The following is a 55,683-nucleotide window of genomic DNA, read 5'->3' on the forward strand; positions in this document are numbered from 1 at the left end:
CGATTGTCCCGCCGTATATAAGCGGTCCTGGCCGCGGCTGGGCTCGCTCGAGGCAGCAGCGACAGGAACGTCAGGGCATGTCCTTCACTTACGCTGCCAAATCGCGCCGGACGTACCCGTACACTCCGACCCCAGTCAGGGTCGCGGCGATGAGCAACAGAATGATGGTGGCCGCCCAATTAGGCGATGTGTCGGGTACGGGGGCAAGGTGCGCCCACGGCGACAGGGTGGCAATCCAGCGAGGGGCTTTCGTGATCTGCAAGATCAGGTTCACCAGGAACCCGCCGACAAGCGGCAAGGCACCGATCGCGCCGGCGGCGGATGGTAGCAACCCGATGCCCACCGCGGTGGCTCCGGCCGCGAGCATTGCCACCGGAAGAGAATTCAGCGCACCCGCCAGTGAATCGGCCAACTGCAGTGGGGTGCCGGTGATTTTGGTACCGCACCAAAGGGCGACTGCGGCTGAGCAATGCAGGACAACCATTCCGCCGACCGTGATCACTGTCTCGGTGCACAGCAGACGTACGCGCGAGACTGGCTGGGCGAATAGCAGAGTCCACCGTCCGGCCTTTTCGTCGACGACCATGGTTGCAAGACGCATTGTGGCGTAGAGACCGGTTGGGACTGCGAGCAGGCCGAACAGAGCCGCAGCGATGAGATACAACTCGTGGCCACGCAGTCCGGCGGCCGCGGCTAGCTCAGCGAACCGCTTGTTGTTTTCGATCAGGTCGAGAAGATAGGCGAGCATCGCACCGACCAGAAAGTAATATGCGGCGATGCCCACCGCCCAACCCAACGTGGTCCGCGCGGTCCGCTGAAGGGCAAAACCGCCGATCGAATGCAAACATCGGGTTCGCGGAGCACGGGTATTTCGCACCGCCACAATCCCGTCGCCCAAATCGCGGTGACGGGCCGCCAAGAGGGCTGCAGCGGCCAGCACGATCGGAAACGCGCCCAACACCATCAGTGGACCGATGCGATTTTCGGCGTATGGCGCCGAGCGTGCTGTCAGCCCGAAGGGCGTGGCCCATGCCATCCATGCCAGCTGATGCGAGCCATCGGCGATCATGCGCAGCACCACGCCAACGCAAATAGCCGCGACCGTAATTCCCGTAGCACTGGATTGCCTCGGCATCACTTGTGCGGCGAGCAGAGCTGTTGCCGCGAAAGTCAGAACAATGCCCGTGATCCCCGCTGCATGGATCACTGCCCCGGCCGGGTGAGTACCGGCCGACAACAGGGCCGCCGCGACGGCCGCGCCGATCAGCATTGCGGATCCAGTAACGACGGCCAGGTAGCGGACGACCAAGTCAGCCGTTCGCAGGCGTCCCGCCAGGAGCAGATCCCACCGCCCGTTATCCTCTTCACCGCGGGTAAAACGGGTGGCGGCAAACATGATCCATACGCTCGCGAGCAGCGAAACGGTTGTGCCGGTGCGCCACACGGTGAAACCGCCAGGATCGTCGAGAGCGACCGGTGGCCCCGCCAACGTCCTTACGGCGGGATTGTCAGCAAGGGCGTGCATACCTGATGCATCCAGCAAGTTGTTCACCAATCGGTATTGGCTGGCGGCCAATACCGACATCCCCCCGCAGATCAAGGCGACCACGACGGCACCAAGGCGAAACTGGCGCACAGCTAGCCGGCTGACGGCCCGGCCCGGCCCGAATTGCGGCCCGCCGGCCACCGGCGAACCGGGCGGCGAGGCCGTCGTCATCGTGCAGCTTCTCCGTAATAGGCGAGAAAAATCCCTTCGAGTGTCGGTTCGTGCATAGTGATCGCGACAATGTCGGCTGCGGCGAGCGCTCGAAGCGCGGCCGTCGGCGATCCAGTCAGGTTGAACCGCAACCGTTCACCGTCCAACCGCTCGACACTCGACACACCGTCAACATGCTCCAGGCGCGGTTGAACGCCGTGATAGGACACCTCGACCACGGTCTGGTGCAACTGGCGTAGGTCAGCGATGGTGTCAACTTCCACGAGTCGCCCGGCACGCAGAATCGCAACGCGGTCGCATACGGCTTCTACCTCGGCCAGTTGATGAGAGCTGAGGAAAACCGTCTGGCCGCGCTCGCGTGCTTCTGCGACGCAGTGGCGAAACCTTCGCTCCATCAACGGGTCCATGCCGCTCGTCGGCTCATCAAGCACGAGCAGCGGAGCTCGTGTCGCGAATGCTGCGATAAGGGCCACCTTCTGTCGGTTACCGGTCGAGTAGGTCTTGGCTGGCTTGTCGAGCTCGAGATCGAAACGGTCAACCAGCTCGTCGCGGTACGCCGCGTCGATACCGGGACCCACGCAGCCAAGCAGCTCAAGGATTTCGGCGCCCGTCATCCTTGGCCACAGCGCGACATCCGCGGGCACGTATGCGATGTGACGATGAGACCGACGGACGTCACCCGCAGGGCAACCGAAGATCTCCGCAGTGCCTGCGGTGGGGCGAATCAATCCGAGCAGCAGGCGAATCGTCGTCGACTTGCCTGCGCCGTTGGGCCCGAGGAACCCGAACACCTCGCCGGGGGCGACGGTCATACTCAGGTCCTCGACGGCGACGACGCGCCCGAACCGTTTGGTGAGACCCTCGACACGGATCGCCGGGTTGACAGCGGTTTGCACCGGGGATTCCACGCCCTGAGCGTAAGTCACCGGCCCCCAGGGATTCTCTCATTGCAGGTCTTCGGGCGCTGAAGACCCTTGTCGGCCCGGCTTTGATGAGCATGTCCGAGCCCCACCATTCGCGAGCGCTACAAGCCGACAGATCGCCAGCAGCATAGCGCCAGATCCATAGTGAGGGAAGGACAAACGGCCCGATTCTGCGGCTCGGCATCGGCGGGGGCCGAAATCTCAGGATTTTATCAGGAACTTTTTCGAAACGCCGGACCGACTTCAGGGGCAGCAGTACTGTTGGGATCGCCTGACTCATATCTGCGCGGGGCGGATGGCGGGGAGCCTAGGCAAAGGCTGGTTCATCTTCGGGGTGGGTAGATGGATGCAACTCATGGCCGTGCTTTTCCGCTGACGCGCGGACAGTTAGACATCTGGCTTGCGCAGAAAACGGATCGCTTTGCTGCCAGGTGGCAGATGGGCGAGCTATTCCGAATCGAGGGCACGGTAGACCCCGGTTTGCTTGAGCGCGCGATCGTTCAAGTGGTGCGCGAGGCCGAACCGTTTAGAGTTGCCTTTTTCGAAGTTGACGGCCAGGTTCTCCAGAAAGCGGTCGATTACCCGGACGTTGAGCTTGCCTGCTATGACCTGAGGGGCTCGCAGGATCCTGTCCAGGAGGCCTACCGGCTGACATCTTCGATTCAGCGCACGCTGATGCCGCTTGGTGGGCCGCTGTTCAAATTTGCGTTGTTGCAAACGCGGGCGGATGAATTTTATTGGTTCGTGTGCTGGCACCATATAGTGGCGGACGGGGTGGGCCTTGCTCTTGTTTGTCATCGGATCGCACACGTCTATTCTGCAATGGCTTTAGGCGAGTCTATTCCGCCTGCTTTTTTTGGGCCACTGAGTGATCTGATTGCTTGCGAGTTAGAATACAACGCGTCCACCGATTATCTTGATGATCAGGCTTATTGGACCAAGAACCTCCCTTCGGAAAACGAACCGCGTTATCGGTTGCCATCCGCCGCGTACGGGCGTGATCCGTATGAGTCTTCGGTACCGGTTGAATTGGACCCTGTCGTCGTCGCAGGGATCCAGGAGTTATCGCTGGCGTTGGGGGTTCGTCGCTCGTCGGTGATTACTGCGGCATGTGCGCTGCTGGTGCGTGGGTTCGACGACGAAAGCTCGGAGGTGGTGCTCGATTTTGCGGTAAGCAGGCGTGCGCGTCCGGAAATACAGATGGTGCCGGGAATGGTTTCCGGCGACGTCCCACTGGTGTTGAAAGCTTCGCCGGCGTCTGCAGTTGCTGGTTTCTGTAAACATGTCGACACGCGACTGCGTGAAGCGCTGCAGCATCAGCGTTTCCCGGTGCGCCTCCTTGAGAACGAGGCACGCCTCCGCGGCTCCGGGCAAACGTCCAATCGGATAATTGTCAACTACATCCCGACCACACATTTGATGGATTTTGCTGGTGCTCCGGCATCGGGGACCCTGACCCATACTAACCTCGTCGATCAGCTTGGACTGTTCTTTTATAGGGACGAAGATCGGCTTTTTCTCAGCACGGCGGGTGCTGGGCAATTGTTTTCAGATTGTGATATCCGCGGTTTAGTGAAGCGGTTGGAGCGCGTGATGGCGGCGATGAGCGCCGACCCGGTCCGGCCGTTGTCGTCGGTGGATCCACTCGATGAGGCCGACCATGCCCGGTTGGATGAGCTCGGTAACCGGGCCGTGTTGAGCAAGCCGGTGACCGCGCCGGTGTCGATTCCGGTGTTGTTCGCCGCGCGAGTGGCCCATTCACCGGATGCGGTGGCGGTGGTGTGCGAGGGGCGTGCGTGGACCTATCGCGAGGTTGAGGAAGCCGCTAATCGGTTGGCGCACTTGTTGGTCGGCCAGGGCGTGGGCCCGGGTCAGTATGTGGCGCTGCTGGTGGAGCGTTCGGCTGAGGCGATCGTGGCGATGTTGGCGGTGCTCAAAACCCGGGCGGCATACCTACCAATCGACCCGGCGGTGCCGGCGACCCGTATGCGGTTCGTGCTCGAGGATGCCGCGCCGGCCGCCGCTCTTACGAGCACCGGGCTGGCGAGCCGGCTCGACGGCACCGAGGTGCCCGTCATCGATCTCGACGATTCCCGCCTAGAGGCTCTGCCCAGCACCGTGTTGCCGACGCCGGATCCCGATGACATCGCCTATCTGATCTACACCTCGGGCACGACTGGTGTGCCGAAGGGAGTGGCCATCACCCACCACAACGTGACCCAGTTGCTGGGGTCGTTGGATGCCGGCTTGCCGGCGGCGGGGGTGTGGGCGCTGTGTCATTCGTTGGCCTTCGACGTGTCGGTGTGGGAGATCTGGGGTGCGTTGTTGCGCGGTGGGCGGTTGGTGGTGGTGCCCGAATCGGTCGTGAGCTCGCCGGAGGACTTCCGCGAGGCGCTGGTCGCCGAACAGGTCAGCGTGCTGACCCAGACGCCGTCGGCGGTGGCGGCGCTTTCCCCGCAGGGGTTGGAGTCGGCAGCGTTGGTGATGGCGGGTGAGGTCTGCCCGGTCGAGGTGGTGGATCGGTGGGCGCCGGGACGAGTGATGGTCAATGCGTATGGCCCCTCCGAGACCACGATGTGCGTGGCGATCAGTGCGCCGCTGAAAGCTGGGTCGGAGGTGGTGCCGGTCGGTGCCCCGGTACCCGGGGCAGCGCTGTTTGTGCTGGACGGCTGGTTGCGGGCGGTGCCGGCCGGTGGGGTCGGTGAGCTGTATGTGGCCGGTCGCGGTGTGGGCGTGGGGTATGTAGGTAGGGCGGGGTTGACCGCGTCGCGGTTTGTGGCGTGTCCGTTCGCCGATGCTGGGGCACCTGGACAGCGCATGTATCGCACTGGGGATCTGGTGTGTTGGGGCGCTGACGGGCAGCTGGTTTACCTGGGGCGCGCCGATGAGCAGGTCAAGATCCGTGGCTATCGCATCGAACTGGGTGAGGTGCAGACCGCGCTGGCCAGCCTGGCTGGGGTGGAGCAGGCGGTGGTGATCGCGCGTGAGGATCGCCCCGGCGACAAGCGCCTGGTCGGCTATGTGACCGGCACGGCGGATCCAGTTGAGTTGCGTGCTGCGCTGGGCGACCGGTTGCCGGCCTATATGGTGCCGGCCGCGGTGGTGGTGTTGAAGGCGTTGCCGTTGACCATCAACGGCAAACTGGACACCCGCGCCCTGCCGGCACCGGAGTCTCGGGATGGTCATGGTTACCGGGCCCCAGGCAGCGCCGTTGAGGAGATCCTGGCCGGCATCTACGCCGACGTGCTGGGGCTGGAGCGGGTCGGGGTGGATGACTCGTTCTTCGACCTGGGTGGGGATTCGCTCTTGGCGATGCGCCTGTTCGCGGCGATCAACACCGCACTGGACGCCGACCTGTCGGTACCCACCGTGTTCGAGGCGCCCACTGTGGCCCAGTTGGCGTGTCGTATCGGTGTGGGTTCGCGGCGGCGTGAGCCGCTGGTAGCGATGGCGCGGCCAGCGGTGGTGCCGTTGTCGTATGCCCAGCAGCGGTTGTGGTTTATCGACCAGTTGCACGGGCCGTCGCCGGTGTACAACATGGCCACCGCGCTGCGGCTCGTTGGCGAGTTGGACGTCGACGCCTTGGGTGCGGCGCTCTGTGACGTGGTGGGCCGCCATGAGAGCCTGCGCACGCTGTTCGTCGCACCCGACGGAATACCTCAACAGGTAGTTGTCCCTGTAGAGCGGGTCGACTTCTTGCGCGATGTGATTGATGCCAGTGCCTGGTCGGTTAGCCGGCTGGACAACGCGATCGGCGCGGAGGCGCGGCACAGTTTTGATTTGGCGTGTGAGATCCCGTTGCGGGCAACACTTTTCCGTCTTGGCGACGAGGACCATGTCTTGGTGCCTGTGGTGCACCATATCGCCGCCGATGGCTGGTCTATCGCTCCGTTGTTGCGTGATCTGGGTTTTGCCTATGCCAGCCGATGCGCCGGGCACGCCCCGGATTGGCCGCCGTTGCCGGTGCAGTACGTGGATTACACGTTGTGGCAGCGCGCATTGCTGGGTGATCTGGCCGATCCCGATAGCCCTATCGCCGCGCAGCTGGCGTATTGGGAGCAGGCGTTGGCCGGGTTGCCCGAGCGGCTGACGCTGCCCACCGATCGGCCTTATCCGTTGGTGGCCGATCAGCGTGGCGCCAGTGTGGTGGTGGACTGGCCGGTTGAGTTGCAGCAACGGGTGCGCGAGATGGGTCGGGAGCACAACGCGACCAGTTTCATGGTGATCCAGGCCGCCTTGGCGGTGCTGTTGGCCAAGCTCAGCGGCAGCGCCGATGTGGCGGTGGGGTTCCCGATCGCCGGACGTGGTGATGCGGCGCTCGATGAACTGGTCGGGTTCTTCGTCAACACCTTGGTGCTGCGCGTCGACCTGACAGGTGACTTGACCGCCGCTGAGTTGCTGGCTCAGGTGCGCGCCCGCAGCTTGGCCGCCTACGAGCACCAAGATGTGCCCTTCGAGGTGCTGGTGGACCGGCTCAACCCGGCTAGGTCGTTGGCTCATCATCCCCTGATTCAGGTGATGGTGAGCTGGCAGTACGCGGGAAACAGCGATCCCGCTGCGGAGCTGGTATTGGGGGACCTTCGTCTCAGCTCGCTCCCCGTGGAGACCCAGACCGCCCGCATGGATTTGGCGTTTTCTTTGGCCGAACTCTTCACGGAGGCTGGTGAGCCCGCAGGCATCGGCGGAACGGTGGAGTTTCGTACCGATGTGTTCGATGCGGCCAGCATCGAGGTGCTGATTGGGCGGTTGGCTCAGGTGTTGCTGGCGTTGACCGCCGATCCCGGGCGGCGGTTGTCATCGGTGGATGTGCTGGGTGCGGATGAGCGGGCTCGGTTGGATGCGCTTGGTAATCGGGTGGTGTTGACGGAGCCGAGCAGTGCGCCGGTGTCGGTGCCGGTGTTGTTTGCCGCCCAGGTCGACCGGGCACCGGATGCGGTGGCGCTGACGTGCGGCGGTAGTTCGTGGACCTACCGCGAGCTGGATGAGGCGTCGAATCGGTTGGCGCACTTGTTGGCCGGGCAGGGGGTGGGCCCGGGACGGTGTGTGGCGCTGCTCTTGCCGCGGTCGGCTAAGGGTGTGGTGGCGATTGTGGCGGTGTTGAAGGCGGGGGCGGCGTATTTGCCGATCGATCCGGCGCTGCCACCCGCGCGAATCGAGTTCATGCTCACCGACGCTGCGCCGGTCGCCGCGGTCAGCACCGCGGATCTGCGGGCCCGGTTGGACGGGTTTGACCTGGCGGTCATTGAGGTTGATGACCCGGCTGTGCAGGCTCAGCCCAGTACGGCGCTGCCGGCGCCGGCCCCGGAGGACTTGGCGCACATTATTTACACCTCGGGCACCACGGGGGTGCCTAAAGGGGTGGCCGTCACCCATCACAACGTGACCCGACTGTTTGAATCCTGGGACTTCGGTCTGCGGCTGGGGCCGGGCCAGGTGTGGACGCAGTGTCATTCCTATGCCTTCGACTTTTCGGTGTGGGAGATCTGGGGTGCGTTGTTGCATGGTGGCCGGTTGGTGGTGGTGCCCGACGAGGTGACCCGTTCACCGCAGGAGTTTCACGCCTTGTTGGTCGCTGAACGGGTCAGCGTGCTAAGTCAGACCCCTTCGGCGGTGGGGCTGCTGTCGCCGCAGGGGGTGGATGCGGCGCTGGTGATCGCCGCGGAAGCGTGCCCGGCTGAGGTGGTGGAGCGTTGGGCGCCGGGGCGGGTGATGGTCAACGCCTACGGCCCGACGGAGACCACGGTGTATGCCACCACCAGCGCGCCGCTGAGGGCGGGGTCGGGGGTGGTGCCGATCGGGTCGGCGGTGGCGGGGGCGGCGTTGTTTGTGCTCGATGGGTGGTTGCGTCCGGTGCCGGTGGGGGTGGTCGGTGAGTTGTATGTGGCCGGCAGGGGGGTCGGTGTTGGGTATTGGCGGCGGGCGGGGTTGACCGGGTCGCGGTTTGTGGCCTGTCCCTTCGGCGGTCCGGGAACCCGGATGTATCGCACCGGGGATTTGGTGTGTTGGCGCGCTGATGGGCAGTTGGATTATCTGGGGCGTGCGGATGAGCAGGTCAAGATCCGCGGGTATCGCATCGAGCTGGGTGAGGTCCAGGCCGCGTTAGCTGCTTTGGCTGGAGTGCAGCAGGCGGTGGTGATCGCCCGCGAAGACCGCCCCGGGGACAAACGCCTGGTCGGCTATGTCACCGGGACCGCCGATCCCGGCGAACTGCGCGCCGCATTGGCCGCTCGGCTACCGGCCTACATGATCCCCGCGGCGGTGGTGGCGGTTGACACGTTGCCGTTGACACCCAACGGCAAACTCGACAAACGCGCCCTTCCGGCACCCGAATACAGCAATGTCGACCGCTACCGCGCCCCGGGCAACGCGGTCGAGGAGCTCCTGGCCGGCATCTACGCCGAAGTCCTCGGCTTAGAGCGGGTCGGAGTCGACGACTCGTTCTTCGAGCTCGGTGGCGACAGCATCTCCTCGATGCAGGTGGTCGCGCGGGCACGGGCGGCTGGGCTGGTGTGTCGGCCGCGTGATGTGTTCGTCGAGCAATGTGTGGCCCGGCTAGCCCGGGTAGTGGGGGCGGCCCAGGCCGGCGGCGGTGTGGTTGACGAGGGTATCGGGCCATTGGCCGCGACCCCGATCATGCACTGGCTGGCCAGCGTGGAAGGCCCCACCGAGCAGTTCAACCAGACAGTTGTGGTGTCGGCCCCTGCGGGGGTGACCCAGGCCGATGTAGTGGTGCTGGTGCAGGCATTGCTGGATCGGCATGCCATGTTGCGGCTGCGCGTAGCGGATGATGGGGACGGGGGGTGGTCGTTACAGGTGCCCGAAGCCGGGGTTGTCGAGGGGCGCCACTGTGTTCACGTTGTCGACGTGTTGTCCGATGAAGAGCTGATCGGGGCACGGGCACGGTTGGATCCCGCCGCGGGGGTGATGCTGAGCGCGTTGTGGGTGGCCGAGGCCGCTCAGTTGGTGTTGATCGTTCACCATCTGGCTATCGATGCGGTGTCGTGGCGCATTGTGCTTGATGACCTCAACACCGGCTGGGCTCAGCATCGCAGCGGGCAGCCCATCGCCCTGCCCAGCGTTGGGACGTCGTTTGTCCGGTGGGCGGGACTGCTGGTGGATTATGCGCGCCGCCCCGAGGTGGTCGGGTGCGCTGATGCGTGGAAGCAGGTGGTGGGGGCACCGGCGGTGTTGCCGGCGGTGCGCCCGGCGGTGGATACCTATCAAAGCGCGGGGCATCTGTCGGTATCACTAGATGCCCACACCAGCGGACTGTTGTTGGGTGATGTGCCCGCGGCGTTTCACGCCGGCATCCAAGACATCTTGCTGATCGCGTTGGGGTTGGCGGTGGCCCAGTTTGTCGGCAACGGGTCCGAGCCGGTCGGCATCGACGTCGAGAGTCATGGGCGCCACGAGGAGCTAGGTCCTGAGGTGGATCTGTCGCGCACGGTGGGCTGGTTTACCGCCAAGTATCCGGTGTCGTTGAGTGTGGGTGGGCTGCGCTGGGGGCAGGTAGTCGCTGGTGAGGCGGGGTTGGGGGCGCTGGTCAAGGATGTCAAGGAGCAACTGCGTGCGCTGCCGCATCCGCTGAGCTTTGGCGCACTGCGCTATCTGAATCCCGAGGTGGACCTGGGCGAGTCGGACCCGCTGATCGGGTTTAACTACCTGGGCCGGCTGGGTGCCGTGACCACTGATGGGTGGCGGCTCACTCAGGACGGTGTGTTGGTTCTCGGTGCGGCCGCGGCGTTGCCCGTGGCACTCGGGCACACCGTGGAGCTCAACGCCGCCACCCTCGACACCGAGGCCGGCCCGCGGCTCCACGCCAACTGGATGTGGGCTCCCTCGGCACTGGACGAGGCGGCGGTCAGTGAGCTGAGCCGGTTGTGGGTGCAGGCGCTGGAGGGTCTGTGCGCGCATGTGCGCGCCGGTGGGGGTGGGTTGACCCCGTCGGATATTGTGCCGGCCCGGTTGAGCCAGCCCCAGATCGACGAGTTGAGCCGGCATTACCGGGTTGCCGATATTTTGCCGTTGACCCCGCTGCAGCAGGGCCTGCTGTTTCACGCCAGCACCGCCCACGGTGCTGAGCCCGATTTGTATGCGCTGCAGCTGGATATCACGTTAAGTGGTGGCCTTGACCCCGATCGGCTGCGCGATGCGGTGCACACCGTGGTCATCCGGTATCCCCACTTGGCGGCCCGATTCTGCGACCGTTTTGACCAGCCGGTGCAGATCATCCCGGCCGACCCTGCAGTGGGATGGCGCTATGTCAAGCTCGACGGCCCCGACGGCGCTGATGTTGAGGAGCAGATTCAGCGGCTGTGTGCTGCTGAGCGGGCCGCGGTCGGCGATCTCGCTCACCCGCCGGCGTTTCGGGTGGCGTTGATCCGCACCGCCGAACATCGGCACCGCTGTGTGTTGACTTTCCACCACATCGTCATCGATGGCTGGTCGTTGCCGATCCTGCTCGGCGAAATCTTCGCCGGCTATCACGGCCAGCGGCTGGCGACCCCGGGGTCCTATCGCCGGTTCGTGTGCTGGCTGGCCGACCGCGATCTGGATGCCGCCCGCGCGGCCTGGGCGCAGGTGCTGGCCGGTTTTGACACCCCCACCCTGGTCGGTCCGGCGCAAAGGGTCGGGCTCGGGCAGCGAAGCATCGCCTCCTACCGGCTGACCGAGCACACCACCGGGGCGCTCCATGAGCTGGCCCGCTCACAGCAAACCACCCTCAACACCGTGTTGCAGGGCGCGTTCGCGCAGCTGCTGATGTGGTTGACGGGCCAGCGCGACATCGTATTTGGCACCGCCGTGTCGGGTAGGCCCACCGAGATGGCGGGGGCGGAGTCGATGGTGGGCCTGTTGATCAACACGGTTCCGGTGCGCGCGCGCCTCGCCGCGACGACCACCACCGAACAACTGCTCGACCAACTCCAACGCACCTACAACCACACCCTGGAGCACCAGCACCTGGCACTCAGCGAAATCCACCGGCTCAGCGGGCAGGACCAACTGTTCGACACCTTGCTGGTGCTCGAAAACTACCCGGTCGACACCGCCGCACTATCCGGCGCCGACGAGCTGGCGGTCACCGAGTTCAAAGGCCGCGAATGCAATCACTACCCCCTCACGGTGCAGGCCGTACCCGGACCCGAACTGGGCCTTCGCGTCGAATACGACGCCGAGGTATTCGACGCGCCCACCATCGAGGAGCTCATCGGACGGTTAGAGCGGCTGTTGCTGGCGATGACCGCCGACCCGACCCGGGCGTTGTCGTCGATGGATGCGCTCGATGAGTCTGAGCATGCCCGGTTGGATGAGCTGAGTAATCGGGTGGTGTTGACGGAGCCGAGCAGTGCGCCGGTGTCGGTGCCGGTGTTGTTTGCCGCCCAGGTCGACCGGGCACCGGATGCGGTGGCGCTGACGTGCGGCGGTAGTTCGTGGATCTACCGCGAGCTGGATGAGGCGTCGAATCGGTTGGCGCACTTGTTGGCCGGGCAGGGGGTGGGCCCGGGACGGTGTGTGGCGCTGCTCTTGCCGCGGTCGGCTAAGGGTGTGGTGGCGATTGTGGCGGTGTTGAAGGCGGGGGCGGCGTATTTGCCGATCGATCCGGCGCTGCCACCCGCGCGAATCGAGTTCATGCTCACCGACGCTGCGCCGGTCGCCGCGGTCAGCACCGCGGATCTGCGGGCCCGGTTGGACGGGTTTGACCTGGCGGTCATTGAGGTTGATGACCCGGCTGTGCAGGCTCAGCCCAGTACGGCGCTGCCGGCGCCGGCCCCGGAGGACTTGGCGCACATTATTTACACCTCGGGCACCACGGGGGTGCCTAAAGGGGTGGCCGTCACCCATCACAACGTGACCCGACTGTTTGAATCCTGGGACTTCGGTCTGCGGCTGGGGCCGGGCCAGGTGTGGACGCAGTGTCATTCCTATGCCTTCGACTTTTCGGTGTGGGAGATCTGGGGTGCGTTGTTGCATGGTGGCCGGTTGGTGGTGGTGCCCGACGAGGTGACCCGTTCACCGCAGGAGTTTCACGCCTTGTTGGTCGCTGAACGGGTCAGCGTGCTAAGTCAGACCCCTTCGGCGGTGGGGCTGCTGTCGCCGCAGGGGGTGGATGCGGCGCTGGTGATCGCCGCGGAAGCGTGCCCGGCTGAGGTGGTGGAGCGTTGGGCGCCGGGGCGGGTGATGGTCAACGCCTACGGCCCGACGGAGACCACGGTGTATGCCACCACCAGCGCGCCGCTGAGGGCGGGGTCGGGGGTGGTGCCGATCGGGTCGGCGGTGGCGGGGGCGGCGTTGTTTGTGCTCGATGGGTGGTTGCGTCCGGTGCCGGTGGGGGTGGTCGGTGAGTTGTATGTGGCCGGCAGGGGGGTCGGTGTTGGGTATTGGCGGCGGGCGGGGTTGACCGGGTCGCGGTTTGTGGCCTGTCCCTTCGGCGGTCCGGGAACCCGGATGTATCGCACCGGGGATTTGGTGTGTTGGCGCGCTGATGGGCAGTTGGATTATCTGGGGCGTGCGGATGAGCAGGTCAAGATCCGCGGGTATCGCATCGAGCTGGGTGAGGTCCAGGCCGCGTTAGCTGCTTTGGCTGGAGTGCAGCAGGCGGTGGTGATCGCCCGCGAAGACCGCCCCGGGGACAAACGCCTGGTCGGCTATGTCACCGGGACCGCCGATCCCGGCGAACTGCGCGCCGCATTGGCCGCTCGGCTACCGGCCTACATGATCCCCGCGGCGGTGGTGGCGGTTGACACGTTGCCGTTGACACCCAACGGCAAACTCGACAAACGCGCCCTTCCGGCACCCGAATACAGCAATGTCGACCGCTACCGCGCCCCGGGCAACGCGGTCGAGGAGCTCCTGGCCGGCATCTACGCCGAAGTCCTCGGCTTAGAGCGGGTCGGAGTCGACGACTCGTTCTTCGAGCTCGGTGGCGACAGTATTTCGGCGATGCGCCTCATCGCGGCAATCAACACCACTTTGGATGCCGACCTTTCGGTGCGCACCTTGTTCGACGCCCCGTCGGTGGCCCAGCTGGCGCCTGGCATCGGTGTGGGTTCCGGGCGGCTGCCGCGGTTGATGCCGGTGGAGCGGCCGGCGACGGTGCCGTTGTCGTTTGCTCAGCAGCGGTTGTGGTTCATCGACCAGTTGCAGGGGCCTTCACCGGTGTACAACATTCCGGCGGCGTTGCGGCTATGTGGTCGCCTCGATGTTGAGGCGTTGGGTGCGGCGCTGGCCGATGTCGTGGCTCGGCATGAAAGTCTGCGCACACTGTTTGTGGCGCCCGACGGCATACCCCAGCAGGTGGTTCTGCCTGTTGAGCGGGCCGATGTCGGGTGGCAGGTGGTTGATGCCAGTGGCTGGTCGGCGAGCCAGCTGAGTGACGCGGTTGCCGCGGCAGCGCGCCATGCCTTTGATCTGGCCACTGAAATCCCATTGCGAGCAACACTTTTCCGTCTCGGTGATGAGGAACATGTGTTGGTGGCGGTGGTGCACCATATCGCTGCAGATGGCTGGTCGATCACGCCGCTGGCGGCTGATCTGGGGGTGGCCTACGCCAGCCGATGCGCGGGCCACGCCCCGGGCTGGGCGCCGCTGGCGGTGCAGTATGTCGATTACACGCTGTGGCAGCGCGACAGCTTTGGTGAACTAGACGACAGCGACAGCCCGATTGCTGCGCAGCTGGCCTACTGGGAGCAGGCGCTGAGCGGGATACCGGAGCGGTTGCAGTTGCCCACCGATCGGCCTTACCCGTTGGTGGCTGATCAGCGCGGGGCCAGTGTGGTCGTGCAGTGGCCGGCTGCGTTGCAGCAGCGGGTACGCGAGGTGGCTCGGGAGCATAACGCGACCAGTTTCATGGTGATCCAGGCCGCCTTGGCGGTGCTGCTATCGAAGCTGAGTGCCAGTGCTGACGTGGCGGTGGGATTCCCGATCGCCGGGCGCGCTGACCCTGCCCTAGATGAGTTGGTCGGGTTTTTCGTCAATACTTTGGTGCTGCGGGTCGACTTGGCCGGCAATCCCACCATGGCCGAGTTGTTGGCTCAGGTGCGGGCCCGCAGCCTGGCCGCCTACGAGCACCAGGATGTGCCGTTCGAAGTGCTGGTGGAGCGGCTCAACCCGACCCGAAGCCTGTCCCATCACCCGCTGGTCCAGGTGGTGCTGGCCTGGCAGAACTTCGCCGGCCAAGACAATGATCTCGCTGCCGATTTGGCCATGGGTGATCTGCAGGTCAAGGCGCTGCCGGTGGACACCCATTCCGCCCGCATGGATCTGACCTTCTCCATGGCCGAACGCTGGACCGAGGCCGGTGAGCCCGCCGGCATCGGCGGGGTGGTCGAATTCCGCACCGATGTGTTCGACGCGGCCAGCATCGAGGCGCTCGTCGAGCGGTTGAAGCGCGTGTTGGTGGCCATGACCGTCGACTCGACTCGGCGGTTGTCGTCGATTGATCTGCTCGAGGAGTCTGAGCATGCCCGGTTGCAGCGGTGGGGCAATCGCGCGGTCTTGACGGAGCGTGGCAGCGCGTCGGTATCGGTGCCGGTGTTGTTTGCCGCGCAGGTGGCGCGTGCCCCGGAGACGGTGGCGCTGGTATCGCAGGGCCGGTCGGTGACGTATCGACAGCTAGATGAGGCGGCCAACCGGTTGGCGCACCTACTGGCGAGCCACGATGCGCGCCCCGGGCAATGTGTGGCGATGCTTTTGCCCCGCTCCGTCGAGGCAATCGTGGCGATGTTGGCGGTGCTCAAGACCGGTGCGGCGTATCTACCCATGGACCCAGCGATACCCGCGGCCCGGATGCGGTTCACCCTCGCCGATGCGGCGCCCGTCGCTGCGGTCACCACCACCGGGCTGGCTGAGCGGTTGGACGGGTTTGACCTAGTGGTCATCGATGTCGATGATCCGTGCGTTGCGGCCCAGCCCAGCACGTCGCTGCCGGCGCCGGGCCCCGATGACATCGCTTACCTGATTTACACCTCGGGCACCACCGGGGTGCCCAAAGGCGTGGCGGTCACCCACCGCAACGTCACCCAGTTGCTGGAGTCGTTGGACGCCGGGCTGCCTTCGCCGGGGGTGTGGACGCATAGTCACTCCTTGGCGTTCGACGTCTCGGTCTGGGAGATCTGGGGAGCACTGTTGCGTGGTGGGCGCTTGGTGGTGGTGCCCGAAGAGGTGGCGGGCGCGCCGGACGACTTCCACGACCTACTGGTTGCGGAACGGGTCAGCGTACTCACCGAGACCCCGTCGGCGGTATCGGTGCTGCCACCAGAGGGTCTGGGGTCGACGGCGTTAGTGATGGCTGCCGAGGTTTGCCCGCCTGAGGTGGTGGATCGGTGGGCGCCGGGGCGGGTGATGGTCAATGCCTATGGCCCCACCGAGACGACGATGTGTGTTGCGATCAGCGCGCCGTTGAGGCCGGGGTCGGGGGCGCCGCCGATCGGTGCGCCGGTGGCGGGGGCGGCGTTGTTTGTGCTCGATGAGTGGTTGTGTCCGGTGCCGGCTGGGGTGGTCGGTGAGTTGTATGTGGCCGGTCGCGGGGTGGCGTGTGGCTACGTGGGCCGGTCGTGGTTGACGGCGTCGCGGTTTGTGGCATGTCCATTTGTCGGCGCGGGCAATGCGGGACAACCCGGCCAGCGGATGTATCGCACCGGGGATTTGGTGCGGTGGCGCGGTGATGGGCAGCTGGCCTATCTGGGGCGTGCGGATGAGCAGGTCAAGATCCGCGGATATCGCATCGAACTGGGCGAGGTGCAGGCGGCACTGGCCGGGCTGGCTGGCGTGGAGCAGGCGGTGGTGATTGCCCGCGAGGACCGCCCCGGCTACAAGCGCCTGGTCGGCTATGTGACCGGGACTGCGGATCCAGTCGAGCTGCGTGCCGCGCTGGGTGAGCGGTTGCCGGCCTACATGGTGCCCGCGGCGGTGGTAGTGATCGAGGCGTTGCCGTTGACAGCCAACGGCAAGCTCGACACCCGCGCGCTGCCGGCACCGGAATACCGCGGTGTTGAGTATCGCGCTCCGGGTAGCGCGGTCGAGGAGGTTTTGGCCGGCATCTACGCAGAGGTCCTCGGGCTTGACCGGGTCGGCGTGGACGACTCGTTCTTTGAGCTGGGTGGGGACAGCATTTCCTCGATGCAGGTGGTGGCGCGGGCGCGAGCGGCGGGACTGGTGTGTCGGCCGCGTGATGTGTTCGTCGAGCAGACGGTGGCCCGATTGGCCCGGGTGGTCGGGGCAGCCCCGGCAGGAGGGGTGAGCGATGAGGGGATCGGGCCGCTGCCCGCGACCCCGATCATGCGCTGGCTGGCCAGTGTGGACGGCCCGGTTGATGAGTTCAACCAGACGATGCTGTTGTCGGCCCCGGCGGGGATGACCCACACCGACGTGGTGGTGCTGGTGCAGGCGTTGCTGGATCGCCACGCCATGTTGCGGGCCCGCCTCGAGGACGACGGGGCGCGGGGGTGGTCGCTGCAGGTGCCTGAGGCCGGGGCCATCGATGCGCGCAATTGTGTTCACAGCGTAGATGTGTTCTCCGATCAAGCGCTGGTGAGGGCGCGTGCGCGGTTGGATCCGGCCGCGGGGGTGATGGTCAGCGGGTTGTGGGTGGCCAACACGGCTCAGTTGGTGATGGTCGTACATCATCTGGCCATTGATGCGGTGTCGTGGCGGGTGGTGCTCGATGACCTCAACACCGCCTGGGCCCAACACCGCAACGGACAACCCGTCGTCTTACCGGCGATCGGGACGTCGTTTGCCCGGTGGGCGGGGTTATTGGTGGAGTATGCGCGCCGCCGCGAGGTGGTGGAGTTAGCGGATGCGTGGAAGCAGGTGGCAGGGGCTCTGGCGGTGTTGCCGCCGCCTGAGTCGGCGGTGGATACCTACGCCAGCGCGGGGCATTTATCGGTGGGGCTGGACGCCGAGACGACGGGGTTGTTGCTAGGTGAGGTGCCCGCGGCGTTTCATGCCGGGATCCAGGAGATTTTGCTGATCGCGTTGGGGTTGGCGGTGGCGCAGTTTGTCGGCAACGGCAGCGCACCGGTCGGTATCGACGTCGAGGGCCACGGGCGCCACGAGGAGTTGGGCGCGCAGGTGGACCTATCGCGCACAGTGGGCTGGTTCACCACCAAATACCCGGTGGCGCTAAGTGTCGGTGGGCTTTCGTGGCCACAGGTGGTCGCCGGTCAGGCCGGGCTGGGACGGGTGATCAACGATGTAAAAGAGCAGCTGCGAGCGCTGCCGCATCCGCTGAGCTATGGGGCGCTGCGCTACCTGAACCCCGAGGTGGATCTGGGCGACTCCGACCCAGCGATCGGCTTTAACTACCTGGGCCGGCTGGGTGCAGCTGCGACGGAGCTTTCCGATGGGCTGTGGCGGGTCAGCGCCGACGGCTTCTCGCTCGCTGCGACCGCCGCCGCGGTGCCCACGCCGTTGGCACACACTCTCGAACTCAACGCCGGCGTGCGGGACACCGACGTCGGCCCCGAGCTGCACGCTGACTGGTCGTGGGCGCCCTCGGCGCTAGATCATGCGCAGGTAAGTCGGCTGAGCACGCTGTGGTTCGAGGCATTGGCCGGCATCTGCACATACGTGCGGCGCGGCGGAGGCGGGTTAACGCCTTCCGATGTCGTCGCCTCCGTTAGCCAGCAGCAGATCGAGAAGCTTCAGCGGCGTTATGCAGATCGCTGACCTATGGCCGTTGACGCCCCTGCAGCAGGGGTTGCTCTTTCACGCCAGCACCGCATGCGGCGACGACGATGTGTATGCGGCGCAGCTGGCCATCACCCTGACCGGACCGCTTGACCCGCACCGGCTGCGTGATGCGGTTTACACCGTGGTCAGCCGGCATCCGAACCTGGTGGCCCGTTTCAACGCAGAGCTCGACGAACCGGTACAGCTCATTCCGGCCGATCCTGAACCGGGATGGAGTTATGTCGAATTCGGCGCGCGGGATGTTGATGTCGATGAGCAGATCCAGCAGCTTTGCGCCCAGGAGCGCGCCGCTGTCTATGATCTGGCTGACCAGCCGGCTTTTCGGGCGGCCCTGATCCGCACGGCGCCAGATGCGCACCGGTTCGTGTTGACTAACCATCACATCGTCATGGATGGCTGGTCGTTGCCAATTCTGTTGGGGGAGGTCTTTGCCGCCTATCGTGGGCAGCGTTTGCCCGCGCCGGTGTCGTATCGCCGGTTCGTCAGTTGGCTGGCCGAACGTGACCTGGCGGCCGCCCGCGCGGCCTGGGCCCAAGCGCTGGCCGGTTTTGATACCCCCACGCTGGTGGGTGCGGCGGGCCGGTTGCGGCTGGGGCAGCGCAGCAGTGTTTCGTATCGGGTGCCTGAGCAGACCAGGCGGGCCCTGAGCGAGTTGGCGCGTTCACGCCACACCACCATGAACACGGTTCTGCAGGGCGCCTTCGCGCGGCTGTTGTGTGTGCTGACCGGCCAGCACGACGTCGTCTTTGGCACCACGGTGTCGGGGCGACCCACCGAGGTGCCCGGCGCGCAGTCGATGGTGGGCCTGTTCATCAACACGGTGCCGGTACGGGCCACGCTCACCGCAACAACCAGCACCGTCGATCTGCTTCACCAGCTGCAAGACGCGCACACCCGCACCCTGGAGCACGAGTATCTGGCGCTCAGCGAGATACACCGGATCACCGGCCAGCACCAGCTGTTCGACACGTTGTTGGTGTTCGAAAACTACCCGGTCGACGCGGCCGCGTTGTCGGGCATCGAGGGATTGTCGGTCAGTGCGGTGAGCACCCGCGAGCACACGCACTATCCCCTGACGGTGCAAGCCCAGCCCGGACGCGAACTGACCCTTCGCGTCGAATACGACACCGAGGTGTTCGACACCGCCAGCATCGAGGCGCTGATCGCGCGATTGGCTCGGGTTTTGGTGGCGATGACCACCGACGCGACCCGGCCGTTGTCGGCGATCGACGTGCTCGACGTTGCCGACCACGCACGCCTGCAGGAGTGGGGCAATCAAGCGGCGTTGAGGGAGCCGAGCAGCGCGCCGCCGTCGATTCCGGCATTGTTCGCCGCACAGGTGGCCCGCTCACCGAAGGCGGTGGCGCTGTGCTGCGGGCAGCGTTCGTGGACCTACCGCGAGCTAGATGAGGCCGCTAACCAGCTAGCTCACCTGCTCATTGAACGGGGGGCGGGCCGGGGAAAGTATGTGGCGCTGCTGTTATCCCGGTCCGCCGAAGCGGTCGTAGCGATTGTGGCGGTACTCAAAACGGGAGCGGCTTATCTGCCCATTGACCCGGCGGTGCCGGCGGCGCGAATCGAGTTCATGCTCGAGGATGCCGCGCCGGTCGCCGCGATCACCACCGCGGATCTACGCTCGCGACTGGACGACCACGAGGTGGTGGTCATTGATGTCGATGATCCCGCTGTTGGTCGCCAGCCCAGTACAGCGTTGCCGGTGCCGGCTGCTGATGACCTTGCCCATCTGATTTACACCTCGGGTACCACCGGGGTGCCCAAAGGGGTGGCCGTCACCCATCACAACCTGGCCCACCTGGCGGAGTCCTCGCCTTCGCAGCTGCCGGTGACACAGGTGTGGACGCAGTGCCATTCGTATGCGTTCGACTTTTCGGTGTGGGAGATCTGGGCTGCGCTGCTGCGCGGTGGGCGGCTGGTAGTGGTGCCCGAGTCGGTGACGGGCTCACCGAATGACTTCCACGACCTGCTGGTTGCGGAAGCGGTCAGCGTGTTGACCCAGACCCCGTCGGCGGCGGCGGCGCTGTCCCCGGACGGGTTGGAGTCGGCGGCGTTGCTGCTTGGCGGGGAGGCGTGCCCGCCGGAGGTAGTGGATCGGTGGGCACCGGGACGCGTCGTGATCAACGCCTATGGCCCGACGGAGGTCACGGTATACGCGTCGATGAGCGCCCCGTTGAGGGCGGGGTCGGGAGTGGTTCCGATTGGTGCGCCGGTGGCGGGGGCGGCGTTGTTTGTGCTCGACGGCTGGTTGCGCGCAGTGCCGGTGGGTGTGATCGGGGAGTTGTATGTGGCCGGTCGCGGGGTGGCGTGTGGATATGTGGGCCGGGCGGGATTGACCGCCTCGCGGTTTGTGGCCTGTTCCTTCGGCGAGCCGGGAACCCGGATGTATCGCACCGGCGATCTGGTGTGTTGGCGCGCTGATGGGCAGCTGCAGTATCTGGGGCGCGCCGATGAGCAGGTCAAGATCCGCGGGTATCGCATCGAGCTCGGCGAAATCCAGACCGCCCTAGCCGCGCTCGACGGCGTAGAGCAGGCGGTGGTGATCGCCCGCGAGGACCGTCCCGGCGATAAGCTCCTAGTCGGCTACGTCACCGGCACGGCAGACCCGGCCGAGATACGCGCACAGCTGGGCGAGCGGCTGCCCGCATATATGATTCCGGCCTCGGTGGTGGTGATCGATGCGCTGCCTTTGACGCCCAACGGCAAATTGGACAAGCGGGCCCTTCCGGCTCCGGAATATCAGGATGCTGATCGTTACCGCGCCCCGATCACCCCCACCGAGGAAATCCTGGCCGGCATTTACGCAGACGTCCTGGGATTGAAGCGGGTCGGGGTAGATGACTCGTTCTTCGAGCTCGGCGGCGACAGCATCTCGGCGATGCGTCTGGTCGCGGCGATCAACTCCGTACTGGATACAGATCTTTCGGTGCGCACGGTGTTCGAGGCGCCCACGATCACCCAATTGGCGCCTCGCATCGGTGTGGGCTCCGGGCGGCTGCCGCGGTTGGTGGCGGTGGAGCGGCCGGCGGTGGTGCCGTTGTCGTTTGCCCAGCAGCGGTTGTGGTTTATCGACCAGTTGCAGGGGCCGTCACCGGTGTACAACATGGCCACCGCGTTGCGGTTGGTCGGCGAGTTGGACGCCGCGGCGTTGGGTGCGGCACTCGGTGATGTGGTGTCCCGCCATGAGAGCCTGCGCACGCTGTTTGTGGCGCCCGACGGCATTGCCCAACAGATGGTGCAGCCGGTTGAGCGGGCCGAGTTCGGATGGGAAGTCGTTGATGCCAGCGGGTGGTCGGCAAGCCAACTAGATGAGGCGGTCACCGCGGCGGCGCGCTACACGTTTGATCTGGCCACTGAAACCTTATTGCGGGCAACACTTTTCCGTCTTGGTGACGAGGACCATGTGGTGGTCGCGGTGGTGCACCATATCGCTGCCGATGGCTGGTCCATCGCTCCGCTGGTGGCTGATCTCGGGGTGGCCTATGCCAGCCGCCGCGCCGGGCGGGCGCCTGATTGGGCGCCGTTGCCGGTGCAGTACATCGATTACACATTGTGGCAGCGCGAAACCTTCGGTGAGCTCGAAGACAGCGACAGCCCTATTGCCGCGCAGCTGGCCTATTGGGAGCAGGCCCTGGCGGGGATGCCCGAGCGGTTGCAGCTGCCCGCTGATCGGCCTTACCCGTTGGTGGCTGATCAGCGCGGCGCCAGTGTGGTCGTCGACTGGCCGGTGGGGTTGCAGCAGCAGGTGGCGCGGGCGGCCCGGGAGCACAACGCCACCGGTTTCATGGTGATTCAGGCCGCGTTGGCGGTGCTGTTGGCCAAGCTCAGCGGCAGCGCCGATGTGGCGGTGGGCTTCCCGATCGCCGGGCGCCGCGATCCCGCGCTGGAAAAGTTGGTCGGATTCTTCGTCAACACCTTGGTGTTGCGCGTCGACTTGGCCGGTAATCCCACGGTGGCCGAGTTGGTGGCTCGGGTGCGCGCGCGCAGCCTGGCCGCCTACGAACACCAAGACGTCCCGTTCGAGGTGCTAGTCGAGCGGCTCAACCCGAGCCGAAGCATGTCCCATCACCCGCTGGTGCAGGTGATGCTGGCCTGGCAGAACTTCGCCGGGCACGACAACGGTGCGACCGCCGGGCTGGCCGTGGGTGACCTTGAAGTCACCCCGTTGCCGGTGGACACCCAGACCGCCCGTATGGATCTGACCTTTTCCCTGGGTGAACGTTTCACCGAGGACGGTGAGCCTGCCGGGATCTTCGGGGCGGTGGAATTTCGCACCGACGTGTTCGATGCGGCCAGCATCGAGGCGCTGACCGCGCGCCTTAAGCGGGTGGTGCTGACGCTCACCGCCGACCCCACCCGGCGGTTGTCGTCAATCGAGGTGCTCGACGAACCTGAGCATGCCCGCCTGGATCGGCTCGGTAACCGAGCGGTGTTGAGCCAGCCCGCACCGCGCGCGGTGTCGGTGCCAGTGTTATTCGCCGCGCAGGTGCAGCATGCCCCGCATGCAGTGGCGATTCGTTGCGGGCAGGGTTCGTGGACCTACCGCGAGGTGGAGGAGGCCGCCAATCGGTTGGCTCACCTGCTAGCCAGCCGGGGCGTCGGTCCGGGTGGGTGTGTGGCGTTGCTGTTGCCGCGGTCGGCTGAGGCGGTCATAGCGATGTTGGCCGTACTCAAGACCGGAGCCGCTTACCTGCCGGTCGATCCGGCGCACCCGCGGTCGCGGATGGAGTTCATGCTCACCGATGCCGCCCCACTGGCCGTCGTCACCACCGCGGATCTGACCGCTCAGCTGACTGGCTATGACGTGGTGGTCATCGACGTCAATGACGCCGCGGTGGATTGCCAGCCCAGCACCGCGCTGCCGGCGCCGGCTCCTGATGACATTGCCTACCTCATCTACACCTCGGGTACCACCGGGGTGCCCAAAGGGGTGGCCGTCACCCATCACAACCTGGCCCACCTGGCGGAGTCCTCGCCTTCGCAGCTGCCGGTGACACAGGTGTGGACGCAGTGCCATTCGTATGCGTTCGACTTTTCGGTGTGGGAGATCTGGGCTGCGCTGCTGCGCGGTGGGCGGCTGGTAGTGGTGCCCGAGTCGGTGACGGGCTCACCGAATGACTTCCACGACCTGCTGGTTGCGGAAGCGGTCAGCGTGTTGACCCAGACCCCGTCGGCGGCGGCGGCGCTGTCCCCGGACGGGTTGGAGTCGGCGGCGTTGCTGCTTGGCGGGGAGGCGTGCCCGCCGGAGGTAGTGGATCGGTGGGCACCGGGACGCGTCGTGATCAACGCCTATGGCCCGACGGAGGTCACGGTATACGCGTCGATGAGCGCCCCGTTGAGGGCGGGGTCGGGAGTGGTTCCGATTGGTGCGCCGGTGGCGGGGGCGGCGTTGTTCGTCCTCGATGGATGGTTGCGGCCGGTGCCAGCAGGGGTGATCGGTGAGTTGTATGTGGCCGGCACCGGGGTCAGTGTGGGGTATTGGCGTCGCGCGGGTTTGACCGGGTCGCGGTTTGTGGCGTGCCCGTTCGGCGGTCCGGGGGCCCGCATGTATCGCACCGGGGATTTGGTGCGGTGGGGTAGCGATGGGCAGCTGGATTATTTGGGGCGCGCCGATGAGCAGGTCAAGATCCGCGGGTATCGCATCGAGCTCGGCGAAATCCACACGGCCCTGGCGGGTTTGGCGGGGGTAGGGCAGGCGGCGGTGATCGCCCGCGAGGACCGCCCCGGGGATAAGCGCCTCGTCGGCTATGTCACCGGCAGCGTCGACCCCGTCGAGATACGCGCGGAGTTGGCCGAGCGGTTGCCCGCGTACATGGTGCCCGCGGCCGTAGTGGTGATCGAGGCCTTGCCGTTGACTCCCAACGGCAAACTCGACACCCGCGCCCTGCCGGCACCGGAATACCAAGGCATGGTGCGACATCGGGCGCCGGGCAACGCCGTCGAGGAGATACTGGCCGGCATCTACGCCGAGGTCCTCGGTTTGGAGCGGGTCGGGGTGGATGACTCGTTCTTCGATTTGGGTGGGGACAGCATCTCCTCGATGCAGGTGGTGGCCCGGGCCCGGGCGGCCGGTCTGGTGTGTCGCCCGCGCGATGTGTTCGTCGAGCAGACGGTGGCCCGGCTGGCCCGGGTGGTGGAGGCAGCCCCGGCAGAAGGGGTGAGCGATGAGGGGATCGGACCGCTGCCCGCGACTCCGATCATGCGCTGGCTGGCCGGCGTGGCTGGCCCGACCGAGCAGTTCAACCAGACGATGGTGGTGTCGGCCCCGGCGGGAGTGACCCACACCGACGTGGTGGTGCTGGTGCAGGCGCTGCTGGATCGCCACGCCATGTTGCGGGCCCACGTCGAGGACGAGGCCGCGGGGACGTTGATGGTGCCCGAGGTCGGGGCCATCGATGCGCGCGAGCGCGTGCACACCGTCGACGTGGTGTCCGATGAGGTGCTGGTGGACGCGAGGGCGCGGTTGGACCCGGCGGCGGGGGTGATGCTGAGCGCGGCGTGGGCCGCCGAGGCCGGTCAATTGGTGATGGTCATCCATCATCTGGCCGTTGATGCGGTGTCGTGGCGCATTGTGCTTGATGACCTGAACACCGCCTGGGCCCAACACCGTGCCGGCCAGCCGGTGGTGTTGCCGGTGACCGGGACGTCGTTTGCCCGGTGGGCGGCGCTGCTGGGTGAGTATGCACGCCGGCGCGAGGTGGTGGAGCTGGGTGATGCGTGGAAGCAGGTAGCCGGGGCCCCGGCGGTGTTCCCGGCGCCCCAGCCGGCGCTGGATACCTATGCCACCGCCGGACAGATGTCGGTGTGGCTGGATAGCGAGACCACCGGGCTGCTGCTGGGCGAGGTGCCCGCGGCGTTTCATGCCGGCATCCAAGACATCTTGCTGATCGCGTTGGGATTGGCGGTAGCGCAGTATGTGGGCAACGGCAGCGCCCCGGTCGGTATCGACGTCGAGGGTCACGGGCGCCACGAGGAGTTGGGCGCGCAGGTGGACCTGTCACGCACGGTGGGCTGGTTCACCACCAAATACCCGGTGGCCTTGAATGTCGGCGGGCTGCGCTGGGCCCAGGTGGTCGCCGGTGAGCCGGGGTTGGGCGCGTTGGTCAAGCACGCCAAAGAGCAGCTGCGCGCGCTGCCGCACCCGCTGAGCTATGGGGCGCTGCGCTACCTGAACCCCGAGGTGGATCTGGGCGAGTCGGATCCGATGATCGGTTTCAACTATCTGGGCCGACTGGGCGGCGCGGCCAGTGACGCTGATCTGTGGCACATCGACCCGCAGGCGGTGGCGCTGATCGGTGCGGCCACCGCGGTGCCCATGCCGCTGGGGCACACCGTGGAACTCAACGCCACCGCCGTCGACACCGAGGCGGGCCCCCGGCTGCACGCCAACTGGATGTGGGCGCCCTCCGCGCTCGACGACGTGGCGGTCAGCGAGCTCAGCCGGTTGTGGGTAATGGCGCTGACCGGGATCTGCGCGCATGTGCGCGCCGGTGGGGGCGGGCTGACCCCGTCGGACATTGCACCGGCTCGGCTGAGCCAGCCCCAAATCGATGACCTGTGCCAGCACTATCGGGTCGCCGATATCTTGCCGCTGACCCCGCTGCAACAGGGCCTGCTGTTTCACGCCAGCACCGCACACGGCAACGACCCCGACGTGTACGCGATGCAGCTGGATATCACCCTCACCGGCGCCCTCGACGCTGACCGGCTACACCGGGCGATACACACCGTGGTCACCCGCCACCCCCACCTGGCGGCCCGGTTCTGCGCCCAGTTCGACCCGCCGGTGCAAATCATCCCGGCCGACCCGGTAGCAGGATGGCAGTACGTCGAGCTTGACAGCGATGTCGATGAGCAGATCGGCCAGCTGTGTGCCGCCGAGCGCGCCGCAGTCGGCGATATCGCCCACCCGCCGGCGTTTCGGGTGGCGCTGATCCGCACCGCCGAGCATTGCCACCGGTGCGTACTGACCTTCCACCACATCGTGATCGACGGCTGGTCGCTGCCGATCCTGCTCGGTGAAATCTTCGCCGGCTACCACCACCAGCGCCTGCCCGCGCCGGCGTCGTACCGCCGGTTTGTCAGTTGGCTGGCCGAACGTGACCTGGATGCCGCCCGCGCGGCCTGGGCCCAAGTGCTGGCCGGCGTTGACGCCCCGACCCTGGTCGGACCTTCCGCCCGGTTAGGGACAGCGCGGCGAAGCATCGCCTCCTACCGGCTGCCAGCACACACCACCCAAGCCCTCGGCGAGCTGGCCCGCGCCCACCACACGACCGTCAACACGGTGCTGCAGGGCGCTTTCGCGCAAGTGCTGATGTGGCTGACCGGCCAGCACGACGTCGCCTTCGGCACCACGGTCTCCGGACGACCCACCGAGGTGCCCGGCGCGGAGTCGATGGTGGGCCTGTTCATCAACACCGTGCCGGTCCGCGCACACCTCACCGCCACAACCAGCACCGCCGACCTTCTCGAGCAGCTGCAACACGCCTACACCCAGACTCTGGAGCATCAGCACCTGGCGCTCAGCGAGATCCACCGGATCACCGGCCACGACCAACTCTTCGACACCTTGTTGGTGTTCGAAAACTACCCGGTCGACACGGCCGCCTTATCGGGCGCCGACGAATTAACCATCACCGAGGTCACCGGCCGCGAAGCCACCCACTACCGGCTGACCGTGCAAGCCCAGCCCGGCAGCGAGCTGGGTCTTCGCGTCGAATACGACACCGACGTGTTCGACACCGCCACCATCGACGCACTCATCGCCCGGTTACAACGGGTGTCAGTGGCCATGGCGAACGAACCCGCCCGGCCGCTGTCCTCGATCGATCTGCTCGATGAACCCGAGCATGCCCGCCTACGCGGCTGGGGCAACCAGGCGGTGCTCACCCAGCCCGCACCCACGCCGGTGTCGATTCCCGACTTGTTCGCCGCGCAAGTCACGCGCACACCAGAGGCCGTCGCCGTCCGCTGCGGCCAGCGTTCGTGGACCTATCGCGAGCTGGATGAGGCCGCCAACCAGCTAGCTCACCTACTCGCCGACCAGGGTGTGGGACCGGGTCAGTGTGTGGCGCTGCTGGTGGAGCGTTCGGCTGAGGCGATCGTGGCGATTGTGGCGGTACTCAAAACCGGGGCTGCCTACCTACCGATCGACCCCGCGCTGCCGGCGGCGCGTATCGAGTTCATGCTCGACGACGCCGCGCCGATCATGGCCATCACCACGGCGGAATTGCGCTCCCGGCTGGTGGGCGATGACCTGCTGGTCGTCGACGTGAATGATCCGGCGGTGCAGGCTCACCCCAGCACGGCACTGCCGGCGCCGGCTCCCGATGACATCGCCTACCTGATCTACACCTCGGGCACCACCGGTGTCCCCAAAGGCGTTGCCGTCACCCACCACAACGTCACTCAGCTGATGGAGGCCTTGGACGCGGGCCTTACAACGCCCGGTCCGGCAAAGGTGTCGACGCAGTGGCATTCCTACGCCTTCGACGCCTCGGTCCGGGAGATCTGGGGGGCCCTGCTACATGGTGGTCAACTCGTGGTGGTGCCCGAGGAGGTAGCGCACTCGCCGGAGGACTTCCACGCGTTGCTGGTAGCTGAACACGTCAGCGTCTTGAGCCAAACCCCCTCGGCGGCGGCTGCGTTGTCGCCCCAGAATTTGAGGTCGGTCGCCTTCGTGGTGGGCGGTGAGCCCTGTCCACCCGAGCTGGTGGATCGGTGGGCGCCGGGACGGGTGATGATCAACGCCTATGGCCCCACCGAGACCACGGTGGATGTGTCGATCAGCGCGCCGCTGACGCCGGGGTCCGGGGCACCGCCGATCGGCTCGCCGGTGGCGGGGGCGGCGTTGTTTGTGCTCGATGGGTGGTTGCGGGCGGTGCCGACGGGGATGGTCGGTGAGTTGTATGTGGCCGGCGGCGGGGTCGGCGTGGGGTATGTGGGCCGGGCGGGGTTGACCGCCTCGCGGTTTGTGGCCTGCCCGTTCGGGGGTCCGGGGATTCGGATGTATCGCACCGGGGATTTGGTGCGCTGGGGTACTGACGGGCAGCTGGACTATCTGGGCCGGATTGATGAGCAGGTCAAGATCCGCGGGTATCGCATCGAGCTCGGCGAGGTGCGGGCGGCACTGGCTGGGCTAACTGGGGTGGAGCAGGCGGTGGTGATCGCCCGCGAGGACCGCCCCGGCGACAAGCGCCTGGTCGGCTATATCACCGGGACTGCCGACCCCGTCGAGGCGCGCGCCGCATTGACCGAGCGGCTGCCAGACCACATGATCCCCGCCGCGGTCGTGGTGTTGCAGGCGCTGCCGTTGACACCCACCGGCAAGCTCGACAACCGCGCCCTACCGGCACCCGAATACACCGAGACGGATCGTTACCGTGCCCCGGCCAGCCCCCTCGAGGAGATTTTGGCCGGCATCTACGCCGAGGTGCTGGGGCTGGAGCGGGTCGGGGCTGACGACTCGTTCTTCGACCTGGGCGGGGACAGCATTTCGGCGATGCGGGTGATCGCGGCGATCAACACCACATTGGAAACCGGCCTCTCGGTGCGCACCGTGTTCGAGGCGCCCACGGTCGCCCAGCTGGTGCCTCGCATCGCTGGGGGTTCACGTCGGCGTGAGCCGTTGGTGGCGGTGGAGCGGCCGGCGGTGGTGCCGTTGTCGTTTGCCCAGCAGCGGTTGTGGTTCATCGACCAGTTGCAGGGGCCGTCGCCGGTGTACAACATGGCCACGGCGGTGCGGCTGGTCGGCGAGTTGGACGTCGAGGCGCTCGGTGCGGCGTTGGGTGATGTGGTGGGTCGCCATGAAAGCCTGCGCACGGTGTTTGTGGCGCCCGACGGCATTGCCCAGCAGGTGGTCCTGCCGGTGGACCGGGCCGATTTCGGTTGGCAGGTGGTTGATGCCGGCGGCTGGTCGGCGGTCCGGTTGGACGAGGCCATCGCCACGGCGGCGCGGCACAATTTCGATTTGGCGTGTGAGATTCCGTTGCGGGCAACGCTTTTCCGCCTCGCCGACGACGAGCATGTGTTGGTGGCGGTGGTGCACCATATCGCTGCCGATGGCTGGTCGATCACCCCGTTGGTGGCCGATCTTGGGGTGGCCTATGCCAGCCGGTGTGCCGGACGGGCGCCGGATTGGGCGTCGTTGGCGGTGCAATATGTCGACTACACGCTGTGGCAGCGGCGAACCTTCGGTGAGCTCGACGATGCCGCCAGTCCTATCGCGGGCCAACTGGCTTATTGGGAGCACGCGCTGGACGGGCTGCCCGAGCGGTTGCAGCTGCCCACCGATCGGCCTTACCCGTTGGTGGCTGATCAGCGCGGCGCCAGCGTGGTCGTGGACTGGCCCGCGGGATTGCAGCAACAGGTCGCGCGGGTGGCCCGGGAGCACAACGCAACCAGTTTCATGGTGATTCAGGCGACCTTGGCGGTGTTGTTGGCCAAGCTGAGCGCCAGCGCTGAGGTGGCGGTGGGCTTCCCGATCGCCGGGCGCAGTGATCCCGCGCTGGATAAGTTGGTCGGGTTTTTCGTCAACACCCTGGTGCTGCGTGTCGATGTAAACGGCAATCCCACCGTCGCCGAGTTGTTGGCCCAGGTGCGCGCCCGCAGCCTGGCCGCCTACGACCACCAAGATGTGCCCTTCGAGGTGCTGGTGGAGCGGCTCAACCCGACCCGAAGCCTGTCCCATCACCCGCTGGTACAGGTAATGCTGGCCTGGCAGAACTTGGTCGGACCCGACAACGGCTCCGCCGCGACGTTGCCCTTCGGTGACCTCGACGTCACGCAGATCCCCGTTGAAACGCGCAGCGCCCGAATGGATTTGGTCTTTTCGCTGGCTGAACGCTGGAGTGAGGCCGGCGAGCCCACCGGCATCTCCGGGGTAGTGGAGTTTCGTACCGACGTGTTCGACGCGCCCAGCATCGAAGCCTTGATTGAGCGGTTGGCTCGGGTGTTGGCGGCGATGACCGCCGATCCCGGCCAGCGGTTGTCTGCGCTGGATGTGCTCGATGCCGGTGAGCAGGCTCGGTTGGATCAGCTCGGTAATCGTGCGGTGTTGAGCGCGCCGGTGACCGCGTCGGTATCGGTGCCGGTGTTGTTTGCCGCGCAGGTGACGCGCACGCCCGACGCGGTAGCGGTGACCTTCGAGGGCCGCGGCTTGAGTTACCGCCAGCTGGACGAGGCGTCTAATCGGTTGGCGCATCTGTTGGTCAGCCACGGTGTGGGCCCCGGTGGGTGTGTGGCGCTGCTGTTCCACCGTTGCGTTGACGCGGTGGTGGCGATGTTAGCGGTTTTGAAGGCGGGGGCGGCGTATCTGCCGATGGACCCGGCGCTGCCGTCGGCGCGAATTGAGTTCATGCTCACCGATGCTGCTCCCACGGCCGTCATCACCACGACTGATCTGGTCGGGCGGCTAGAGGGCCATGAGGTTGTGGTCGTCGAGGTCGATGATCCCGCAATCGATCACCAGCCCAGCACGCCGCTACCGACGCCGGGCCCCGATGACATCGCTTACCTGATTTACACCTCGGGCACCACCGGGGTCCCCAAAGGGGTGGCCGTCGCCCATCACAACCTGGCTCACTTGGCCGAATCGTCTCCTTCTCAGCTGCCGGCGGTACAGGTGTGGACGCAGTGCCACTCGTATGCGTTCGACTTTTCGGTGTGGGAGATCTGGGCTGCGCTGCTCGGTGGTGGGCGGCTGGTGGTGGTGCCCGAAGAGGTGGCGGGTGCACCAGATGATTTCCACGACCTGCTGGTTGGCGAGCAGGTCAGCGTGTTGACCCAGACGCCGTCGGCGGTGGCGGCGCTTTCCCCGCAGGGGTTGGAGTCGACGGCGTTGTTGCTCGGCGGGGAGGCGTGCCCGGCTGAGGTGGTGGATCGGTGGGCCCCGGACCGAGTGGTGATCAATGCCTATGGCCCGACGGAGGCCACGGTGTATGTGGCGCTCAGTGCGCCGCTGACAGCTGGGTTGGCGGTGGTGCCGATCGGTGCACCGGTGGCGGGTGCGGCGTTGTTTGTGCTCGATGGGTGGTTGCGTCCGGTGCCGGTCGGGGTGGTCGGGGAGTTGTATGTGGCCGGTCGCGGGGTGGGCGTGGGCTATGTGGGCCGGGCGGGGTTGACCGCCTCGCGTTTCGTGGCCTGTCCGTTCGGAGCCCTGGCAACTCGGATGTATCGCACCGGGGATCTGGTGTGTTGGCGGCTTGATGGGCAGTTGGATTACCTGGGTCGCGCTGATGAGCAGGTCAAGATCCGCGGGTATCGCATCGAGCTCGGCGAAATCCAAACCGCCCTAGCGAATTTGGCTGGGGTGGAGCAGGCGGTGGTGATCGCCCGCGAAGACCAACCCGGCGTCAAACGCCTGGTCGGGTATGTGACGGGAACCGCCGACCCGGCCCAGGTACGTGCCATGTTGGGCGAGCGGCTGCCGGCGTATATGGTGCCCGCGGCCATGGTGGCGATCGACGCGTTGCCGTTGACGGCCAGCGGCAAGCTCGATACTCGCGCCCTGCCGGCGCCGGAATACACAGGTGTGGAACACTATCGGGCCCCGGCCACCGCGATCGAAGAGATCCTGGCCGCTATCTACGCCGAAGTCTTGGGCCTGGAGCGGGTCGGGGTGGATGACTCCTTCTTCGAGCTGGGCGGGGACAGCATCTCCTCGATGCAAGTAGTGGCGCGGGCCCGTGCGGCGGGGCTGGTGTGTCGCCCGCGGGATGTATTCGTCGAGCAAAGTGTGGCCCGGCTGGCCCGGGTGGTCAGCGCGGCCCAGGCCGATGGAGTGGTCGACGTGGGTATCGGCCCGGTGGCCGCGACCCCGATCATGCATTGGCTGGCCAGCTTGCAGGGCCCGACCGACCAGTTCAACCAGACCATCGTCATGCAGGCTCCCGCGGACGCGACCAACGCCGACGTGGTCGCCATGGTGCAGGCCTTGCTGGACCGGCACGCCATGTTGCGCGCGCGCCTCGATGACGCAGCGGGCGCCAGGTCGCTGCAGGTGCCCGAGCCGGGTGCGGTAGACGCGCGCGGGTGCCTGCAGGTGGTGGACGCCTTATCCGAACAGGCGTTGGTGGAGGCGCGGGCGCGGTTGAACCCGACCGCAGGGGTGATGGTCAGCGGGTTGTGGGCCGCCCAGAGCGGTCAGTTGGCGTTGGTCGTCCACCATCTGGTCATCGATGCGGTGTCGTGGCGGGTTGTGCTCGCCGACCTCAACACCGCCTGGGCCCAGCATCGCAGCGGTCAAGCAAGTGCCGTGCCCACTACTGGGACGTCGTTCCAACGGTGGGCGGCAGTGGTGGGCGAGTACGCGCACCGCCACGAGGTCGTCGAGTGGGCCGACGCCTGGAAACAGGTGGCCGGGGCCCCCGCCCCCTTCGCCGCGCCCCAGCCAGCGGAGGACACCTATGCCAGCGCCGGGCATCTGTCGGTGTCGCTGGAGGTCGAAAACACCCGAATGCTGGTCGCTGAGGTACCCACGGCGTTTCACGTCGGCGTTCAAGACATTCTGGTGATCGCCTACGCCCTGGCGGTGGCGCACTTTGTGGGCAACGGGTCCGCGCCGATCGGTATCGACGTCGAAGGTCATGGCCGCCACGAGGAGCTGGACCCTCAGATCGACTTGTCCCACACGGTCGGCTGGTTCACCATCAAATACCCGGTGTCGTTGACCATCGGTGACGGGCTGCGCTGGGCCCAAGTTGCGGCCGGGGAAGCGGGACTGGGAGCGCTGGTCAAGCACGCCAAAGAGCAGCTGCGGGCGCTACCGCACCCACTGAGTTACGGGGCGCTGCGCTACCTCAACCCCGACGTGGATTTGGGCGACTCGGACCCGGTGATCGGCTTCAACTACCTTGGCCGGCTGGGCGCTGCCACCGGCGACGAGCTAGCCGATCTCTGGCGCCTCGATCAAGCCGGCGTGGCCGACATCGGTGCGGCTGCAGCAGTACCCATGCCGCTAGGCCACAGCGTGGAACTCAACGTTGGCACCGTCGACACCGCGGCCGGCCCCCAGCTACACGCCAACTGGATCTGGGCGCCCTCAGCACTCGATGAGGCGGCGGTCAGCGAGTTGAGCCGGTTGTGGGTGCAGGCGCTGGATGGGATTTGCGCGCTTGTGCGCGCCGGTGGGGGTGGGCTGAGCCCGTCGGATATTGTGCCGGCCCGGTTGAGCCAGCCCCAGATCGATGAGCTGTGCCGGCAGTACCGGGTCGCCGATATTTTGCCGTTGACCCCGCTGCAGCAGGGTCTGCTGTTTCACGCCAGCACCGCATCCGGCAACGACGCCGATCTGTATGCGATGCAACTCGATATCACCGTCACCGGCGCCCTCGATGCGCATCGGCTGCGCGAGGCGGTGCACACCGTGGTCAACCGCCACCCCAACCTGGCCGCCCGATTCGGTCCACACTTTGAGCAGCCGATGCAGATCATCCCCGAGGACCCGACCGCGGGCTGGCAATACATCGAGCTTGACAGCGACGGCGATGCCGATGTCGACGAGCTGATCCGGCAGCTGTGTGCGGCGGAACGCGCCGCGGTCGGCGATCTTGCTCACCCGCCGGCGTTTCGGGTGGCCTTGATCCGCACCGCCCCACACCGGCACCGGTGCGTGCTGACCTTCCATCACATCGTGATCGATGGCTGGTCCTTGCCGATCGTGCTGGGGGAAATCTTCGCGGCCTATAACGGCCGGCGGCTTTCTGCGCCCGGCTCGTATCGCCGGTTTGTCAGCTGGCTGGCCGACCGCGACCTAGATGCCGCCCGCGCGGCCTGGACCGAAGTGCTGGCCGGTTTTGACACCCCCACCCTGGTGGGACCGGCGGGCCGGTTAGGGCCAGCGCAGCGAAGTATCACCTCCTACCGGGTCCCTGAACACACCTCCCAGGCCCTCAGCGAGCTCGCGCGCTCCCACCACACCACTATCAACACGGTGCTGCAGGGTGCTTTCGCGCAGCTGCTGTACGGGCTGACCGGCCAAGCCGACATCGTCTTTGGCACCACCGTGTCGGGGCGACCCACCGAGGTGCCCGGCGCGGAGTCAATGGTGGGCCTGTTGATCAACACCGTGCCAGTGCGCGCACACCTCACCGCGACAACGAGCACCGCCGAGCTGCTTGACCAACTGCAAAATGCCCACAACCACACCCTGGAGCATCAGCACTTGGCGCTCAGTGAGATTCATCGCCTCACCGGCCACGACCAGTTGTTCGACACCTTGTTGGTGTTCGAGAACTACCCGGTCGACACCGCCGCGCTGGCGGGCGTCGACGAGTTGTCCGTCACCGCGTTCAGCAGCCGCGAGGCCACCCACTACCGGCTCACGGTGCAAGCCCAACCGGGTCCCGAACTGGGCCTGCGCATCGAATACGACACCGAGGTGTTCGACACCGCCAGCATCGAGGCCCTGATCGCGCGGTTGCAGCGGGTCTTGGTGGCCATGATCACCGAGCCCACCCGGGCATTGTCGAAGCTCGATGTGCTCGACGAGGTCGAGCATGCCCGACTGGACGGGTGGGGCAACCGTGCGGTGTTGAACCAGCCGGTGACCGCGCCGGTGTCGGTGCCGATGGTGTTCGCCGCCCAAGTCGCGCGCACGCCCGAGGCGGCGGCGCTGACCTGCGGGCAGCATTCGTGGACCTACCGCGAACTTGACGAGGCCGCGAACCGGTTGGCGAATCTGTTGGCAGACCGTGGGGTGGGTCCCGGTGATCGGGTAGCGCTGCTGTTCAACCGGTCGGCTGAGGCTGTTATCGCGATGTTGGCGACGCTCAAGACCGGGGCGGCGTACCTGCCGATCGACCCGGCGCACCCGCGGTCGCGAATGGAGTTCATGCTCACCGATGCGGCGCCGATCGCCGCGATCACCACCGCTGAGCTGGCCGCACAGCTCGACGGGTTTGACGTGGTGGTGATCGATGTCAACGACACCGCTATCGACAGCCAACCCAGCACCGCACCACCGCCGCCGGCCCCCGATGACATTGCTTACCTGATTTACACCTCGGGCACTACCGGTGTCCCCAAAGGCGTTGCCATCACCCACCACAACGTCACCCGGCTATTCCACGCCCTAAATGCCGACATCGAGCTGACGCCTGGACAGGTGTGGACCCAGTTCCACTCCTTGGCCTTCGACTTCTCGGTGTGGGAGATCTGGGGAGCCCTGCTCCACGGTGGGCGGCTGGTGGTCGTGCCCGAAGAGGTGGTCCGTTCGCCGGACGACTTCCACGCGCTGCTGGTTACTGAACGCGTCAGCGTCGTAAGCCAGACCCCGTCGGCGTTTTATGCGCTGCAGGCCGCCGACGCGCTGCAGTCCGAGGCGGGCCGTCGGCTGGAGCTTCAGACGGTGGTGTTCGGCGGCGAAGCGCTTGAACCACAACGTCTTCGGACTTGGCTGCATAACCACCCGGGTCTCCCGCGTCTCATGAACCTGTATGGCATCACCGAGACGACGGTGCATGCCTCGTTGCGGGAAATTGGCGGCCACGACGCCGAGCGCGGTGCCAGTCCCATCGGCATGCCATTGGCGGACCTCGCGTTCTTTGTGCTCGATGGCTGGTTACGGCCGGTGCCCGCCGGGATGGTCGGCGAGCTGTACGTGGCCGGCGCCGGGGTGGCCTGTGGGTATGTGGGTCGGGGTTCGTTGACGGCGTCGCGGTTTGTGGCGTGTCGGTTTGCCGGCGCCGGCGGTGCGGGAACGCCGGGACAGCGCATGTACCGCACCGGGGATCTGGTGCGCTGGGGTGCCGACGGGCAGCTGCAGTATCTCGGTCGCGCCGATGAGCAAGTGAAGATCCGCGGGTATCGCATCGAACTCGGCGAAATCCAAACCGCCCTAGCGAGTTTGGCGGGGGTGGAGCAGGCGGTGGTGATCGCCCGCGAGGACCGCCCCGGCGACAAGCGCCTGGTCGGCTACATCACCGGCATTGCCGACCCGGACGAGGCGCGGAGCGCGCTGGCCGACCGGCTGCCCGCCTATATGGTTCCGGCCACGGTGGTGGCGATCGATGAGCTGCCGCTAACACCCAACGGCAAACTCGACAAGCGCGCGCTACCAGCACCCGACTACACCGATGGCGATCGTTACCGCGCCCCGACCACCCCCACCGAGGAGATCCTGGCCGGCATTTACGCCCAGGTGTTAGGACTGCAGCGCGTCGGGGTCGACCAGTCGTTCTTCGGCCTGGGTGGGGATTCGCTGTCGTCGATGCGCCTGGTCGCGGCGATCAACACCAGCCTGGATGCGGGCCTTTCGGTGCGCACCGTGTTCGACGCGCCCACGATCGCCCAATTGGCGCCCCGCATCGGAGGAGAGGGGGGTCGGCGTACGCCGCTGGTCGCGGTGGAGCGGCCCGCGGTCATCCCGCTGTCGTTTGCCCAGAGCCGATTGTGGTTCCTCAGCCGCTTCGAGGGTGGGGTTGCGACCTACAACATTCCGACCGCTTTTCGGATGAGCGGGGCGCTGGATATCGAGGCGTTGAGCGCGGGTCTCGATGACGTGATCGCCCGACACGAATCGCTGCGCACCGTATTTCCCGACATTGACGGCGTGCCATACCAGGACGTGTTGCCGGCCCAGGCCGGGATGTGGCGGCGCGGGGGCGCGGCGCTGGTGTCGTTGCCGGAGGAGGATCTCGCTGCAGAGTTGATGGCCTTGGCGGGGTATCGGTTCAACTTGTCGACCGAGATTCCCATTCGTGCGCAGATCTATTCGGTAGGTTCCGAGCAGTATGTCCTCGGAATTGTGGTGCACCACATCGCTTTTGACGGGTGGTCGCTGGCTCCGATGGTCCGCGATATGGCCGAGGCGTATCGGGCGCGGCGGCAGGGCCGGGCGCCGCAGTGGGCGCCGCTGCCGGTGCAGTACGTCGACTACACACTGTGGCAACGGGATTGGCTGGGGGCGGAGACCGATCCCGACAGCGTGATTGCCGCTCAGTTGCGGTACTGGCGGCAGCAGTTGGCCGATCTGCCGGAGCTGGCGTCGTTGCCGACCGATCACGCCCGTCCGCCGGTGCCCAGTTACCGCGGTGATCGGGTGGAGATCCGCATCGACCCGCAGGTGTGGGCGGGGGTCAAGGGGCTGGCGGCGGCGCATAACGCGACGGCGTCGATGGTGTTGCAGGCGGCCTTGGCGGTGGTGTTGCACCGTGTCGGAGCCGGCGAGGACGTGGTGATGGGCACGCCGATTGCCGGACGGCTGGATGCGGCACTCGATGATCTGGTCGGGTTTTTCGTCAACACCTGGGTGTTGCGGGTCGGGGTGAATTCCCAGCAGCGGTTTAGCACTGTGCTTCAGCAGGTGCGGCAGAAGGCGCTGGATGCCTACTGCAACCAGGATGTGCCGTTCGAGCGCCTCGTTGAGCAGCTCAACCCGGCCCGCTCTACGGCGCATCATCCGCTGTTTCAGGTAGCCATGGTCTTCCAGAACAATGTGCGCCCAGGGATTTTGACGTTCGACGGGGTCAGCGTCGAGCCGCTGGGGGCCACAACCCACACCGCCAAGTTCGACCTCGAATTCCATCTGAGCGAGGTGCGCACTGAGGACTCCGCCGCGCCGATGGCCGCTGGGGTGGTGTCGTATGCCACCGATTTGTTTGACCACGCCACCATTGAGCGGTTGGTCACCTGGTTTGACCGGGTGATCGAGGCGGTCGCGGCGGATGCGTCGGTCGTCGTGGGGGATGTGGCGTTGCTGGGTCGCGGTGAGCGCGATCTGGTGCTGTCGCAGTGGTCCGGTGTTGCTATGGAGGCGCCGGTGGGCCTGGCGCCGCAGTTGCTGGCCGCGGCGGTGGCGGCCGATGCGGACGCGCCGGCGGCGGTCGACGGTGGACGGGAGTTGTCGTATCGCGACCTCGATGAGTGGTCGACGCGACTGGCGCGGGTACTGATCGAGGCCGGGGTCGGTCCGGAGCGCGCCGTGGGCGTGGCGATGGATCGGTGTCTGGAACTGGTGGTGGCCTGGTGGGCGGTGGTCAAAGCCGGCGGCGTCTACGTGCCGGTGGATCCGGCCTATCCGGTCGAGCGAACCGCCACGGTGTTAGACGCAGTGGCTGCCGTGTGTGTGTTGACCTCTGGCGAGGACACCGTCGCCGGGGCCGGGGCACGCCCAGTGCTGCGCATCGACGGTCTGGACGTGTCCGGGCGCTGTGCGTATCCGATTACCGACGCCGACCGCACGGCGCCGCAGGAGGCGAATGACACCGCCTACGTGATTTTCACCTCGGGGTCCACCGGTATCCCCAAGGGAGTGGCCGTCAGCCACGTCGGTCTGCTGGGATTGGTTGCGGCGCAACGCGAAATGTTCGGGTCAGGCGCGGATGCGCGGGTGTTGATGGTGGCCGTCCCGACCTTCGACGCGTCGGTGTTCGAGATGTTGTGGGCGGTCGGATCCGGGGCGGCATTGGTGGTGGCCCCGCCGCAGGTGTACGCCGGAGACGCATTGACCGGGCTGCTGCAGGACCAGCGGGTCAGCGCGGCGGTAATCACTCCGTCGGTGTTGTCGTCGCTGGATCGTACCCGGCTGGGCGGGCTGGACACGCTGCTCACCATGGGGGAGGCCTGCCCGCCGGAGTTGGTGGCCGCCTGGGCGCCGGGCCGGCGGATGTTCAACGCCTACGGTCCCACTGAGGCCACCATCTGGGCGACATGCAGTGCGCCGCTGTCGGCGGGGCAGACGGTAGACATCGGGGCCCCGATTCCGGGGATGTGCGCGCTGGTGCTCGACGCGCGGCTTAACCCTGCACCGGTCGGGATGATCGGCGAGCTGTATTTAGCGGGACCCGGGGTGGCGCACGGCTATGCGGGTCGGGCGCAGCTGACCGCGGAACGGTTCGTGGCCAACCCGTATCAGGGTGCGGGGCCACGCATGTACCGCACCGGTGACCTGGTGCGCTGGACCCGCGCCGGCACCCTGGATTACCTGGGCCGCGCGGACACTCAGATCAAACTGCGTGGCCAGCGCATCGAGCTGGGCGAAATCGAAAACACGCTGTTGGCTTGCCCGCAAGTCGCCCGGGCCGCTGTCACCGTGCATCAAAGCGACAGCGGTGCCCACCTGATCGCCTACATCACCGTCGAGCACACCAGCACCGCCGATCACGACGCCGAAATCGTCGAAGATTGGCAACACCTCTATGACGAGTTGTACGGCGCCGAGGCCGAGACGCCGGGGTTCGGCATGGATTTTCGGGGCTGGAACAGCAGCTACACCGATAACCCGATTCCGCTTGAGGAGATGGTGGAGTGGCGTTCCGCCACAGTGAATCGGATCTTGGCTCTGCGGCCGCGGCGGGTGCTGGAGATCGGGGTGGGCTCTGGACTGGTCATGTCGCAGATCGCTCCGGAGTGTGAGCACTACGTCGCCACGGACATGTCGGCGGTGGTCATCGACAATCTGGCCCGCACGCTGGAGCAGCTGCAGATTCCGTGGCGTGACCGGGTCGAGCTGCTGACTCAGCCGGCCCACGTTACCGAGGCGCTGCCGCGGGGCTGCTTCGACACCATCATTCTGAACTCGGTCGTGCAGTACTTCCCCAACGCCGGATACCTGGCTGACCTCATTGACAACGCCATGGATCTGTTGGCTCCCGGCGGGTCACTGTTTATCGGTGATGTGCGCAACCACAACCTGCACGGCGCGTTTCAAACCGGCGTCGCGCTGGCCCGCACCACCTCTACCGACACCGCCGAGGTACGTCAACGAGTCCAGTCCGCCATGCTCGGCGAACCCGAATTGTTGCTGGGCCCAGAGTTTTTCACCACCGTAGCCGCCAATCATGCGTCGGTGGCCGGAGTTGACATCGAAGTCAAACGCGGATTAGGCGACAACGAACTCAACCGGTACCGCTACGACGTCATCTTCTACAAGGCCCCAGCCCCGGTGCGCTCAGTGGCCGCCGCACCGACCTGGGCGTGGACCGACTGCGCAGGCCTGGACGGGCTCGGTACGCGGTTGATATCCGAACGTCCCCTCACCGTTCGCGTTACCGGCATTCCCCGCGCCGGACTGATCAGCGACGTCAGGATCGAACGCGGCCTCGCCGCCGGCCTGCCCGTGGCCGACGCACGTGCCCAAGCCGCCACCGAAGATGCCGACGCCGTCCCCGAAACATTGCACCGCCTCGGTGAAACCAGCGGATACCACGTCGCCGTCACCTGGGGCGCCCGGCCCGGCACCCTGGATGCCGTCTTCATAACCCCCACCGATAACGATGGCCAGCACACCCCACCACTGACCGACCTCTACCTGGCCCCCGTCGACGCGGACCAAAGCCGGATCCACGCCAACGACCCCCAGACCAACACCAAGGTCAGCGCCGTGCGCCAGCGGTTGAGCGCGCGGTTGCCCGAGTACATGCTGCCGACGCAGATCGTGGTGCTCGAAGAGTTCCCGCTGACCCCCTCAGGCAAGCTCGACCGCAAGGCGCTGCCGGCGCCGTTGTACGCCGGCGCACCGTTCCGGGCGCCACACACGCAGACGGAGAAGGTCGTCGCCGAGGTGTTCGCCGAGGTGTTGGGCGTTGATCGCGTCGGGCTTGACGACGACTTCTTCGCGCTCGGTGGGGATTCCCTGATCGGCACCCGGGTGAGCGCGCGGCTGCAGTTGGCGTTGGGCAGAGAAGTGCCGGTGCGGTATCTGTTCGACGCGTCCACCGTCGGAAATCTCGCGCAGTATCTGGACCGGCATCGTGGCGGCACTGCTCGCCCGCCGGTGCAGCGGATGGCGCGGCCGACGCGGATCCCACTGTCGTATGCCCAGAGCCGGTTGTGGTTTATCGACCAGTTGCAGGGGCCGTCACCGGTGTACAACATGCCCGCGGCGTTGCGGTTGCGCGGGGGGCTCGATGCCGACGCGTTGGGTGCGGCGCTGGCCGACGTGGTGGACCGGCACGAAGGCCTGCGGACTCTGTTTACCGCGCACGAGGGGATACCCCTGCAGGTGGTGGTACCCGCTGAGGAAGCCGATTTAGGATGGAGTGTTGTCGATGCCACCGGCTGGTCGACAGCCCGGCTGGATGAGGCTATCGGCGCCGCGGCGCGCTACACGTTTGATCTGGCCAGCGAAATCCCTTTGCGCGCCTGGCTTTTCCGCGTGGCCGACGACGAACACGTGCTGGTGATCGTGGTGCACCACATCGCGGCGGACGGCTGGTCGATCACGCCGTTGGCGCGCGATTTGGGTGTGGCATATGCCAGCCGGTGCGCGGGGCGGGCCCCCGACTGGCCGCCATTGGCGGTGCAGTATGCCGATTACACGCTGTGGCAACGCGAGCAGTTTGGTGATCTGGCGGACAGCGACAGCCCCATCGCTGCGCAGCTGGGCTTTTGGGAAGACGCCCTGGCCGGGATGCCCGAGCGCCTGCAGCTTCCCACCGATCGGCCCTACCCGCCGGTTGCCGATTACCGCGGCGCCCATGTGGCGGTTAACTTGCGGGCAGAGCTGCAGCAGAGCGTTCACCGAATTGCTCGCGAGCACAATGCCACCAGCTTCATGGTGGTTCAGGCCGCCCTGGCGGTGCTGCTGTCCAAGATCAGCGCCAGCAGCGATGTGGCGATTGGGTTCCCGGTCGCCGGGCGCCGCGACCCCGGACTGGATGAGTTGGTGGGGTTCTTCGTCAATAGCTTGGTGCTACGTGTCGATCTGGCCGGTGATCCCACTGTCGCCGAGCTGCTGGCCCAGGTCCGACGGCGCAGCCTCGCCGCCTACGAACACCAAGACGTGCCTTTCGAGCTGCTTGTCGAGCGACTCAATCCCACGCGGTCGCTTAGCCATTCGCCGGTGACCCAGGTGGCGTTGGCCTGGCAGAATTTGCCCTGGCAGCATAGCGGCTCCACCGCCGGATTGACCTTCGGTGATCTGCAGGCCACACAGCTGCGGGTCGACACTCGCACCGCCCGCATGGACCTCGCCTTTTTCCTGGCCGAACGCTGGACGGGGGACGGTGAGCCCGCCGGCATCGGCGGAACGGTGGAGTTTCGTACCGATGTGTTCGATGCGGCCAGCATTGAGGTGCTGATCGAGCGGTTGGAGCGGGTGTTGGTGGCGCTCACCGGCGACCCGGCGCGGCGGTTGTCGGCGGTGGATCTGCTTGATGCGGCTGAGCACGACCGGCTGGATCAGTGGGGCAGCCGCGCCACGTTAACTCAGCCTACGCGCCCGGCGGTGTCGGTTCCGGCGCTGTTTGGCGCGCAGGTGGCCCAGGCGCCGGAGGCGGTGGCGATCCGCTGCGGGGAGCTGTCACTGACGTACCGCGAACTCGATGAGGCGTCGAATCGGTTGGCGCACTTGTTGATTGGCAGGGGTGTGGGCCCGGGTGGGTGTGTGACGCTGCTGTTTCACCGTTCCGTTGAGGCGGTGGTGGCGATGTTGGCGGTGCTGAAGAGCGGGGCAGCGTATTTGCCGATGGATCCGGACGCGCCGGCGGCGCGGATCGAGTTCATGCTCACCGACGCTGGACCGGTGGCCGCGATCACCACCGCGGAGTTGGCCGATCGGCTGGACGGGCACGACCTGCCGGTGATTGATGTCAACGACCCGGCGGTGGATGTCCAACCGAGTACGGCGTTGCCGGGACCGGCCCCCGACGATATCGCCTACTTGATCTACACCTCGGGTACCACGGGGGTGCCCAAGGGGGTTGCGGTCACTCATTCCAACGTGACGTATTTGGCGGAGTCGTTGCCCACTCGGCTGCCGGTGAATCAAGTGTGGACGCAGTGCCATTCGTATGCGTTCGACTTTTCGGTGTGGGAGATCTTCGGTGCGTTGTTGCGGGGCGGGCGTTTGGTGGTGGTGCCCGAGTCGGTGACGGGCGCACCGGACGAGTTCCACGACCTGCTGGTTGCCGAGCGGGTCAGCGTGCTGACCCAGACGCCGTCGGCGGTGGCGGCGCTTTCCCCGCAGGGGCTGGAGTCGACGGCGTTGTTGCTCGGCGGGGAGGCGTGCTCGCCTGAGCTGGTGGATCGGTGGGCGCCGGGGCGGACGGTGGTCAACGCCTATGGCCCGACGGAGGCCACGGTGTATGTGGCGCTCAGTGCGCCGCTGACAGCTGGGTTGGCGGTGGTGCCGATCGGTGCACCGGTGGCGGGTGCGGCGTTGTTTGTGCTCGATGGGTGGTTACGCCCGGTGCCCGCTGGGGTGGTCGGTGAGTTGTATGTGGCCGGTGCCCGGGTCGGGGTGGGGTATGTAGGTCGGGCGGGATTGACGGCCTCGCGGTTTATCGCCTGCCCCTTCGGCGGTCCGGGAACTCGCATGTATCGCACCGGCGATGTGGTGTGTTGGCGCGCTGATGGACAGTTGCAGTATCTGGGCCGCGCTGATGAGCAGGTCAAGATCCGCGGGTATCGCATCGAGCTCGGCGAAATCCAAACCGCCCTAGCGAGTTTGGCTGGAGTGGGGCAGGCGGTGGTGATCGCCCGCGAGGACCGTCCCGGCGATAAGCGTCTGGTGGGCTATGTGACTGGGACCGTCGACCCGGCCCAGGCGCGCGCCGCGCTGGCCGAGCGGCTGCCCGCGTATATGGTGCCCGCGGCGGTGGTGGCACTCGAAGCGTTGCCGTTGACGGTCAACGGCAAGGTGGACACCCGGGCCCTGCCGTCTCCGGAATATCAAGCCTTGGATCGTTACCGCGCCCCGAGCACCCCCACCGAGGAGATTTTGACCGGCATCTACGCCGAAGTGTTGGGTGTTGAGCGCGTCGGGATCGATGACTCGTTCTTCGATTTGGGTGGGGATTCGCTGTCGGCGATGCGTCTGGTCGACGCGGTCAACGCCGGGCTGCACGCCCACGTCACGGTGCGCGCGGTGTTCGAGGCGCCGACGGTCGCCCAGTTGGCGCCGCGGGTCGGGGCGGAGGCAGGCCGGTATGAGCCGTTGGTGCCCGCAGCGCGACCCGCGGTGGTGCCGTTGTCGTTTGCCCAAAACCGGTTGTGGTTTATCGACCAGTTCCAGGGCCCTTCACCGATCTATAACATGCCGGTGTCGTTGCGGCTGCGAGGGCCGCTTGACACCGAGGCGTTGGGCGCCGCGCTGGCCGATGTGGTGGGTCGCCATGAGAGCCTGCGCACGCTGTTCCCGGCCGTCGAGGGGGTACCCCGCCAGCTGGTGGTGCCCGCCGAGCGGGCCGACTTCGGCTGGCAGATCATCGACGCCGGCGATTGGCCGGCCGCCCGGCTGGCGGAGGCCCTCGACGCGGTGGTGCGGTACACGTTTGACCTGTCCACCCAAATCCCGCTGCGCGCCACGCTTTTCCAGCTCGGTCAAGACGAGCACGTGCTGGTAGCCGTGGTGCACCATATCGCCGCCGATGGCTGGTCGATCGCCCCGCTGGTGCGTGACCTGGGGATGGCCTACGCCAGCCGGTGCGCGGGGCAAGCCCCCGGCTGGGCGCCATTGGCGGTGCAGTATGTCGATTACTCGCTGTGGCAGCGCGCGCAGTTGGGCGAGCTGCACGATCCGCACAGTGCTATCGCCGCGCAGTTGGCCTACTGGGAGAACGCCCTGGCGGGCATGCCTGATCGCCTGCAGCTGCCCACCGACAGGGCCTACCCACCGGTGGCCGATTTTCGCGGCGCCAGTGTGACGGTGGACTTGCCCGTCGGGCTGCAGCAGCAGGTGACGCTGGTGGCACGTGAGCACAACACGTCCAGTTTCATGGTGATTCAGGCCGCCTTGGCGGTGCTGCTGGCCAAGCTCAGCGCCAGCGCAGATGTGGCCGTCGGATTCCCCATCGCCGGACGGCGCGACCCCGCGCTCGACGAGCTGGTCGGGTTCTTCGTCAACACCTTGGTGCTGCGGGTCGATTTGACCGGAGATCCCAGCTTGGCCGAGCTGCTGGCCCAGGTGCGAGGACGCAGCCTGGCCGCCTACGAGCACCAAGACGTGCCCTTCGAGCTGCTCGTTGAGCGGCTCAACCCGACCCGCAGCCTGACCCACCACCCACTTGTGCAGGTGGCGTTGGCCTGGCAGAACTTCGCCGGGCAGGACACCACGAAGCTCGCCGCCGGACTGGCCTCCGGCGACCTGCAGATCGCGCCGCTGCCGGTGGACACCCACACCGCACGCATGGACCTGACCTTCTCGCTGGCCGAACGCTGGACCGATGCCGGCGAACCCGCCGGCATCGGGGGCGCGGTGGAATATCGCACCGACGTGTTCGACGCGGACACCATCGAGGCGCTCATCAAACGGTTGGAGCGGGTGTTGGTGGCGATCACGGCCGACCCCGGCCGGCGCCTGTCGTCGGTGGATCTGCTCGATGAGGCTGACCACGCCCGCCTCGATGAGATCGGTAATCGGGCAGTGTTGGCCCGGCCCGCACCGTCGGCTCCGGTTTCCATTCCGGCGTTGTTCGCCGCGCAGGTGAAGCGTGCCCCGGATGCGGTGGCAATGGTATGCGGCGATTGTTCGTTGACCTATCGCGAGCTGGAGGACACCGCTAACCGGTTGGCGCACCTGCTGGCCGACCATGGTGCGGGCCCGGGGCAATGTGTGGCGCTGCTGTTTTCCCGGTCGGTCGCGGCGATCGCGGCGATGTTGGCGGTACTCAAAACCGGCGCAGCCTACGTCCCAATCGACCCGGCGCTGCCAGATGCCCGGATCGAGTTCGTGCTTGCTGATGCCGCGCCGATCGCCGCGATCACCACGGCGGCGCTGCGATCCCGGCTGGACGGATACGACCTACCGGTCGTCGATGTCGAAGAGCCCCACATTCGTAGCTACCCGTGTGATGCGTTGCCCGCGCCGGCGCCCGACAACCTCGCCCACATCATCTACACCTCCGGCACCACTGGGGTGCCCAAGGGCGTGGCGGTCAACCACCACAACGTGATCCAGCTGTTCGATTCGCTGGATGCTGGCGTGGAGTTGACGCCGGGGCAGGTGTGGACACAGTTTCACTCGTTGGCCTTCGACTTTTCGGTGTGGGAAATCTGGGGTGCATTGCTGCATGGGGGTCGTCTGGTGGTGGTGCGCGAAGACGTGGCGCGCTCCCCGGAGGACTTCTACGACCTGCTGGTTGCCGAACGGGTCAGCGTGTTGACCCAGACTCCCTCGGCTCTGGGGATGCTCTCGCCGGAGGGGTTGGAGTCGGCGGCGTTGGTCATCGGCGCCGAGCCCTGCCCTGCCGAGCTGGTGGATCGCTGGGCGTCGGGGCGGGTGATGATCAACGTCTACGGCCCGACTGAGACGACGATGTGGGCGTCCAAGAGTGCGCCATTGACGGCGGGGTCGGGGTCGCCGCCGATCGGCTCGCCGGTGCCCGGCGCTGCTTTCTTCGTACTGGATGGCTGGTTGCGCCCAGTGCCGACCGGTGTGGTCGGCGAGTTGTACATCGTCGGTCGCGGCGTCGGGTGCGGGTATTGGCGTCGGGCCGGGTTGACCGCGTCGCGGTTTGTGGCGTGTCCGTTCGGCGGGCCTGGACAACGGATGTACCGCACCGGGGATCTGGTGCGTTGGCGCGCTGATGGGCAGCTGGATTATTTGGGGCGCGCCGACGAACAGGTCAAGATCCGCGGCTATCGCATCGAACTTGGCGACGTTCAGGCGGCGCTGGCCGCGCTGGACGGGGTGGAGCAGGCGGTGGTGATCGCCCGCGAAGAACACCCCGGCGACAAACGCCTGGTCGGCTACATCACCGGGGTCAGCGGGACGCCAGATCCGGCCGGGGCACGCGCCGCGCTGGCCGCGCGGCTACCGGCATACATGGTCCCTGCGGCGGTGGTGGCGCTTGACGCATGGCCGTTGACGGTCAACGGGAAACTCGACCGACGCGCCCTGCCGGCACCGGAATACCAGGGCACCGATCGTTACCGCGCCCCTGCTACCCCCACTGAGGAGATCCTGGCCGGCATCTACGCCGAGGTGCTCGGTGTCGAGCGAGTCGGGGTGGATGACTCGTTCTTCGATCTGGGCGGCGACAGCATTTCGGCGATGCGGGTGATCGCGGCGATCAATGCCACTTTGGATGCGGACCTTTCGGTGCGAACTTTGTTCCGCGCGCCGTCCGTCGGCAGCTTGAGCCAGCAGTTGGGCAGACCTGCCAGCGAGTTAGAAGTAGTCCCAATGGAGGTCCTCAAAGAGGGCACCGGTCTTCCGCTGTTCTGCGTCCATCCCGGCGGTGGAATGAGCTGGCCGTATCAGCGTCTTGGCCATTACCTGGCCTGCCCGATCATCGGAATTCAACAACTCCTTCAGGACGGCGAAGCCGAACCCCGGTCAATTCGCGAGATGGCGAGGAACTACGCCGACAGGGTCCAAGAGGTGGATCCGGACGGGCCCTACAATCTTCTGGGCTGGTCTTTTGGCGGCCTCGTCGCGCATGAAATCGCTATCGAGCTGCAGCAACGTGGATATGTGGTCGGACGCCTCATCATTTTCGATGCCCAGTTCAGTCTCGAGGGCGCGACCTTGCCGAACCATCCATTAGAGGACCAGCAGATGCTGGAAGAAATCTTGCGGTTCTACGGTATAGATATTCCCGAGCAGGAAGAGCCGCTTACCGCCGATCAGATAGAAAAGGTAATGCTCGCACGAGGGGTCAAAGATTTTCCTCGATACAAACGGCTTGTGGATTGGTTAATCCAAAACTTCAATACGAATACGGAGTTGCAGCGAACTCACGAACCCCGCATCTTCGATGGTGATGTGGTCATATTCTCTGCCGCGCGTGGCGACAGCGGTCGAGGCCAATATCTTGTCCAAGCTTGGCGGCCGTACGTCGCTGGCGATATCACCGAGCACTCGATCAATTCCGTGCATGAAAACATGTTGACTGTCGAATCGCTCAACCTCTCTGGCGAACAGCTCAAACTCTTGTTGGAAACCTGAGGCCGCGGTGTAGGGGAAACTCCCGGCGGTCGACGTAGGCGGATACAACCTTGGTATTGGGTGTTTTGCCTGCTCAGGCGTAACGCAGCAAGGCGCACCAGTGCTTCGGCCGTAACACGCTGTTAACACGACTTGCCTACTGTTCGAGTATGGATCGACAGAAGGAATTCGTCCTCCGCACGCTCGAGGAGCGAGACATCCGCTTCGTGCGGTTGTGGTTCACCGACGTGCTCGGCTACCTGAAGTCGGTCGCGATCGCACCGGCCGAACTCGAAGGCGCCTTCGAGGAAGGCATCGGCTTCGACGGCTCCTCCATCGAGGGCTTCGCGCGGGTGTCGGAGTCCGACACCGTGGCGCACCCGGACCCGTCGACGTTCCAGGTGCTGCCCTGGACCACCAGTACCGGCCACCAGCACTCGGCGCGGATGTTCTGCGACATCACCATGCCGGACGGCTCGCCGTCGTGGGCCGACCCGCGGCATGTGCTGCGGCGTCAACTGGCCAAAGCCAACGATCTCGGCTTCTCCTGCTATGTGCATCCCGAAATCGAATTCTTCTTGCTGGAGTCCGCGTCGGACGACGGGTCGTCGCCGGTTCCGATCGACAACGCCGGCTACTTCGACCAAGCGGTGCACGAATCCGCGTCGACATTCCGCCGGCACGCGATCGAGGCGCTGGAGTTCATGGGCATCTCGGTGGAGTTCAGCCACCACGAAGGTGCCCCGGGTCAGCAGGAGATCGACCTGCGTTTCGCCGACGCCCTGTCGATGGCCGACAACGTGATGACCTTCCGCTATGTCATCAAAGAGGTGGCACTGGAAGAAGGTGTGCGGGCGACGTTCATGCCCAAGCCGTTCGGGCAACACCCCGGCTCGGCGATGCACACCCACATGAGCCTGTTCGAGGGCGACGTCAACGCCTTCCACAGTGACGACGACCCGCTGCAGTTGTCGGATGTCGGCAAGTCGTTCATCGCCGGAATCCTGGAACACGCCTCTGAAATCAGCGCGGTTACAAATCAATGGGTCAACTCGTACAAGCGGCTGGTGGTCGGCGGCGAGGCGCCCACCGCCGCCTCCTGGGGCGCGGCCAACCGGTCGGCTCTGGTGCGGGTTCCGATGTACACGCCGCACAAGACGTCGTCGCGGCGGGTCGAGGTACGCAGCCCGGACTCGGCGTGCAACCCCTACCTGGCGTTCGCCGTGCTGCTGGCCGCCGGCCTGCGCGGGGTGGAGAAAGGCTACGTCCTGGGGCCGCAGGCCGAGGACAACGTGTGGGACCTCACGCCCGAGGAACGCCGCGCGATGGGTTACCGCGAGCTGCCGTCCAGCCTCGACAGCGCGCTTCGTTCCATGGAGGCCTCCGAGCTCGTCGCGGAAGCGTTGGGGGAGCACGTCTTTGACTTCTTCCTTCGCAACAAGCGTCGGGAGTGGGCGAACTACCGCAGCCACGTCACCCCCTACGAGCTGAAGACTTACCTGTCGCTGTAGCGGTTGCGCTACCGTCGTTGCGTGACCAGGCCCGCGACGGAGCGCCCCCGGCTGCCCAGCGCCGGGCGGCTCGGACTGGTCGACCCCCGCGCCGGCGAGCGTCTGACGCAGCTCGGCTGGTATGACGAAGACGACCAGGCCCACGTCGAACTGCTGTGGTCGCTGTCGCGCGCCCCGGACGCCGACGCGGCCCTGCGAGTCCTGATCCGGCTGTTCGAGAACCCCGAAACCGGGTGGGACGAACTCAGCGCGGCCCTGCTTCGCGACCGGAGTCTGCGGGGGCGATTGTTCGCCGTGCTGGGGTCGTCGCTGGCGCTGGGCGATCACCTGGTTGCCCATCCACAGTCCTGGAAGCTGTTGCGTGGCAAGGGCACATTGCCCACCCGCGAGCAGCTTGCCCAGTCGTTCAACGAGTGCTGCGACGAAGCGCTGGCCGCGCCGGGCTCGACGGTGCCCCGACTGAGCGCCCGGTATCGCGATCACCTGCTGGTGCTGGCCGCCCTGGACCTGGCCGCTACCGTCGAGGACGAACCGGTGCTGCCGTTCACCCTGGTGGCTGCGCACCTGGCGGACACCGCGGATGCGGCACTGGCGGCGGCGCTTCGGGTCGCCCAGGCGACCGTATGTGGCGACAACACGCCGCCGCGGCTCGCGGTCATCGCGATGGGCAAATGCGGTGCCCGCGAACTGAATTACGTCAGCGACGTCGACGTCATCTTCGTCGCTGAGCGCGCCGACGCGCTCAGCGCGCGGGTGGCCAGCGAGATGATGCAGGTGGCCTCGGCGGCGTTCTTCCAGGTGGATGCCGGGCTGCGGCCGGAGGGGCGTAGTGGTGAGCTGGTCCGCACGGTCGAGTCACACGTCGCCTACTACCAGCGCTGGGCGAAAACCTGGGAATTCCAGGCGCTGCTGAAGGCCCGGGCCGCGGTCGGCGACCCGGAACTGGGCCGGCGCTACCTGGACGCACTGCTGCCGATGGTGTGGGTGGCCTGCGAGCGTGAGGACTTCGTGGTCGAGGTGCAGGCCATGCGGCGCCGGGTCGAGCAGCTGGTGCCCGCCGACGTCCGGGGCCGCGAACTCAAGCTGGGTACCGGCGGATTGCGCGACGTGGAGTTCGCCGTGCAGCTGCTGCAGCTGGTGCACGGCCGCAGCGATGAGTCGCTGCACGTGGCGTCCACGGTCGATGCGCTGGCGGCGTTGAGCACCGGCGGCTACATCGGGCGCGAGGACGCGGCCAACCTGACCGCGTCCTACGAGTTCCTCCGGCTACTCGAGCACCGGCTACAGCTACAGCGGCTCAAGCGCACCCACCTGCTACCCGAGTTCGACGACGACGAAGCGGTGCGCTGGCTGGCGCGCGCGGCGCATGTCCGGCCCGACGGCCGCCACGACGCGGCGGGGGTGCTGCGCGAGGAGCTCAAGAACCAGAACGTGCGGGTGTCCCGGCTGCACGCGAAGCTCTTCTACCAGCCCCTGCTGGAGTCGATCGGTCCGGCGGGCCTGGAGATCGCCGGCGGCGGCATGACGCCGGAGGCCGCGGAGCGCCAGCTTGCCGCGCTGGGCTACGAAGGCCCGAAGGCCGCGCTGAAGCACATGTCCGCGCTGGTCAACCTGAGCGGACGGCGTGGACGCGTGCAGTCGGTGCTGCTGCCCCGACTGCTGGACTGGATGTCCTACACGCCCGACCCCGACGCCGGCCTGCTGGCCTACCGCCGGCTCAGTGAGGCGCTGGCCACCCAAACCTGGTACCTGTCCACGCTGCGGGACAAGCCCGCGGTGGCCAAGCGGCTCATGCACGTGCTCGGCACTTCCGCGTACGTGCCAGACCTGCTGATGCGTGCGCCCGAGGTCATTCAGCAGTACAGCGACGGGCCGGCCGGCTCGAAGCTGCTCGAGACCGACCTGGATGCCGTGGCCCGCGGGCTGATCACGTCGGCCGGCCGTCACACCGACCCGGTCCGGGCCATCGCCGCGGCACGCTCGCTGCGCCGTCGCGAGCTGGCCCGCATCGGCTCCGCGGACCTGCTCGGCATGCTCGAGGTCACCGACGTGTGCCGGGCGCTCACCTCAGTGTGGGTGGCGGTGCTGCAGGCCGCTCTGGATGCGTTGATCCGGGCCAACCTGCCCGACGACGGCAAGCCCCTGGCGGCGTTCGCGGTGATCGGCATGGGCCGGCTCGGCGGGGCTGAGCTGGGGTATGGGTCGGATGCCGATGTGATGTTCGTCTGCGAGCCGGCGCCCGGCGTCGAGGATTCCCAGGCGGTGCGCTGGTCGGCGACGATCGCCGAGCAGGTTCGAACGCTGCTGGGCACCCCCAGCGTCGACCCGCCCCTCGAGGTCGACGCCAATCTGCGGCCCGAGGGTCGCAACGGCCCGCTGGTCCGCACGCTGGCTTCGTATGAGGCCTACTACGCGCAGTGGGCGCAGCCGTGGGAAGTACAGGCGCTGTTGCGCGCTCATGCGGTCGCCGGCGACGCCGATCTGGGGCAGCGGTTCCTGCGGATGGCCGACAAGACGCGCTATCCGCCCGACGGTGTGTCGGCCGACGCGGTGCGGGAGATCCGCCGGATGAAGGCTCGAGTGGAGTCCGAGCGGTTGCCGCGCGGCGCCGACCCCAACACGCATACCAAGCTGGGCCGCGGGGGATTGGCCGATATCGAATGGACCGTACAGCTGATGCAACTGCGGCACGCCCACGAGATCCCGGCCCTGCACAACACCTCGACGCTGCAATCCCTGGACGTGATCGCCGAGGCCGACCTGGTTCCGGCAGAGGAAGTGGACTTGCTGCGGCAGGCCTGGCTGACCGCCACCCGTGCCCGCAACGCGCTGGTGCTGGTCCGCGGCAAGCCCACCGATCAGCTGCCGGGGCCGGGCCGTCAGCTCAACGCGGTCGCGGTGGCGGCGGGCTGGCCGAACGATGACGGGAGCGAGTTTTTGGACAACTATCTGCGGGTGACGCGGCGCGCGAAGGCAGTGGTACGCAGGGTGTTCGGAAGTTGAGTCAGGACGTCGGCCCGCTGGGCGACATGTTCGAGGTGTTGAGCGCGGGGGAAGCTGATCGGGTGACGGCCCTGTACGCTCCGTTGGCCGACGCCGTCCGGGAACTGGTCGAGGCCACGATCCGCACCGAGGCCGACGACGACGTCGTGGCGCAGGCGCGGAGCGCGATCGAGGCCGTCACCCAGTCGCTGCGTCGACGGAGCCGGCCGGCCGGGGTGAGCTACCGCGTCGACAGTCGTCCGCTACCGCTGGGTAATGCTGTTGTCGGCGTGTGCAACCCGATCGCTCCGCCGGTCGTCGTTCATCACGAGGGCGGTGGGCGCTGCTGGAGCGAGTTCGTCCTTGGCCCGGCGTATGAGGGTCCGCCCACGCTGGTGCACGGTGGTGTCAGCGCCCTGGTGCTCGACCACATGCTCGGCGAGGCGGCCAGCGAGGGGCTGTCCAAGCCGCGTTTCACCGGAACCATCACCGTGAAGTATCTGCGGGGCACCCCGCTGGGCCCACTTCGTTGCGACGCGTGGATCGACCGCAGGGAGGGCGTGAAAGTTTTTGCCGGCGGCTCTATTTCGGACGCCGCAGGGGTTACCGTCGAGGCCGAAGGCGTCTTCATCGAGCCATCCTGGGCACGGGACGGGCAAATCGGGCAATGAAGTTCTACGTCAGCAGTGCCTTCCTGAACACCCGGGAGATCATCGAGATCGCCAAGGCCGCAGACGAACTCGGCTACGACGGCATCGGCATCCCCGACCACGTCGTCAACCTGGAGACCCTGCAAACCCCGTATCCGTACACCAAAGACGGGCAACGACGCTGGCAGCCCTTCACAGACTGGCCGGATCCCTGGGTTCTCGTGGGTGCGCTGGCTCAGGTCACCGAGCGGCTGCGGTTTGTCAATACCGTCTACATCCCCGCGATGCGCAATCCCTACTCGGCAGCGAAAGCGATTGGCACCGCGGCGGTTTTGGCATCCGGACGGGTGGAGCTGGGCATCGGTGTGGGCTGGTGCCGAGAGGAATTCGCCTTGATGGGCGAGCAATTCGCCGCCCGCGGGAAGCGCACCGACGAGATCATCGAGTTGATGCGGGCACTGTGGGAGCCGGGGTGGACGGAGTTCGACGGCGACTTTTATCAGGCGCCACGGCTCGAGATGCAGCCAACGCCGCCGCCGATACCGGTGTATGTGGGCGGGCTCAGTGACATAGCGCTGCGTCGCGCGGCCCGCCACGACGGCTGGATCGGCGACCTGATCAAGACCGACCGCGCCATCGAGGCCGTTGGCCGGCTGCGCGAGTTGCGGGCCGAAAACGGTTTGTCTATGGACGATTTCACCGTTCTGACACCACTGACCGACGCGTTCACCGCCGCGGACTACCAGCGTGCCGCCGATGCCGGCATCACCGGCATCATCACCATGCCGTGGATGTTCTACGCCGGGCCGGACGCTTCTTTGGCCGACAAGATTGACGGCATGCGGCGGTTCCGCAAGGACCTCGCGCTCGACGGGTAGGGCGTCTGCTCGCGGCGCCCGCGCGGGGGGGCGCCGTGGTCCGGTCCGCGACACTTAACCTGCTGCGAAGACCCGCCGATGGGAGTCGCAGTAATTTAAGTCTCGTTTAAGTCTGGGTGCGACGCACGAGCTCGGGCTGATGCATTACCAGGTTCACCATGTGGCCGCCGCCCCAGTCGTGCCCCACGACATCGAAGTACTACACGTCGTTGCCGATGCGGAGGCCGTGCATCATGCCGTCGCCAATGAACCAGTGGCTGCGGTCCGGATCGATTTCGCCGATCGGATTGGGCCCGTTGCGCAGGTACCGCCCGTCTAGGTAGTCCGGAATTGTCCCGACAACCTCGCAGTCCGTGAGCGTGTATTCCTCTTAAAGCGGGGCGAACGGACCCTGTAGATAGCGGTTGGTCATGACAGACTTCCTACACTGCGCGACATCAATCTGTTGCGCTTGATGGACGACCATCCTGCTGCCATATTTTGACACCTGTCAAGCATCCGCGCACCAGGGAAAGATCGACGGCACTCGCGGTTCCCGGTAGGACCTCGCGCGTGATGGCTGGCTGTCGCACGCCATACTGCTCGCATGGTGTTTACGGTGGTTTTCGCCAATGGCGAAACGCGAGACTACGGCGCATTCGACAGCTTCGAGGTCACCGACGCCGGCGTGCTGATTATCCAGATGAAGCGCGAGGACATTCACCGGCACTATGTGGCCCCAGGCGCGTGGCTCGAAGTCGTGGAGATGGTCGACGGAACGCCGGTACGAATGTCGCGGGGGATCATCGGCCACCGACCCAAGATGTAACGGTGAGTTTGGACGAGCAGACATAAAGCCGGCCGTTCAAAATTGGCTCGGCACACTGCTGGACACATCAGTCACACCCATCACCGGAGACGAGACTGGCGTCTTTTTGTCCGCCTCAAAGCGACAAGTTGTCCTGCCGCGCAACGGTTGTCGCTTGAAGGTGGACAAAATGGCGCACGTCGGACATTCGGTGACGGATGGGACTGATGAGAAACGCGCAACTGGAAATCTCAGTGTCGCAGGTTCTTGAGTCGTTCGTCGACCTGGAGTGCGCTCGCCGCCGTCTCATAGCTTTTCACCACACCGGCCAGCCGTGCAGGCGAGCCGTCGAAGCAAGCCCAGCCGAAGACGGCTTGGCACACGTGGTCAGCCAAACTCCGCAAGATGCCATCTCGAGGAGGGTTGTCGATGACCCTGATCGCAGCCCTACAAAGCATTCCCCTGTCAATGCTGTCGCTTCGTAGTGCTCGTTGAGCCAGCGACATAAGGTCGCGGGTATACCAACCCTCGAAATCCATACAACTCCTTAGCAATTAGCGATATCCGGCGCGCGCGTTCACGTGCGGAGGAGAGCCTCTCGTCACGCCCGAGTGCGAGGAGGCAGTAAATCAGCCGAGTCGTAAACCTAGCTCAGCAATAAGTACGTCTCGGCCACGTTCCGGTAACAGAGCAACATCGAGTGCACCGGAACTATTCG

10 protein-coding genes and 1 pseudogene are annotated in these 55,683 nt (G+C 66.4%); 7 read left to right on the top strand and 4 right to left on the bottom strand.

Annotation, left to right across the window (positions count from 1 at the left end; genetic code table 11):
- Positions 1-88: 88 nt before the first annotated feature.
- Positions 89-1,717 (bottom strand): ABC transporter permease, encoded by a 1,629-nt coding sequence (locus AC5Y21_RS21830; protein WP_499915370.1) that lies wholly within the window; start codon positions 1,715-1,717, stop codon positions 89-91.
- Positions 1,714-2,625: an ABC transporter ATP-binding protein gene (locus AC5Y21_RS21835; protein WP_499915372.1), complete on the bottom strand. Its 912-nt coding sequence runs from the start codon at positions 2,623-2,625 to the stop codon at positions 1,714-1,716. Before AC5Y21_RS21835 ends, AC5Y21_RS21830 begins: the two co-directional genes overlap by 4 nt.
- A gap of 357 nt (positions 2,626-2,982) precedes the next feature.
- Here AC5Y21_RS21835 and AC5Y21_RS21840 point away from each other — a divergent pair, with 357 nt between their 5' ends.
- The 6 genes from AC5Y21_RS21840 (at position 2,983) to AC5Y21_RS21865 (ending at position 54,178) form a co-directional block, all read left to right on the top strand.
- Positions 2,983-18,309 (top strand): non-ribosomal peptide synthetase, encoded by a 15,327-nt coding sequence (locus AC5Y21_RS21840; protein ID WP_499915374.1) that lies wholly within the window; start codon positions 2,983-2,985, stop codon positions 18,307-18,309.
- The gene (locus tag AC5Y21_RS21845) at positions 18,296-48,178 is read left to right on the top strand and encodes a non-ribosomal peptide synthase/polyketide synthase (RefSeq protein ID WP_499915376.1); all 29,883 of its coding nucleotides are present in this window, start codon (positions 18,296-18,298) and stop codon (positions 48,176-48,178) included. The genes AC5Y21_RS21840 and AC5Y21_RS21845 overlap by 14 nt, the downstream gene beginning before the upstream one ends.
- Before the next feature lie 149 nt (positions 48,179-48,327).
- Positions 48,328-49,668: a type I glutamate--ammonia ligase gene (glnA, locus tag AC5Y21_RS21850; protein WP_499915378.1), complete on the top strand. Its 1,341-nt coding sequence runs from the start codon at positions 48,328-48,330 to the stop codon at positions 49,666-49,668.
- 21 nt (positions 49,669-49,689) lie between these two features.
- Positions 49,690-52,671, top strand: a complete 2,982-nt coding sequence (locus AC5Y21_RS21855; protein ID WP_499915379.1) for a bifunctional [glutamine synthetase] adenylyltransferase/[glutamine synthetase]-adenylyl-L-tyrosine phosphorylase — start codon at positions 49,690-49,692, stop codon at positions 52,669-52,671.
- Positions 52,672-52,697: 26 nt separating this feature from the next.
- Positions 52,698-53,321, top strand: a complete 624-nt coding sequence (locus tag AC5Y21_RS21860; protein ID WP_499915387.1) for a PaaI family thioesterase — start codon at positions 52,698-52,700, stop codon at positions 53,319-53,321.
- Positions 53,318-54,178: a TIGR03619 family F420-dependent LLM class oxidoreductase gene (locus AC5Y21_RS21865; protein WP_499915381.1), complete on the top strand. Its 861-nt coding sequence runs from the start codon at positions 53,318-53,320 to the stop codon at positions 54,176-54,178. The genes AC5Y21_RS21860 and AC5Y21_RS21865 overlap by 4 nt, the downstream gene beginning before the upstream one ends.
- A 214-nt stretch (positions 54,179-54,392) precedes the next feature.
- Here the strand turns inward: AC5Y21_RS21865 and AC5Y21_RS21870 are convergent.
- Positions 54,393-54,590 (bottom strand): annotated as a pseudogene (locus AC5Y21_RS21870) (carotenoid oxygenase family protein); the annotation flags it as partial.
- A gap of 174 nt (positions 54,591-54,764) precedes the next feature.
- Here AC5Y21_RS21870 and AC5Y21_RS21875 point away from each other — a divergent pair.
- Positions 54,765-54,986 (top strand): hypothetical protein, encoded by a 222-nt coding sequence (locus AC5Y21_RS21875; protein ID WP_499915383.1) that lies wholly within the window; start codon positions 54,765-54,767, stop codon positions 54,984-54,986.
- A gap of 230 nt (positions 54,987-55,216) precedes the next feature.
- On the opposite strand, the gene AC5Y21_RS21880 is transcribed toward AC5Y21_RS21875, so the two are convergent.
- Positions 55,217-55,504: a hypothetical protein gene (locus AC5Y21_RS21880; RefSeq protein ID WP_499915385.1), complete on the bottom strand. Its 288-nt coding sequence runs from the start codon at positions 55,502-55,504 to the stop codon at positions 55,217-55,219.
- Between the last annotated feature and the right edge of the window lie 179 nt (positions 55,505-55,683).

This window comes from Mycobacterium sp. NGS41, from assembly GCF_059812725.1.

Coding starts and splice junctions, on each gene's coding strand:
- AC5Y21_RS21875 (WP_499915383.1), top strand. CDS start 54,765: ATGGTGTTTACGGTGGTTTTCGCCAATGGCGAAACGCGAGACTACGGC.
- AC5Y21_RS21845 (WP_499915376.1), top strand. CDS start 18,296: ATGCAGATCGCTGACCTATGGCCGTTGACGCCCCTGCAGCAGGGGTTG.
- AC5Y21_RS21840 (WP_499915374.1), top strand. CDS start 2,983: ATGGATGCAACTCATGGCCGTGCTTTTCCGCTGACGCGCGGACAGTTA.
- AC5Y21_RS21880 (WP_499915385.1), bottom strand. CDS start 55,504: ATGGATTTCGAGGGTTGGTATACCCGCGACCTTATGTCGCTGGCTCAA.
- AC5Y21_RS21830 (WP_499915370.1), bottom strand. CDS start 1,717: ATGACGACGGCCTCGCCGCCCGGTTCGCCGGTGGCCGGCGGGCCGCAA.
- glnA (WP_499915378.1), top strand. CDS start 48,328: ATGGATCGACAGAAGGAATTCGTCCTCCGCACGCTCGAGGAGCGAGAC.
- AC5Y21_RS21865 (WP_499915381.1), top strand. CDS start 53,318: ATGAAGTTCTACGTCAGCAGTGCCTTCCTGAACACCCGGGAGATCATC.
- AC5Y21_RS21860 (WP_499915387.1), top strand. CDS start 52,698: ATGTTCGAGGTGTTGAGCGCGGGGGAAGCTGATCGGGTGACGGCCCTG.